The organism is Citrobacter sp. wls710 (assembly GCF_005281115.1).
GTDB lineage: Bacteria > Pseudomonadota > Gammaproteobacteria > Enterobacterales > Enterobacteriaceae > Citrobacter > Citrobacter werkmanii.
Genome location: NZ_SZXD01000033.1, coordinates 54,357 through 112,027, shown reverse-complemented (window position 1 = coordinate 112,027; position 57,671 = coordinate 54,357). Strand labels below are relative to the sequence as shown.

At 52.4% G+C, this 57,671-nt stretch carries 57 protein-coding genes and 1 riboswitch (2 of these 58 cut by a window edge); of the genes, 22 read left to right on the top strand and 35 right to left on the bottom strand.

The features are described from left to right. Positions 1-1,952, bottom strand: the 5' portion of a protein-coding gene (locus FDX14_RS15180) for an FdhF/YdeP family oxidoreductase (protein ID WP_137349767.1). Its footprint begins 337 nt before the window's first position; only the first 1,952 of its 2,289 coding nucleotides appear in the window; the start codon lies at positions 1,950-1,952; its stop codon lies beyond the left edge, outside the window. Between the two features lie 218 nt (positions 1,953-2,170). Here FDX14_RS15180 and yghU point away from each other — a divergent pair, with 218 nt between their 5' ends. Next, positions 2,171-3,037, top strand: a complete 867-nt coding sequence (gene yghU, locus FDX14_RS15175; RefSeq protein WP_137349766.1) for a glutathione-dependent disulfide-bond oxidoreductase — start codon at positions 2,171-2,173, stop codon at positions 3,035-3,037. Positions 3,038-3,125: 88 nt separating this feature from the next. On the opposite strand, the gene hybG is transcribed toward yghU, so the two are convergent. From hybG to FDX14_RS15125, 10 genes are all read right to left on the bottom strand, one after another. After that, positions 3,126-3,374 (bottom strand): hydrogenase maturation factor HybG, encoded by a 249-nt coding sequence (hybG, locus tag FDX14_RS15170; protein WP_042310968.1) that lies wholly within the window; start codon positions 3,372-3,374, stop codon positions 3,126-3,128. A 30-nt stretch (positions 3,375-3,404) separates the two neighbouring features. Next, entirely contained in the window at positions 3,405-3,746 is a 342-nt protein-coding gene (hypA, locus tag FDX14_RS15165; RefSeq protein WP_003828349.1) for a hydrogenase maturation nickel metallochaperone HypA, read from the bottom strand. Further along, positions 3,739-4,227: a hydrogenase-2 assembly chaperone gene (hybE, locus tag FDX14_RS15160; protein WP_042310970.1), complete on the bottom strand. Its 489-nt coding sequence runs from the start codon at positions 4,225-4,227 to the stop codon at positions 3,739-3,741. The genes hypA and hybE overlap by 8 nt, the downstream gene beginning before the upstream one ends. Further along, positions 4,220-4,714, bottom strand: a complete 495-nt coding sequence (locus tag FDX14_RS15155; RefSeq protein ID WP_003024473.1) for a HyaD/HybD family hydrogenase maturation endopeptidase — start codon at positions 4,712-4,714, stop codon at positions 4,220-4,222. Before FDX14_RS15155 ends, hybE begins: the two co-directional genes overlap by 8 nt. After that, positions 4,714-6,417, bottom strand: a complete 1,704-nt coding sequence (gene hybC, locus FDX14_RS15150; RefSeq protein ID WP_038633838.1) for a hydrogenase 2 large subunit — start codon at positions 6,415-6,417, stop codon at positions 4,714-4,716. Before hybC ends, FDX14_RS15155 begins: the two co-directional genes overlap by 1 nt. After that, on the bottom strand, positions 6,414-7,592 hold the full coding sequence (gene hybB / locus FDX14_RS15145; protein WP_042310972.1) for a Ni/Fe-hydrogenase cytochrome b subunit: 1,179 nt from the start codon (positions 7,590-7,592) through the stop codon (positions 6,414-6,416). Before hybB ends, hybC begins: the two co-directional genes overlap by 4 nt. Continuing rightward, positions 7,582-8,568: a hydrogenase 2 operon protein HybA gene (gene hybA, locus FDX14_RS15140; RefSeq protein ID WP_137349765.1), complete on the bottom strand. Its 987-nt coding sequence runs from the start codon at positions 8,566-8,568 to the stop codon at positions 7,582-7,584. Before hybA ends, hybB begins: the two co-directional genes overlap by 11 nt. 2 nt (positions 8,569-8,570) lie before the next feature. Next, the gene (gene hybO, locus FDX14_RS15135) at positions 8,571-9,689 is read right to left on the bottom strand and encodes a hydrogenase 2 small subunit (protein ID WP_003024486.1); all 1,119 of its coding nucleotides are present in this window, start codon (positions 9,687-9,689) and stop codon (positions 8,571-8,573) included. Between the two features lie 190 nt (positions 9,690-9,879). Then, positions 9,880-10,167: a DUF2623 family protein gene (locus FDX14_RS15130; protein WP_038633845.1), complete on the bottom strand. Its 288-nt coding sequence runs from the start codon at positions 10,165-10,167 to the stop codon at positions 9,880-9,882. 85 nt (positions 10,168-10,252) lie between these two features. Further along, entirely contained in the window at positions 10,253-11,893 is a 1,641-nt protein-coding gene (locus FDX14_RS15125) for a methyl-accepting chemotaxis protein (protein ID WP_042310974.1), read from the bottom strand. Between the two features lie 481 nt (positions 11,894-12,374). Between FDX14_RS15125 and FDX14_RS15115 the strand changes: the two genes are divergently transcribed. Continuing rightward, complete coding sequence (locus tag FDX14_RS15115; protein ID WP_042310975.1) at positions 12,375-13,415, top strand: aldo/keto reductase; 1,041 nt, start codon at positions 12,375-12,377, stop codon at positions 13,413-13,415. 64 nt (positions 13,416-13,479) lie between these two features. Here the strand turns inward: FDX14_RS15115 and FDX14_RS15110 are convergent, their stop codons facing one another. Beyond that, on the bottom strand, positions 13,480-13,983 hold the full coding sequence (locus tag FDX14_RS15110) for an ESA_00282 family adhesion-associated protein (RefSeq protein WP_042310977.1): 504 nt from the start codon (positions 13,981-13,983) through the stop codon (positions 13,480-13,482). A 104-nt stretch (positions 13,984-14,087) separates the two neighbouring features. Here FDX14_RS15110 and FDX14_RS15105 point away from each other — a divergent pair, with 104 nt between their 5' ends. Beyond that, on the top strand, positions 14,088-14,492 hold the full coding sequence (locus tag FDX14_RS15105) for a hypothetical protein (RefSeq protein WP_042310979.1): 405 nt from the start codon (positions 14,088-14,090) through the stop codon (positions 14,490-14,492). A 1-nt stretch (position 14,493) separates the two neighbouring features. Next, the gene (locus tag FDX14_RS15100; RefSeq protein WP_079225992.1) at positions 14,494-14,901 is read left to right on the top strand and encodes a cytoplasmic protein; all 408 of its coding nucleotides are present in this window, start codon (positions 14,494-14,496) and stop codon (positions 14,899-14,901) included. Between the two features lie 71 nt (positions 14,902-14,972). Here FDX14_RS15100 and exbD read toward each other — a convergent pair whose 3' ends face one another. Further along, on the bottom strand, positions 14,973-15,398 hold the full coding sequence (gene exbD / locus FDX14_RS15095; RefSeq protein ID WP_042310983.1) for a TonB system transport protein ExbD: 426 nt from the start codon (positions 15,396-15,398) through the stop codon (positions 14,973-14,975). Positions 15,399-15,404: 6 nt separating this feature from the next. Continuing rightward, positions 15,405-16,139 (bottom strand): tol-pal system-associated acyl-CoA thioesterase, encoded by a 735-nt coding sequence (gene exbB / locus FDX14_RS15090; protein ID WP_061382446.1) that lies wholly within the window; start codon positions 16,137-16,139, stop codon positions 15,405-15,407. A 250-nt stretch (positions 16,140-16,389) separates the two neighbouring features. Here exbB and metC point away from each other — a divergent pair, with 250 nt between their 5' ends. Continuing rightward, a complete protein-coding gene (gene metC, locus FDX14_RS15085; RefSeq protein ID WP_061382447.1) occupies positions 16,390-17,577 on the top strand; it encodes a cystathionine beta-lyase in 1,188 nt (395 codons plus the stop codon). A gap of 131 nt (positions 17,578-17,708) precedes the next feature. Then, positions 17,709-18,368, top strand: a complete 660-nt coding sequence (yghB, locus tag FDX14_RS15080; protein WP_003024510.1) for a DedA family general envelope maintenance protein YghB — start codon at positions 17,709-17,711, stop codon at positions 18,366-18,368. 90 nt (positions 18,369-18,458) lie between these two features. On the opposite strand, the gene FDX14_RS15075 is transcribed toward yghB, so the two are convergent. Next, complete coding sequence (locus FDX14_RS15075; protein WP_137349779.1) at positions 18,459-19,358, bottom strand: AraC family transcriptional regulator; 900 nt, start codon at positions 19,356-19,358, stop codon at positions 18,459-18,461. A 195-nt stretch (positions 19,359-19,553) separates the two neighbouring features. Here FDX14_RS15075 and yqhD point away from each other — a divergent pair, with 195 nt between their 5' ends. The 4 genes from yqhD (at position 19,554) to FDX14_RS15055 (ending at position 23,915) form a co-directional block, all read left to right on the top strand. Then, entirely contained in the window at positions 19,554-20,717 is a 1,164-nt protein-coding gene (yqhD, locus tag FDX14_RS15070; protein WP_137349764.1) for an alcohol dehydrogenase, read from the top strand. A 228-nt stretch (positions 20,718-20,945) separates the two neighbouring features. Then, positions 20,946-21,773: a 2,5-didehydrogluconate reductase DkgA gene (gene dkgA / locus FDX14_RS15065; RefSeq protein ID WP_038633879.1), complete on the top strand. Its 828-nt coding sequence runs from the start codon at positions 20,946-20,948 to the stop codon at positions 21,771-21,773. A 188-nt stretch (positions 21,774-21,961) separates the two neighbouring features. Then, on the top strand, positions 21,962-23,416 hold the full coding sequence (locus FDX14_RS15060) for a DASS family sodium-coupled anion symporter (protein WP_038633882.1): 1,455 nt from the start codon (positions 21,962-21,964) through the stop codon (positions 23,414-23,416). Between the two features lie 43 nt (positions 23,417-23,459). Next, entirely contained in the window at positions 23,460-23,915 is a 456-nt protein-coding gene (locus tag FDX14_RS15055) for an HIT family protein (RefSeq protein WP_042310999.1), read from the top strand. Positions 23,916-23,970: 55 nt separating this feature from the next. Here FDX14_RS15055 and FDX14_RS15050 read toward each other — a convergent pair whose 3' ends face one another. Further along, on the bottom strand, positions 23,971-26,142 hold the full coding sequence (locus FDX14_RS15050; RefSeq protein ID WP_003024532.1) for a YgiQ family radical SAM protein: 2,172 nt from the start codon (positions 26,140-26,142) through the stop codon (positions 23,971-23,973). A gap of 198 nt (positions 26,143-26,340) precedes the next feature. Between FDX14_RS15050 and FDX14_RS15045 the strand changes: the two genes are divergently transcribed. After that, entirely contained in the window at positions 26,341-27,816 is a 1,476-nt protein-coding gene (locus FDX14_RS15045) for a TrkH family potassium uptake protein (RefSeq protein WP_137349763.1), read from the top strand. A gap of 16 nt (positions 27,817-27,832) precedes the next feature. On the opposite strand, the gene ftsP is transcribed toward FDX14_RS15045, so the two are convergent. From ftsP to FDX14_RS15025, 4 genes are all read right to left on the bottom strand, one after another. Continuing rightward, on the bottom strand, positions 27,833-29,245 hold the full coding sequence (ftsP, locus tag FDX14_RS15040) for a cell division protein FtsP (protein ID WP_038633892.1): 1,413 nt from the start codon (positions 29,243-29,245) through the stop codon (positions 27,833-27,835). Between the two features lie 71 nt (positions 29,246-29,316). Further along, positions 29,317-30,054: a 1-acylglycerol-3-phosphate O-acyltransferase gene (gene plsC, locus FDX14_RS15035; RefSeq protein ID WP_032940773.1), complete on the bottom strand. Its 738-nt coding sequence runs from the start codon at positions 30,052-30,054 to the stop codon at positions 29,317-29,319. A gap of 194 nt (positions 30,055-30,248) precedes the next feature. Further along, positions 30,249-32,507, bottom strand: a complete 2,259-nt coding sequence (gene parC, locus FDX14_RS15030) for a DNA topoisomerase IV subunit A (RefSeq protein ID WP_061382452.1) — start codon at positions 32,505-32,507, stop codon at positions 30,249-30,251. An 89-nt stretch (positions 32,508-32,596) separates the two neighbouring features. Further along, positions 32,597-32,992: a YgiW/YdeI family stress tolerance OB fold protein gene (locus FDX14_RS15025; protein ID WP_038633899.1), complete on the bottom strand. Its 396-nt coding sequence runs from the start codon at positions 32,990-32,992 to the stop codon at positions 32,597-32,599. Between the two features lie 151 nt (positions 32,993-33,143). Between FDX14_RS15025 and qseB the strand changes: the two genes are divergently transcribed. Further along, positions 33,144-33,803 carry a quorum sensing response regulator transcription factor QseB gene (qseB, locus tag FDX14_RS15020; protein WP_032940770.1) on the top strand — a complete coding sequence of 220 codons (660 nt, stop codon included), beginning with the start codon at positions 33,144-33,146 and terminating at the stop codon, positions 33,801-33,803. Continuing rightward, positions 33,800-35,149 carry a quorum sensing histidine kinase QseC gene (gene qseC, locus FDX14_RS15015; RefSeq protein ID WP_137349762.1) on the top strand — a complete coding sequence of 450 codons (1,350 nt, stop codon included), beginning with the start codon at positions 33,800-33,802 and terminating at the stop codon, positions 35,147-35,149. Before qseB ends, qseC begins: the two co-directional genes overlap by 4 nt. Positions 35,150-35,156: 7 nt before the next feature. On the opposite strand, the gene FDX14_RS15010 is transcribed toward qseC, so the two are convergent. From FDX14_RS15010 to FDX14_RS25450, 3 genes are read right to left on the bottom strand one after another with little or no spacing between them, the layout of a single operon-like run. Further along, the gene (locus FDX14_RS15010) at positions 35,157-35,489 is read right to left on the bottom strand and encodes a DUF2645 family protein (protein WP_137349761.1); all 333 of its coding nucleotides are present in this window, start codon (positions 35,487-35,489) and stop codon (positions 35,157-35,159) included. Positions 35,490-35,495: 6 nt separating this feature from the next. Beyond that, a complete protein-coding gene (locus FDX14_RS25455; protein WP_137349760.1) occupies positions 35,496-36,206 on the bottom strand; it encodes a hypothetical protein in 711 nt (236 codons plus the stop codon). Between the two features lie 2 nt (positions 36,207-36,208). Then, positions 36,209-36,688, bottom strand: coding sequence for an Hcp family type VI secretion system effector (locus FDX14_RS25450; RefSeq protein ID WP_042311010.1), 480 nt, complete (start codon positions 36,686-36,688; stop codon positions 36,209-36,211). Positions 36,689-36,934: 246 nt separating this feature from the next. On the opposite strand from FDX14_RS25450, the gene FDX14_RS14995 reads away from it, so the two are divergent. Together FDX14_RS14995 and FDX14_RS14990 are read left to right on the top strand one after the other, a co-directional pair. Then, the gene (locus FDX14_RS14995) at positions 36,935-37,516 is read left to right on the top strand and encodes an NAD(P)H-dependent oxidoreductase (protein WP_042311012.1); all 582 of its coding nucleotides are present in this window, start codon (positions 36,935-36,937) and stop codon (positions 37,514-37,516) included. 30 nt (positions 37,517-37,546) lie between these two features. Continuing rightward, on the top strand, positions 37,547-37,861 hold the full coding sequence (locus FDX14_RS14990) for a putative quinol monooxygenase (protein ID WP_137349759.1): 315 nt from the start codon (positions 37,547-37,549) through the stop codon (positions 37,859-37,861). 57 nt (positions 37,862-37,918) lie between these two features. Here the strand turns inward: FDX14_RS14990 and parE are convergent, their stop codons facing one another. The 5 genes from parE to nudF are packed head-to-tail and all read right to left on the bottom strand — an operon-like array spanning position 37,919 to position 42,324. Further along, positions 37,919-39,811, bottom strand: a complete 1,893-nt coding sequence (parE, locus tag FDX14_RS14985) for a DNA topoisomerase IV subunit B (protein WP_005123094.1) — start codon at positions 39,809-39,811, stop codon at positions 37,919-37,921. 28 nt (positions 39,812-39,839) lie between these two features. Further along, positions 39,840-40,421: an esterase YqiA gene (yqiA, locus tag FDX14_RS14980; protein ID WP_038633915.1), complete on the bottom strand. Its 582-nt coding sequence runs from the start codon at positions 40,419-40,421 to the stop codon at positions 39,840-39,842. Continuing rightward, on the bottom strand, positions 40,421-41,248 hold the full coding sequence (cpdA, locus tag FDX14_RS14975; RefSeq protein ID WP_042311024.1) for a 3',5'-cyclic-AMP phosphodiesterase: 828 nt from the start codon (positions 41,246-41,248) through the stop codon (positions 40,421-40,423). Before cpdA ends, yqiA begins: the two co-directional genes overlap by 1 nt. A gap of 24 nt (positions 41,249-41,272) precedes the next feature. Continuing rightward, entirely contained in the window at positions 41,273-41,695 is a 423-nt protein-coding gene (locus tag FDX14_RS14970; RefSeq protein WP_003024582.1) for a DUF1249 family protein, read from the bottom strand. Continuing rightward, positions 41,692-42,324, bottom strand: coding sequence for an ADP-ribose diphosphatase (nudF, locus tag FDX14_RS14965; protein ID WP_042311025.1), 633 nt, complete (start codon positions 42,322-42,324; stop codon positions 41,692-41,694). Before nudF ends, FDX14_RS14970 begins: the two co-directional genes overlap by 4 nt. Positions 42,325-42,529: 205 nt before the next feature. On the opposite strand from nudF, the gene tolC reads away from it, so the two are divergent. The 3 genes from tolC (at position 42,530) to FDX14_RS14950 (ending at position 45,997) form a co-directional block, all read left to right on the top strand. Further along, positions 42,530-44,005 (top strand): outer membrane channel protein TolC, encoded by a 1,476-nt coding sequence (gene tolC / locus FDX14_RS14960; protein ID WP_042311027.1) that lies wholly within the window; start codon positions 42,530-42,532, stop codon positions 44,003-44,005. A gap of 148 nt (positions 44,006-44,153) precedes the next feature. Further along, on the top strand, positions 44,154-44,831 hold the full coding sequence (locus tag FDX14_RS14955) for a DUF1190 family protein (RefSeq protein ID WP_137349758.1): 678 nt from the start codon (positions 44,154-44,156) through the stop codon (positions 44,829-44,831). Between the two features lie 5 nt (positions 44,832-44,836). Beyond that, entirely contained in the window at positions 44,837-45,997 is a 1,161-nt protein-coding gene (locus FDX14_RS14950) for a glutathionylspermidine synthase family protein (RefSeq protein WP_042311167.1), read from the top strand. Between the two features lie 40 nt (positions 45,998-46,037). On the opposite strand, the gene ygiD is transcribed toward FDX14_RS14950, so the two are convergent. Beyond that, positions 46,038-46,826, bottom strand: a complete 789-nt coding sequence (gene ygiD, locus FDX14_RS14945; protein WP_137349757.1) for a 4,5-DOPA-extradiol-dioxygenase — start codon at positions 46,824-46,826, stop codon at positions 46,038-46,040. Positions 46,827-46,973: 147 nt separating this feature from the next. Here ygiD and zupT point away from each other — a divergent pair, with 147 nt between their 5' ends. Further along, positions 46,974-47,747 carry a zinc transporter ZupT gene (gene zupT, locus FDX14_RS14940; RefSeq protein WP_038633928.1) on the top strand — a complete coding sequence of 258 codons (774 nt, stop codon included), beginning with the start codon at positions 46,974-46,976 and terminating at the stop codon, positions 47,745-47,747. Between the two features lie 66 nt (positions 47,748-47,813). Here the strand turns inward: zupT and FDX14_RS25205 are convergent, their stop codons facing one another. Beyond that, positions 47,814-47,990, bottom strand: a complete 177-nt coding sequence (locus FDX14_RS25205; protein ID WP_064507033.1) for a hypothetical protein — start codon at positions 47,988-47,990, stop codon at positions 47,814-47,816. A 430-nt stretch (positions 47,991-48,420) separates the two neighbouring features. Further along, positions 48,421-49,074, bottom strand: a complete 654-nt coding sequence (gene ribB / locus FDX14_RS14935; RefSeq protein WP_038633931.1) for a 3,4-dihydroxy-2-butanone-4-phosphate synthase — start codon at positions 49,072-49,074, stop codon at positions 48,421-48,423. A gap of 106 nt (positions 49,075-49,180) precedes the next feature. After that, a riboswitch (FMN riboswitch) is annotated at positions 49,181-49,331 on the bottom strand. Between the two features lie 132 nt (positions 49,332-49,463). Here ribB and ubiK point away from each other — a divergent pair. Further along, the gene (gene ubiK / locus FDX14_RS14930; RefSeq protein ID WP_038633935.1) at positions 49,464-49,760 is read left to right on the top strand and encodes a ubiquinone biosynthesis accessory factor UbiK; all 297 of its coding nucleotides are present in this window, start codon (positions 49,464-49,466) and stop codon (positions 49,758-49,760) included. Positions 49,761-49,792: 32 nt separating this feature from the next. Here ubiK and glgS read toward each other — a convergent pair whose 3' ends face one another. Further along, complete coding sequence (glgS, locus tag FDX14_RS14925) at positions 49,793-49,999, bottom strand: cell surface composition regulator GlgS (RefSeq protein WP_087856824.1); 207 nt, start codon at positions 49,997-49,999, stop codon at positions 49,793-49,795. 261 nt (positions 50,000-50,260) lie between these two features. On the opposite strand from glgS, the gene FDX14_RS14920 reads away from it, so the two are divergent. Then, positions 50,261-50,890: an OB-fold-containig protein gene (locus FDX14_RS14920; protein WP_137349756.1), complete on the top strand. Its 630-nt coding sequence runs from the start codon at positions 50,261-50,263 to the stop codon at positions 50,888-50,890. A gap of 23 nt (positions 50,891-50,913) precedes the next feature. After that, complete coding sequence (locus tag FDX14_RS14915) at positions 50,914-52,581, top strand: flotillin family protein (protein WP_042311035.1); 1,668 nt, start codon at positions 50,914-50,916, stop codon at positions 52,579-52,581. 65 nt (positions 52,582-52,646) lie between these two features. On the opposite strand, the gene hldE is transcribed toward FDX14_RS14915, so the two are convergent. The 3 genes in view from hldE to FDX14_RS14900 are tightly spaced (at most 59 nt apart) and all read right to left on the bottom strand, a layout consistent with a single transcriptional unit that may run on beyond the window. Next, a complete protein-coding gene (gene hldE / locus FDX14_RS14910) occupies positions 52,647-54,080 on the bottom strand; it encodes a bifunctional D-glycero-beta-D-manno-heptose-7-phosphate kinase/D-glycero-beta-D-manno-heptose 1-phosphate adenylyltransferase HldE (protein ID WP_042311038.1) in 1,434 nt (477 codons plus the stop codon). A gap of 59 nt (positions 54,081-54,139) precedes the next feature. Continuing rightward, on the bottom strand, positions 54,140-56,980 hold the full coding sequence (glnE, locus tag FDX14_RS14905) for a bifunctional [glutamate--ammonia ligase]-adenylyl-L-tyrosine phosphorylase/[glutamate--ammonia-ligase] adenylyltransferase (protein WP_137349755.1): 2,841 nt from the start codon (positions 56,978-56,980) through the stop codon (positions 54,140-54,142). A gap of 47 nt (positions 56,981-57,027) precedes the next feature. Further along, on the bottom strand, positions 57,028-57,671 hold the 3' end of the coding sequence (locus tag FDX14_RS14900) for a CYTH domain-containing protein (RefSeq protein ID WP_061382459.1). The gene runs 658 nt beyond the window's last position; only the last 644 of its 1,302 coding nucleotides appear in the window; the start codon falls outside the window, past its right edge; its stop codon occupies positions 57,028-57,030.

The following is a 57,671-nucleotide window of genomic DNA, read 5'->3' as shown; positions in this document are numbered from 1 at the left end:
CGCAGCGTCGCCAAAACTAACGCATCCGCAGGTTGGTTTTCCCGCTCCACCGCTTGCTGATGACTGACGATAAAGTTGGCTTTACCATTCGGCGTTCGCCATTCACGGCGCGAAGCAGGCGTATCCATGCGAAATCCGCCCGGCTCGGCAATACGTGCGTTGTAATCGTGGAATGCCGGGATCACGGCTTCAATGGCGTCACGAATCAACGCGTAGTCTCCGGTTAACGCTTCCCAGTTGATCGGCGAAAGCGGTAGCGTGGCACGAGCCATGCCCGCCACAATCGCGGGTTCCGATTTTAGCCAGCGGGAAGCCGGTTTCAGCGCGCCGCAGGAGGCGTGAACCATCGACATCGAGTCTTCGACGGTCACCGACTGGATCCCCGTCGCCTGCATGTCGCGCTCCGTTCGGCCTAATGCAGGTAGCAGGTAGTTATGCTTTGCCAGCAGCAGATGCGATCTGTTCAGTTTGGTCGCCACATGGACCTGCAGATCCAGACTTTTCATCGCCGCAAAAGTACGCTGCGGCTGCGGCATCGCCACCGCCAGATTACCGCCCATGCAAATGAGCGCTTTTGCCTCTCCCCGTTCGATGGCACGAATGCTCTCCACGCTGGAGCGGCCATGCTTACGCGTCACGCTGATAGCGAAATGCGACTCAAGGCGTTGCAGGAACTCTTCGGGCGCCGCTTCGTTGATCCCCACAGAACGATCGCCCTGCACGTTAGAATGACCGCGCAACGGGCAGATCCCCGCGCCGGGCTTACCCATATTGCCTTTCAGCAACAGCAGGTTTACCAGTTGCTGAACGTTCTCAGTGCCGTTTTTATGCTGGGTGATCCCCAACCCGTAACAAATAATGGTGGCGCGGGATTTGTTGTAGCTGTGTGCGAGGTCCTCCATCTGACTGCGCGTCAGTCCGGAATCCTGTTCCAGTTTTGCCCAGCTACACTGGCGTAAATCGTCATACAGCGTCGAATAGCCCTCGGTATGCTCATGAATAAAAGCATGATCGAGGCAGGGCTGTTGATCCAGTAAGATCCGCGCTTCGTCCATTTCGATCAGCGCTTTCATTATGCCTTTGAGCAGCGAAGCGTCACCGCCTATTTTAACCTGATAGTAATCGCTGCTTAGCTCCGTGGCCTGGCCGCCGAACATCTCTTTTGGGCTTTGCGGGAAGCTAAAGCGCTCAAGCCCCCTTTCGTTCAGCGGGTTGATGGAGATAATTTTGGCCCCACGTTTGGCAACGTCGCGTAAGGTGGTCAGCATGCGTGGATGGTTAGTGCCCGGGTTATGCCCGATACAAATCACCAGATCGCAGTGGTCAAAGTCGTCCAGTTCAACGGTCCCTTTCCCAAGGCCAATGGCTGGTGTTAACCCTGCGCTGGTCGGCCCGTGGCACATGTTAGAGCAATCAGGGAAGTTACTGCTGCCGTATTCGCGGGCAAACAGTTGATACAGAAATGCCGCCTCATTTGAGGTTCTGCCGGAAGTGTAAAACTCAACTTGTTCCGCAGAATCATAGCTGCGCAAGCGCTCACCGATCTCGTGGAAGGCGATATCCCAATCCACTGCCTGCCAGGTGTCTGACGCTGCATCGTATTTCATTGGATGCGTCAAACGACCAATGTTTTCCAGTTCATAATCGCTATAGTGCCAGAGCGTAGAAACCGGATGACGGCTGAAAAATTCCGGTGACGCTTTCTTGCTGGTTGTCTCCCAGGAGACCGCCTTCACGCCATTCTCGCACAACTCCATTGGCGCACGATGCCCTGGGTCCGGCCACGCACAGCCCGGACAATCGAACCCTTTCACCTGGTTCATTTTGAACATCGCGATAATGTCGCGTGCGACAGCCTTTTGCGAAAATACCGAAGCAGTGACGGCTTTTACCGCGCCCCACCCACCCGCCGGGCCCTGATAATCGCTTACTCCTGGAACACCATTTTTCATTATTACTGCTTATTCACCGCCAATTTTTGATGGTGAATACGGTAGCAATTTCCGTCCAACATTGATTTCCTCTTCATGGAGTACGGCCCGGCTACAATGAACGGGTTAGATTTATCTTCCCCTTTCAGCACAAAGCGACATAAAGTCCCAATCTGTTAAATTGAGTTCTACCTAACTGCTACACTGCATCAACACAACCACTCAGAAGGCAGGTCAACATGTCAGACAATACCTATCAGCCCGCGAAAGTCTGGACGTGGGAAAAATCGAACGGCGGCGCATTCGCCAATATCAACCGCCCAATATCCGGTGCCACCCATGAGAAAACGCTGCCAGTCGGCAAACATCCGCTGCAGCTCTATTCGCTGGGTACGCCAAACGGGCAGAAAGTAACGATTATGCTGGAGGAGCTGCTGGCGCAGGGCGTCAAGGGCGCGGAATACGATGCCTGGATTATCCGTATTGGCGATGGCGATCAGTTTTCCAGCGGCTTTGTTGAGGTGAATCCGAACTCGAAGATCCCTGCACTGCGCGATCATTCGCAAAACCCGCCGGTTCGCGTTTTCGAATCTGGCGCAATCCTGCTCTATCTGGCGGAAAAATATGGTTACTTCCTGCCGCAGGATTTGGCGAAGCGCACTGAAACGCTGAACTGGTTGTTCTGGCTACAGGGCGCAGCCCCCTTCCTCGGCGGTGGTTTTGGTCACTTCTATAACTATGCGCCGGTAAAAATTGAGTACGCTATCAATCGCTTCACAATGGAAGCCAAGCGCCTACTCGACGTGCTGGATAAGCAATTAGCGCAGCATCAGTTTGTGGCCGGAGATGAATACACCATTGCCGATATGGCGGTCTGGCCGTGGTTTGGCAATGTGGTTCTGGGCAACGTGTACGACGCGGCAGAGTTCCTTGATGCAGGAAGCTATAAGCACGTGCAACGCTGGGCAAAAGAGATTGCAGCGCGTCCGGCGGTTAAGCGTGGCCGTATTGTAAACCGTACCAACGGGCCGCTGAACGAGCAGCTTCATGAACGCCATGACGCCAGCGACTTCGATACCAATACCGAAGATAAGCGCCAGGGTTAACGTAAGATGCCGGATGGCGGCGCTAACGCCTTATCCGGCCTACATATAAGGCGCGGGCCTGATAAGCGCTGCGCCATCCGGCATAAAATCACGCGCTGGTGACGTCGTACTCCATGCGGCGAAGTGCGTCTAACGTGGCTTTAGCTTCATCTTCATCAATGATGCTCATGGCGAACCCTACGTGCACCAGCACCCATTGCCCGACCAGCTCAGCCGTATTACCTTCACAAATCAGGGCAATATTGACATCACGTTTGATGCCGCACACTTCAACCTGCGCAAGCTGGTGAATATCTTCACCAACGGCCAGAACCTGACCAGGGACTCCAATACACATATCTGACTCCGCCCCATAGCAACCTATGGGTTATTCGACTTCAATACTTTTCACTTTCAGTGAATCGCCAGCATCAACCCGCAGACGATCGCCCTGACATAGTGGACACTGCGCATCATGCTGGGTGATTTCCACAACCTGACTGCAATCCCAACACCACGCCTGGGCTGGTTTGTAATCAATATGCAGCTCACAACCCTGCGCCAGCGTACCCTGACAGACGATGTCGAAACTGAAACGGACGGCACTCTCCTCAACGCAGGAGAGTGCGCCAATTTCCAACCAAACGCCGGTTACGCGTTTGACACCGTGCTGCTCTGCCTGCTGTTGAACAATCTCAACCGCGCTCTGACAAAGGGACAGCTCATGCATTTTCGCAGTTCCGACGACCCAGCAGCAGCGCGCGGCGATTTAGCTGCGGCGCATTCGGATCGCTCACCGGCAGCGATAACAGCATGCGCGCACAATCATCAGCCAGACGGACACCTTCTTGTGCCGACATGCTGTGCGAAAGCGGCGACATCAGCGAACAAGAGAGATATTGCGATACGCCCTCCAGTTCACCCACGGTAAAGGTCATTTCGCCATACGGCAGACGCAACCCGATTTTTTCGCTGACTTTACGCACCGGCCAGATCTGATCCGGTCCGGGGAAAATCAGTGCGCTGAGCATCCAGGGTGTGATAACACACCCCGTCCACTGACCTTCAAACAGCGTAAAATCAGAGACATACACCGGCATATTCGGATGCAGGAAGGAAAGATCGTGCATCGAACTCCGGGCAATCTCTTCAAACGCCGCCTGAATTTGCGTCTTCGGGGCCGTCTGAAAACCGACAAACTCCTCAGACATGAGCCGCCTCCCGAGGGATCGCTTCAACGCCTGATTCGCGAAGCGCGGCAAGAACCTGCTCAAGCGCAGGTTCAATCATGGCTTCAACCGTTGGCGTTAGCCCAATATGCGGTTCCAGCGATTCCGGAATAATACCGACTAACGTCAGCTTTTTCGGAAACTCGCCGGTGAAACGCAGGGCCGACAATACGTCGGCCAGGCCAAGCTGGTGCGGTGAGATTTTGTTCGTAAACAGCGCCGGGATCTCTTCATCCCGCAGGACCATCATCGTTCCCGGCGTGTTTTTCTTCGACACGATGGCGTCAGCAATGATCAGATGATCCCTATTCGCCATATCGCCGAGAAGCTCCATCCCAGCCGTACCACCGTCCAGAACATCAACAAAGTCTGGCAGGATGTAACGTTGCTCTAACGCCTCAACGATACGCACCCCGATAGCTTCGTCGGTCAGCAAAATATTGCCGACCCCTAAGACTAATATCCGCATTACAGAACCTTAACTGAGACCACTTCGTTCCCGTCAACGTCCACCACATGCACCGCACATGACATACAAGGGTCGAAGGAGTGAATGGTACGAACCACTTCCAGCGGTTTGTTTGGATCGGCGATTGGCGTGCCTACCAACGAGCGCTCGTATGGTCCGACTTCATCGTTGAAGTTACGTGGGCCTGAGTTCCAGGTTGACGGAACAACCGCCTGGTAGTTGCTGATAATACCGTCTTTAATCACCATCCAGTGAGACAGCATACCGCGCGGCGCTTCGAGGAAACCAACGCCTTTAAATTCGCCCGTTGCCGGAATATCCGGTTTCACGAAGGTGGTGTGGTCGCCTTTGCCGATGTTCACAATCAGCGCGTTGTACTGATCCTGCAGAACGTTCTGCAGTTCACAGCAGTGAACGGTACGGCCAATGATACGGCCCAGCGTTGAGTGCAGTTGCGACACTTCGATGGTTTTACCGGTCAGCTTGGTGTAAATCGCGATGATTTCATTCAGCTTGGCATGAGTAGACTCGCGTTTAGCCGCCAGTTTACACAGCATGTTGGCCAGCGGACCCACTTCAACCGTTTTACCGTAGAAGGTCGGCGCTTTAACCCAGGAGTATTTGCCGTCATCAGACCAGCCGGTGTAATCCGGAACCGTTGTGCCTTCCCACGGAGCCTGCGGCGCTTCGTCTTTGTACCACGCGTGTTTCGCACTCTCCTGAATCCCTTTGATCAGGTACTCATCGGAGTGAGAGGTGATCGGACGATAGGTCGACAGATCTTCATTGGTGATGTAACCACCCGGGAACAGGAAGCTGCCGTTTTTACCGTCAGTCGGGAATTCCGGCGCGCTCAGATAGTTAACCGCACCCTGACCACGTTCCAGCCACTCAGGGTAGAACGCAGCAATAACCGCGGTATCAACTTTGTAAACCTGCTCAACAAAGTCGCTCAGCTTGTCGATGAAGGACTTGATGTACATCAGACGCTCAAGGTTCAGCACGCCGAGGCCGTCGAGGTTAATTGGGTTAGCAACTCCACCTACCGCCAGATTCTGGATGTGCGGCGTTTTACCGCCCAACAGCGCTACAACGCGGTTGGCATCACGCTGGCATTCCAGCGCCTGCAGATAGTGAGCAACAGCAATCAGGTTCACTTCCGGCGGCAGCTGCATTGCCGGGTGACCCCAGCAACCGTTGGCAAAAATACCTAACTGACCGCTGGCGACAAGATCTTTGATCTTATTCTGAACCTTGGTGAACTCTTCCGTGCTGTTCAGGTGCCAGGAGGACACACCATTCAGCATCGCGGACGCTTTCGCTGGATCGGCTTTCAACGCGGAGGTGATGTCCACCCAGTCCAGCGCCGAGAGCTGATAGAAGTGAACAATGTGGTCATGCGTGGTGTGCGCGGCCAGAATGATGTTACGGATGTACTGTGCGTTCACCGGAACATCAATATTCAGCGCGCTTTCTGCTGCACGAACGGAAGAGATAGCGTGAGTGGTAGTACAAACGCCACAGATACGCTGAACAATCATCCAGGCATCGCGCGGATCGCGGTTTTTCACGATCTCTTCCATGCCGCGCCACATGGTACCGGAAGCCCATGCTTTAGATACCACGCCATTTTCGATTTCGCAGTCGATGCGTAAATGACCTTCAATACGGGTTACCGGATCAATAGTAATTCTCTGGCTCATGCTTTGCTCGCCTCATGACGATTTTGATCGTTTTGTTTTAAAGGAGGAAGTATCGGCAGTAGACGAATGAGTACGATGTATGCACAAATCTCAATAGCCACAAAACCAATAGAAATCAACAGTTCTTCCCAGGTTGGGAAGTAGTGGTAGCCACCACCAGGATTGAACGCCACCAGCGAATAGGACAGACGCCATGTTGCACAACCCAGCAATGCGCTCAACGCGGACAGATACAGCATGCGTGAGTCATTACGCAGCTTAGTGACGCGCAGCACCACCAGCGGGAAGACCATCAGTACGACTTCAATCCAGAACATTACGGAGTAAAGATCGCCTGCAAACGCATAGGACAGTTTGTCGCGATAGATTAACTCGCCAAAGCGAAGAACCACGAAAATCGCCAGCAATATGCTGATGGTATTCGTCAGCTTGATGAACAAGCTTTTCTCGTCCGGACCGTTACCTTTCAGACCGGCTTGTACCAGTGAGCCTTCAAAGATGACGATCGAGAAACCCATAATAAAAGCGGTTAATACGGAGAAAAGCGGCAACATTTCATACGCTTGCCATAGCGGATGCACCTTATAACCCGCAGAAATCATCAATGAACCCATTGAAGACTGGTGCATGGTTGGCAGCAGCGCGCCGAGAGCGATAATAAAGAACATCACTTTATTCAAACGCTTGAGGGAGACTTTCCAACCCAGACGTTCAAACAGAGCCGGAGCAAATTCCAGCGCCATGATGCCGATATAGATGGTCATACAGACCGCCGTTTCGAACAATACCGAGTTCACGTTGAAGTGACCTGGAATGTAGAAATACGGCAGGTTCCAGTAACGACCGACGTCAATGGTGATCGACAGGCCACCCAGCGAGTAACCAAACAGGCTTGCCAGCAGCGCCGGACGCACCAACGGATGGTATTGCCCTCTGTTGAAAACATACACCGCCCACGCCAGCGCCCACCCGCCGCACGCGAAGCCAGTACCAATCAACAGGTCAAACGCGATCCAAACACCCCATGGGAAACCGCCGTTCAGATCGGAGACTGAACCCAATCCGAAGACCAGACGTTTCACGATCAGGAGCATACACAGGACGATTAACGGCCCAAAAATAATGACCGGTTTGCTGATTATTTTTCCGCCCAGCGGTTTAGGATCATGACTCATGATCGTCTCCTCCGTCGTGATGGTCGTTTTTCGTGTTACGACGAACCAACACGGTTAAGCCCGCCAGCGCAGCCAGGGGTAATATCATGCCCTTATACAGGGAATGTTGAACATGTTCAGAACGCGCACCGGTTGAAAGATCATCCAGTTTCGGCAGATCCAAATCTTCGTAAGGAACCCCCGTCAGCACCATAACCTGCGTACCACCACCTTCCTTCTCACCGTACAGGTGTGGGTAGTACTTCGGTACCGTATGCAGATAGGTATCGCCCGCTTTCACCGTCTGACGCGGATAGCGGTATTCGCTGCCAGGCTTCAGCGCGAGACGTTTTTTCGCCTCAGCCATCAGCTCTTCACGCGTACCAAAAATCACCGCCCCGGCAGGACACACTTCAACACAACCCGGTAAACCGCCTTTATCCAGACGCTCAACACCTTTCTGGTTACACAGTTCACATTTGTGAAGCGCACCAAACGGGTTGTTATAGTCGTACTTAGGCACGTTGTACGGACAGGCGACCATGCAATAGCGGCAACCTGTGCAAACATCTTTGTCATAGTGAACGATGCCGGTTTTCGGATCTTTCTTCAGTGCAGAGACCGGGCAAACGGAGACGCAGTTCGGATCGACACAGTGCATGCACTGTTTCTTAATGTATGCGTAGCCATTTTCTTCCTGGTCTTTGTTAACACCTGTTCCACTACGCCACACCTGGATGATGTTATTGGTATAAGGCGACAGCTTGTCGTTGTTTGACCAGGTCTGCTCGCCTTCCGGGTTACGCGCCGGAAAGTTGATGTCCTGACACTTGGTGACACAGGCCTGGCAGCCCACGCATAGCGTCGAGTCATAGAGCATCCCAAGAGACCCAGGGATTGGCGGACGGTTTTCTGCAGCCGCATGGCTGATGGACGGCGCAGCGCCCAACAGCAATGCCCCGCTGGAGGCTGCTTTAATAAAGTTACGTCTGTTCACGGTTATTCTCCCCGTGAGTCAGCGTTATCTTTCTTCTGCTGACGACCCAGTTCACGAACCGCCATCACGCTGACGCCGGCGACCAGCCCTACCACGCCACCAAGCAGCCCAATCGCGCCGGCAGAGACATTGCCACCTTCTTTCATGTTGACATCAGGTTTCTCGGAGCGCGGGGTTTGGTTTTCCACATGAGCAAGCTGGTGAATACCTTTATGGAAACCGACGCCTTCTTCGTTACAGCCGTAGCAAGGGTGACCGATAGCCACCGGCCACACGCCGCCAACATCGCAGAATTGCAGCGTTGAGCAGTTGCCGTAGGTTTCTGGTCCTTTACAGCCCAGATGGTAGAGACACCAGCCTTCACGGTGGCCTTCATCGCCAAACTCTTTCGCAAAGCGGCCAGCATCGAAGTGCGGGCGACGCTCGCAATGTTCGTGAATCAAACGGCCATAGGCGAATGTTGGACGGTTTTTGGTATCCAGCTTCGGCGGCTTACCGTAAGTGATGATATGCGCGACCGTTGCCAGGAAGTTATGCGGGTTCGGCGGACAGCCGGGAATGTTGATGATGGTTTTGCCTGGCAGAACTTCCTGCAAGCCGACTGCACCCGTTGGGTTAACGCCAGCGGCAGCAACACCACCCCACGCGGCGCAAGAGCCAATGGCAATGATAGCGGCTGCGCCTTCAGCGGCCCGGCGGATATGATCCACGATCGGCTCACCGGCAACCATGCAGTAAATACCATTATCTTTCAGTGGGATAGAACCATCTACAACCAGAACATATTGCCCTTTGTACTTCTCCAGAGCGTTATGTTTATTCTCTTCAACCTGATGGCCGAAGGCGGCAGAGAGTACCTCATGGTATTCCAGAGAGATTGTCTCCAGGACGAGGTTTTCCACTGTAGGGTGTGTCGCGCGAAGCAGCGATTCAGTACAACCCGTACACTCCTGAGCACCAATCCAGATAACCGGTGGGCGCTGAGGGCGGGAAACTGATTCGGCCATTTCTGCGGCGGCTTTGCTACTGAGCCCCATGGTGGCGGCCAGTGCTGCACAAAGCTTCATGAAATCGCGGCGATTGATGCCGCTCGAATTGATGAGAGAGTTATCTCCAGTCATTTTATAGTTATTCCGTTGCGAAGACCTGGCTTTTTATTTTGCACCATTCGCATGTTGCATATTGCGATCGGCGCGCCATTTACCACACTTTTTATATGGTTATGTGCGATATAATACTTCGACGGAGCAACAAAACGAAGGCGTAGGTCAATAGTGTAATTAATTAAAGCAAGATAATACCCCTTTCGGATCAAGCTTCGAGCCGATAGCCGGCCATGAAAAAGCGAATTGTTGTACTGGACTGGTTCTCTTTAAAGAAATCCATCACCATCTCCTTATCCAGTCCATAGCGACGCGTCAGGATGCCCGCTTCCCACGCGCTGAGCTGTCGATCGCCAGTTTTTTCAAACATTCGATGTGAAAACCCCAGTACAAAACCGCGTTTATAATCCGCGCAAAAATGCGCCACCGAGCGTGCGCTATCCGCATTTTCCGCGTTTAATCCGGCCATCAGGCCTTTACCAAAATGGTTGTCCATGCATAACCCTCAATCGCTATATAATAAATTATATAGCGATTTTTTAAGCAAAGACCAGAGGTATCAGGGACTTTTTTGTGCCAGCTTAAAACGACACCCAGTCATCCGTTTTAGTTGTTGCAGAGGTTTTGCGTTCTGCTGAAGGGGAAGCGGTCGCAGTGGCAGTGTATTGCACGTCGTTAGCTGATAGACGGAACTGTTGCACCGAACGTTGCAGATCTTCCGTTTGCCGTTCCAGCGCGACTGCCGCGGCGGAAACCTGTTCGACAAGCGCGGCATTCTGTTGCGTAACGCTGTCCATCTGCGTGATCGCTACGCTTACCTGTGAGATGCCTTTGTTCTGTTCTTCCGAAGCAGAGGCGATTTGTTTCATGATGGTGGTGACTTCTGTCGCGCCGCGCAGAATCGCCTCCATCGTTAATCCGGTCTCTTTAACCAGACGAGCACCCTGATCGACACGACGCGACGATTCGCCGATCAGCGTCTCAATCTCTTTTGCCGCTCCGGCGCTACGGCTGGCAAGATTACGCACCTCACCGGCAACCACGGCAAAACCGCGCCCCTGCTCGCCCGCTCTGGCCGCTTCAACCGCCGCGTTAAGCGCCAGGATATTGGTCTGGAAAGCAATGCTGTTAATCACAGAGGTAATTTCCGCGATCTGTTTAGAACTGGCGGCAATGCCGTCCATGGTCTCAACCACTTCTGAAACCAGCGAGCTGCCTTTACCTGCCGTTTCTGTCGCCGTATCGGCCAGTTGGCTGGCCTCACGCGCATTTTCGGCGTTCAGTTTTACCGTTGCGGTCAGCTGCTCCATGCTGGCGGCGGTCTCTTCCAGCGCTGCAGCCTGCTCTTCTGTACGTGAGGAGAGATCGTTATTACCGGTGGAAATTTCCGTCGCCCCTCGCCAGATGTTGTCACTACCAGAGCGAATGGTACTCACGGCTTCGCGCAAGCTGTCCTGCATCGCGCACAGTAACGGCACCAGTTGGCCCACGCAGTTACGACCAAAATCTTCAATAGAATGGCTGAGATCGCCCTGCGCAATTTGTTGAAATTGTTGGCGAATACGTCCCAGAGGTTTCACCATCATGGCGACGAGGTAGCGGTCGGTAAAGAACAGGAGAGCAATACCGAGGATTACGGCGGTGATAATCAGGGTCCGGATGATAGACGTTTTGCCATCGACCATAACGCGGGTGGTATCGAGCCTTTCACCCGCAGTGGTGTTAAAACGCTCAGCGCTGGCGCCAAATTCACGGCTCAGGGCTGGCGTAACGGTGCTGGCATGCTCCGCAAAGGCCGTGAGCGTGCCCTGCTGCGCCAGTTGCATTTGTGGGATCACGCCGTTATCCAGCAGCGCCTGCCACTTGGTCAGCACCGCCGCGGCGACTTCCGGATCCATGGGGCCAGGAGACAATGTTTTCATCTCCTGGAGTTTTTTACTCATATTGTCCAGGGACTGTTGCGCTGGCGCAAAATCCGGCGTTCCGCCGCTAATTTTGACATCCATTGCGCGACTTAACCGCGTCACAAAACGAAAATACTGATCGTTACCCTGGCTGAGAACAGTCATCTGATGGACGAGATGACGGTCAATATCATTCCCTTCTGATATTTTTGATAAAGAATGAAGACTGAATAAACCCACGCCCGACCACAGCAGGCAAAAAAGTCCCAGTATTGCCAACATGACAATACGAATAGTGAAGTTTTTCAGCAAACCCATAATAATTTCCTTGCCGTTGATGAGGAATTCGCCACCAGGCGATACTTATCCTTGTTATCGGCAGCCGATAGAGAAGATATAATGCGTTCTTTATTTTTTTACTTTCTTAAGTCCAACCCATATCTCTCCAGGCGATATCAACATGAATGCTAATGAAATTAGCTAGCATTATTATTCAGATAACTCACCTAAATCATTTAATAATGCTTTGTTTTCTATCACAAAGATTTATAAAACCCAGCAAGAGTGTGCTCCCAGGCTAAATCAGCGGCAGCTTTCTCATAACGACAGGTCGGGGCATTATGAAAGCCGTGATTAACGCAAGGAGATATATAGCCTTCCCAGGCCAGCTCCTTCAATAATTGGCGGTTCGAATGCCGCTCAGTTTTTTATCCCAGTGTGACCTGTGAACGGAATATTCACCTAGAACCCGCTAGAATAGAAACGCTGTTTTGAAATTCACCTGCACTAAGGAGATCTCATGGCCTGGTTTGCCAATCCTGAACGTTACGAGCAAATGCTCTATCGCTACTGTGGACGCAGCGGTTTACGCTTACCCGCACTGTCGCTGGGTTTGTGGCACAGTTTTGGGCACGTTCAGGCGCTGGAGTCACAGCGCGCCCTACTGCGTAAAGCCTTTGATTTAGGCATCACCCATTTTGATTTGGCCAATAACTATGGGCCGCCTCCAGGCAGCGCAGAAGAGAATTTTGGCCGTTTACTGCGCGAGGATTTTGCACAATACCGAGATGAGCTGATCATCTCCACCAAGGCGGGCTACGACATGTGGCCAGGGCCATACGGTTCTGGTGGTTCGCGTAAATACCTGCTTGCCAGCCTCGACCAGAGCCTGCAACGCATGGGGCTCGACTATGTCGATATCTTCTACTCACACCGCGTTGACGAAAATACGCCAATGGAAGAGACCGCCTCAGCGCTGGCCCATGCGGTGCAAAGCGGTAAAGCGCTGTATGTCGGCATCTCGTCCTATTCTCCGGAACGAACGCAAAAGATGGCCGAGCTGCTACGGGAATGGAAAATTCCGCTTCTTATCCACCAACCCTCTTACAACCTGCTTAATCGCTGGGTAGACAGCAGTGGCTTGCTGGATACGCTGGAAGCTAACGGCATGGGCTGCATTGCCTTTACGCCGCTGGCCCAGGGGCTGCTGACGGGGAAATACCTCAACGGCATCCCGGAAGGTTCACGTATGCAGCGTGAAGGGAAAAAAGTCCGTGGGCTGACAGAAAATATGCTGACGGAAGAAAACCTTAGTAGCCTGCGTTTGCTCAATGAGATGGCGCAACAGCGCGGACAGTCGATGGCGCAAATGGCCTTAAGCTGGTTGCTGAAAGACAACCGGGTCACTTCGGTATTAATTGGCGCCAGCCGACCGGAGCAGCTGGAAGAAAACGTTCAGGCATTGGCTAATCTGACGTTCAGCGCCGAAGAACTGGCGCAAATCGATAAACACGTCGCTGACGGTGAGCTGAACCTGTGGCAAGCCTCATCTGACAAATAGCCGTTTGTCACTCCGTGCCGGGTCGCAATAAAGCGCTACCCGGCCATGGTAATGCGCCATGACCTCATACTTCTTCTGCTTTGAGCTGTGGACGCTGGTATTCCGGCCACACCAGCGCGACGAGCGCAGGGTAAGCCTCCAGGCTGAACTCTCTGAAGCACTGACGTAAGTTGAGCACGTCCAGATCGGCATGCGGGACCTTCTCCCCACTGAGACAGCGTTTTTTTATATTGTCGTAATATTTGTACACCGCAGAGTTAAGGTCGCTACAACGCCGCTGCGCATCAAATAGGCCAGGCGTCTCATTCAGCTCCACCATCGTCATCCGTTTGATCGTCGAGTGGATAAAATCGATATATTCGTGATTAACGCGCCAATACCATACCGGGGTAATCGAATTCATCAATACAGAAAAATGATCTTCACCCTCTTCTTTACTCAAGATTTCTGGCTGGTGTCCAGCGTTACCATTTTCTGCATAGCGGTTTTTATTTGCGCTGCGCATCAACAAAAGCACCCCGCAGGTAAGCAATAGCAGGGTAATAACAGAATAAAATATACTGTTCATATACTGGCTCCATTTTTTTTGATTTTAAAATTACACCATGCTATTGTCAACGCAGCCTGACATATTAAAAACAATACAGTATTGGCATCAAAGGATATTTCAACATGCTTCCCGAGCATCTTGTTCCCGCGCATTATCATTTATCTCAAACATCGACTAATACCTTCCCCACAGAAAACAGTGAAAATTTGACTCAGGGAAAGAAAACATTAAGTGATTATGAAGCTGATATTTTGATCAGCGCTACAGCGACCGGCCAGGCGCGCAATATGTTGTTTGAAGAGTGCGACCGTCATTTAAAAGAACGTTTGTTTTGCGCGGCAAAGATTGAGTCATTCACGCGCTTGCTCAATTCATTGCAAGCGGAGGGCGACATTAACGCACAAGAATTAAGTAAAATCTTGACCGAAAAAACAGCCACCATCAATGAGCAAGGTAATAAAATTTGGCTTAATTTAATTACCCGCGAAACCAGCGACCCTATTTTTTATTCTCTGGAAGAGAAATAAAATGAAAGATGTTGAGGATAATAATGTTTATTTGGCTTTAGATGACCATAAAAGTGATGAGTTTGTCTTAAAGCAGAATTTAGCTATCCTGATTGCCAATAAAAACGCGACGCTGGAAAGCGTTGCCCAGGAAATGGTTTCTATACCCGCCGCACTGGTGCGGATGAAATGGCAAAATCGTCGCGAAATTTATGCGCTACAGGCGAAAGAAGAGATCTATGGCGCCGCGATTGAGGCCATCATAGCCCAACACCCCGAACTGCGGGATAAAATCATGGCCCGGCTGGAGAGCACCTACCAGCATATACTCGCGCGAGAAACGGCCACCTTACGCCTGACGCGCAAGCTGTCCGAAGGCAGCTACGAACCGACCAGGATAACCACGGTCGCGTTGGATGAAAACAGATAAGAACAGGTTTGTAAGGCGTGGAATCAGGATAAGCAGGCCGGGTAGGTGAAAACCACTACCCGGCGAGAAAGTTACTTCGCTTTCACGGTCTCTTCACCGACCAGACCAATCTTCAGGAAACCGGCCTGATGCAGCGTGTCCATTACCTTCATCATGGTTTCATAATCGACGGTCTTATCTGCACGGAAGAAAATCGTGGTGTCTTTCTTCCCTTCTGTCAGCGTAGTTAGCTCGCTAATCATGGTTTCATCCGTCACCTGATTATTGCCAATAAACATACTCTTATCGGCTTTGACTGACAGATAAACCGGTTTTTCCGGACGCGGCTGCGGCGTGCTGGTGGAGGCAGGGAGATTCACCTTCACATCCACTGTTGCCAACGGCGCGGCTACCATAAAGATGATCAATAAAACCAACATAACGTCGATAAACGGCGTCACGTTGATTTCATGCATTTCACCGTTATCGTCCAGGTTCTCATTAAAGCTCATTGCCATGGAACATTACCCTACACGTAATTTCTGCGCGGCACGTACCGGATGCGCGGAGGCGCTGGCGTTCAGGTCCAGATCGCGACTTTGCAGCAACAGCACCTGCGCCGCGACATCGCCCAGCATCGCTTTATAGCTGCCAATCTGACGTGCGAAAATATTGTAGATGACGACCGCAGGAATCGCCGCAACCAGACCAATCGCGGTCGCTAACAGCGCTTCTGCAATGCCCGGCGCAACAACGGCCAGGTTGGTGGTTTGGGTTTGTGCAATCCCGATGAAGCTGTTCATGATGCCCCATACCGTACCGAACAGACCCACAAAAGGCGAGATAGCCCCGATGGTGGCCAGGTATCCGTTACCGCGTCCCATATGACGTCCAACTGCCGCCACACGACGCTCCAGACGAAAACCGGTGCGCTCTTTAATACCTTCGTTGTCGTCACTGCCTTCAGACAGTTCCAGCTCGTTCTGCGCTTCGTAAATCAACTGTGCGCCAAGGCTTTTAGCATCGAATCCTGCGGCAATCTCGTTTGCCTGGTCTAAAGAGCGGGCATCCGCCAGCAGTTGCTGTTCACGCTTAAGACGGCGTTTCTGAGTAAAGAACTCAAGGCTCTTACTAAAGAAGATAGCCCAGGTGACCACTGACGCTAAAATCAGCCCAATCATCACGCACTTAACCACGATATCGGCGTGCTGATACATACCCCAGACGGAAAGGTCCGTCTGCATCAAATTATTACCCACTCTGTATCTCCAGGACGCAAATCACAAAATCTAAGCGTAATCATATCAAAACAACGTCGAATTGATAGTCGTTCTCATTACTATTTACATATTGCCGCACCTTTGGTTTCTTTTCTTTGCGCTTACGCAGTAAAAAAGTCACCAGAGGCATTTTGAGATTATTTTCTACTGTATGACCGTTCTGCAGGATGCGTCATCTTTGATTCATGGTAGTTTAGACATCCAGACGTATAAAAACAGGTAATACACCATGGCAGATAAGCAACTTGAAACCAAACTCGTTCACGCAGGACGCAGTAAAAAGTACACGCAGGGCTCGGTAAATAGCGTGATCCAGCGCGCTTCTTCGCTGGTGTTTGACAGCGTTGAGGCCAAAAAACAGGCCACGCGCAACCGCGCTAACGGTGCGCTTTTCTACGGACGTCGCGGAACCCTGACGCATTTTTCGCTGCAGGAAGCCATGTGCGAACTGGAAGGCGGCGCGGGTTGCGCGTTGTTCCCTTGCGGCGCAGCAGCTGTTGCCAACACCATCCTTGCTTTTGTTGAACAAGGCGATCATGTGTTGATGACCAATACCGCCTATGAGCCCAGCCAGGACTTCTGCACCAAAATTCTCGGTAAACTTGGCGTCTCAACGGGCTGGTTTGATCCGTTGATTGGCGCCGATATAGTGAAGCATATTCAGCCGAACACCAAAGTTGTCTTTCTGGAATCACCCGGCTCCGTCACCATGGAGGTACATGATGTACCAGCAATTGTTGCCGCCGTCAGAAGTGTTGCGCCTGAGGCTGTCATCATGATTGATAACACCTGGGCTGCCGGCGTGCTGTTCAACGCGCTGGATTTCGGTATTGATATCTCGATTCAGGCGGGTACGAAATACCTGATTGGTCATTCCGACGGCATGGTCGGCACAGCGGTATCCAATGCCCGCTGCTGGGACCAACTGCGCGAAAATGCCTATCTGATGGGACAAATGCTGGACGCCGACACCGCCTATATGACCAGCCGTGGATTACGCACACTGAGCGTACGCTTACGTCAGCATCATGAAAGCAGCTTAAAGGTCGCCGAGTGGCTGGCCAACCACCCACAGGTCGCTCGTGTTAATCACCCGGCGCTACCCGGCAGTAAAGGCCATGAATTCTGGAAACGTGATTTTACCGGCAGCAGCGGGCTATTCTCCTTTGTATTGAATAAGAAGCTTAATAATGAAGAGCTGGCCGCGTATCTGGATCACTTCAGCCTGTTCAGCATGGCCTACTCCTGGGGCGGTTTTGAGTCGCTAATTCTCGCCAACCAGCCGGAACACATTGCGGCAATCCGTCCGCAAGGTGAAGTGGACTTCAGCGGAACGCTTATCCGTTTGCATATCGGTTTAGAGAATGTTGACGATCTGATTGCCGATTTAGCCGCAGGATTTGCCCGAATCGAGTAACATTGCCATAGATGGACATATATGCAGACACTTCTGGTGGAAAAGTCTGCAATTGTTGCGTCCGGGATCAAGGCATCCCGGACAATTCAGGAGTACAATCCACACATAAACGCTGTTCCACAGGAAAGTCCATGGTAGTTATTCAAGATATTGTCTCCGCGCTCTGGCAACACGACTTTGCCGCGCTGGCGGATCCACACGTTGTGAGCGTGGTTTACTTCGTCATGTTCGCCACACTGTTTTTAGAAAATGGCCTGCTGCCCGCCTCCTTTTTACCCGGAGACAGCCTGTTATTGCTGGCTGGGGCGCTGATCGCTCAGGACGTGATGAGTTTTTTACCTACCATAGCTATTCTGACCGCCGCCGCCAGCCTGGGCTGCTGGCTGAGTTACATTCAGGGACGCTGGCTGGGCAACACGAGAACGGTAAAAGGCTGGCTGGCGCAATTACCTGAAAAATATCATCAGCGCGCCACCTGCATGTTTGACCAACACGGCCTGATGGCGCTGCTGGCCGGGCGCTTCCTGGCGTTCGTACGCACCTTGCTGCCGACCATGGCAGGAATTTCAGGGCTGCCTAACCGTCGATTCCAGTTTTTTAACTGGCTGAGCGGCCTGCTGTGGGTCACCGTTGTCACCAGCTTTGGCTACGCGCTGAGCATGATCCCGTTCGTTAAACGCCATGAAGATCAGGTGATGACCTTTTTAATGATCCTACCGATTGCCCTGTTAACCGCAGGTCTGTTGGGAACCCTGTTCGTGGTGATTAAAAAAAAATACTGTAGCGCCTGAGTCGCATCCGTAGGCCGGATAATCTCCGGCATTTTGCCTTATGGCGCGTAGCTTTAAGGCCTACGGTGTACCGTTCAGACGGACAAGCAATCAACTCCCCTGCATCATCCGAATTCTGGCCGCATCTTCCCCCGGCGTCACGCCAAAGAAACGTTTGAATTCCCGACTGAACTGCGATGCACTCTCATAGCCGACACGCATGGCTGCCGCACTGGCCTTCATCCCGTCATGAATCATCATCATCCGCGCTTTATGCAGACGATAGCTTTTAAGATATTGCAGCGGCGACGTGCTGGTCACCGCTTTAAAGTTATGATGAAACGCCGACACGCTCATGTTCGCCTCTGCCGCCAGCTGTTCTACATTGAGGTTCTCGGTGTATTTGGTTTCAATCCGCTTCAGCACCCGGCTTATCAAGCTGAAATGCGTCTGACGACTGACCAGCGCAAGTAACGCGCCGCCGCGCGGCCCGGTCAGCACATGGTAGAGGATCTCGCGAATGATCTGTTTGCCGAGAATACGCGCATCCAGCGGGCGTTCCATCACATCCAACAGGCGCTCAGCGGCGCAGAGAATTTCGTCTGAAAGCGTCGCGGAGTTAATCCCACTGGCCGCCATAGCAGGCTGAAACAGCTCGTCTTCCCCAATGTCCATCAACAGCTCCTGCAATTGCAGGATATCGACATTCAGGTAGATTCCGGCCAACGGAACCTCCGGTGTCGCATACGTTTCACATTCAAAGGGTAAAGGTACGGTTAGCAGCAGGTATTCATTGGCGTCATAACGAAATACGCGTTCATTGATATAACCAATTTTATGGCCCGAAAAGAGAAATATGATACCTGGCTGATACATGACTGGTGTCCGTGCAACTGGCACCGTACCGTGCATCAGGCGGACATCTGGCAGCAATGCACTGAGGTTATTTTCATTATTTTTCAGCTGCTTAATTTTATCTGTCAGCAGAAGGCAGATCTCTTCACGGTTCATAAAGCACCATTTCATCATCGGTTTTCGACCCTGACATCATGCGCAGATTTATCCGTTTTCTCCAGTAGTCTGTAGAAATGGGCAAGACATCGGCAGAAATGTGCATTGAGAGCAGCGCAGCTGGCGACCACAATGTTCATCATCCGGCAGACACTCTCCTGCCCTCTTTTTATTACCCACACAAGGGAACGAGCAATGAACAATTTTAATCTCCATACCCCAACCCGTATTCTGTTCGGTAAAGGCGCTATTGCCGAATTGCGCGATCAAATCCCTCAGGATGCTCGCGTATTGATTACCTACGGCGGCGGCAGTGTGAAAAAAACCGGCGTTCTGGCACAGGTTCAGGATGCACTGAAAGGCCTGGACGTGCTGGAGTTTGGCGGTATTGAGCCGAACCCATCTTATGAAACGCTGATGAATGCGGTAAAGATCGTGCGTGATGAGAAAGTAACGTTCCTGCTGGCTGTGGGCGGCGGTTCGGTACTGGATGGCACCAAATTCATCGCAGCTGCGGCACAGTACGCTGACGGCATCGACCCATGGCGTATTCTGGAAACTCACGGCAACGACGTAAAAAGCGCCATCCCGATGGGCTCCGTATTAACCCTGCCCGCTACCGGTTCTGAATCTAACTCCGGCGCGGTCATCTCGCGGAAAACCACCGGCGACAAACTGGCCTTTATGACCCCGTTTGTGCAACCGGTATTTGCCGTACTGGATCCGGTTTACACCTATACCCTGCCGCCACGTCAGGTTGCAAACGGCGTCGTGGATGCCTTCGTGCATACCGTTGAGCAGTATGTAACTTATCCGGTCGACGGGAAAATTCAGGATCGCTTTGCCGAAGGCATTCTGCTTACGCTGATAGAAGAAGGTCCGAAAGCCTTGCAGGAGCCGGAAAACTACAACGTGCGTGCGAACGTCATGTGGGCGGCAACCCAGGCGCTGAACGGCCTGATTGGCGCAGGCGTACCGCAGGACTGGGCAACCCATATGCTGGGCCACGAACTGACCGCGATGCATGGTCTGGATCATGCGCAAACGCTGGCCATCGTTCTGCCTGCGCTATGGAATGAAAAACGCGATACCAAGCGTGCCAAACTACTGCAATACGCAGAACGTATCTGGAATATCACCGAGGGTTCCGAAGACCAGCGTATCGACGCCGCCATTGCCGCCACCCGTCAGTTCTTCGAGCAAATGGGTGTCCCGACTCGCCTGTCTGACTACGGCCTGGACGGTAGCACTATCCCGGCGCTGCTGGAAAAACTGCAAGCGCACGGCGGTACGAAACTGGGTGAACATCAGGACATTACGCTCGACGTCAGCCGTCGGATTTACGAAGCTGCCCGCTAAGGTTTTTTAACCTCCGCCTTTCGTTTTTGGCTATTTATACTCTAAATAATTCGAGTTGCATAAAGACGGCAAAGGAGAGAATCCCCAGGAGCTTACATAAGTAAGTGACTGGGGTGAACGAGTGCAGCCAACGCATATGCAGCTTGAAGTATGACGAGTATAGGCCAGACTTAAGTCACACCTAACTCACCGGAGCTTGCTCCGGTGACTGTAATCCAGGGGGGAATTATGACCGGTCCAACCATTATCAAACTACAGGATGGTAACGTCATGCCGCAGCTGGGCCTGGGGGTCTGGAAGGCAAGCAACGAAGAAGTCATTACCGCTATCCATAAAGCACTGGAAGTGGGTTATCGTTCGATTGATACCGCCGCCGCGTACAAAAACGAAGAAGGTGTCGGCAAAGCGATACGTAATGCGGGCGTGCCGCGGGAAGAATTATTCATCACCACCAAGCTGTGGAATGATGATCAGAAACGCGCCCGGGAAGCCTTACTCGAAAGCATGGAGAAACTCCAGCTCGATTACCTCGATCTTTACCTGATGCACTGGCCTGTTCCGGCGATCGATCACTACGTTGAAGCGTGGGAAAACATGATCGATCTGCAAAAAGAAGGGCTGATTAAGAGCATCGGCGTGTGCAACTTTCAGATCAATCATCTCCAGCGCCTGATAGACGAAACTGGCGTTCATCCCGTGATCAACCAGATAGAACTGCACCCACTTATGCAGCAGCGCCAGCTTCATGCCTGGAACGCCACGCATAAGATCCAGACCGAATCCTGGAGTCCATTGGCGCAGGGCGGGAAAGACGTCTTCGACCAAAAGATCATCCGTGACCTCGCAGAGAAATATGGTAAATCACCGGCGCAGATTGTCATCCGCTGGCATCTGGATAACGGTCTGGTGGTTATTCCGAAATCGGTGACGCCTGCCCGTATCGCAGAAAACTTTAACGTCTGGGACTTCCGCCTGGATAAAGAAGAATTAGGCGAAATTGCGAAACTCGATCAAGGCAGACGGCTGGGACCAGACCCGGACCAGTTCGGCGGTTAATCTCTTCTCTCCGGCCCGACACTCCCGTCGGGCCTTTCTGGTAATGAAATATCAGGAAACAATTAACATACATATATTGATGTATTTCTTGCAGTCGCTGGAGCAGCATTACGCAACATAACCTGTTAATTATTCAATAAATATATTCATTTCGTGAATGTATTTACCACACCTATAGGTGCGTAACCGTGGCTGATAAAAAAAGTAATGGCGTCAAATGGCTCCCATTAATTCTTATAGTACTCATTTCTGCCGGACTCTGGCAGCTTACGCCCCCCACCGGGTTAAGTGCGCCAGCCTGGCATTCGGCAATTATCTTCGTCGCCACCATCGCTTCTATTGTGGCTAAAGTATTACCCATCGGCGCGGTCGGCATTATTGGTATTACGGTATTCGCGCTCGCCTATGCTGCCGGGGATAAAACCGCCAGCGGCGCCATCACCACGGCATTGAGTGAACTGAACAGTTCGCTTATCTGGCTTATCGTCGTGGCTTTTATGATTGCCCGTGGGTTTATCAAAACCGGTCTCGGGCGACGTATTGCGTTGCAGATGATCCGCCTGCTCGGCAAGCGAACGTTGGGACTCGCCTACGGTCTGGCTTTTGCCGATCTAATCCTCTCTCCCGCTATGCCGAGTAATACAGCTCGCTGCGGCGGCGTCATCTATCCGATTGCCGACTCTCTGGCGCGTAGTTTCCATTCGAACCCGGAAGATGAGTCCCGCAGTAAAATCGGCACCTTTCTTATCACCTGTATTGGCAACGTCAACGACGTGACGGCAGCACTGTTTATGACCGGCTATACCGGCAACCTGCTGGCAGTAAAACTGGCGGCCAACGCCGGGGTTACGCTGACCTGGGGCGGCTGGTTTATGGCGGCGCTGCTACCTTGTCTGGTCTCTTTGCTGCTCGTTCCGCTACTGGTCTACTGGCTGGTGCGTCCGGAAATCAAACACACGCCGGATGCCCCGAACCTCGCCCGCAAAGAGCTGGCGGAAATGGGCCGCATGTCACGCGGGGAATGGCTGATGTTGGCAACTGTCGGCGTACTGCTGGTGCTGTGGATTTTTGGCGATACACTGGGCGTTGACGCCACTACCGCTTCGTTTGTAGGGCTGTCGATTTTATTGCTGAGCGGCGTGCTGAGTTGGGAAGACGTCAAAAGTGAGAAAGGGGCATGGGATACGCTGATTTGGTTCGCCGCGCTACTGATGATGGCGAATCAGTTGAAAAAACTGGGCTTCACCACCTGGTTCGGCAATCTGATTGGCGACAGCCTGAGCAGTACTATGCACGGGACCAGTTGGGTGATCGTCCTGCTGCTGCTGAACGCCGCCTATTTCTATACCCACTACTTTTTTGCCAGCGGCAATGCACAGATTGCCGCGCTGTATGCTGTTTTCCTCGGCGTCGGGCTGCATCTGAATATTCCCGCTGCTCCCACGGCGTTAATGCTGGCCTTCACCAGCAGTTTGTACTGCTCGCTCACCCAGTACACACATGCTCGCGGCCCTATTCTGTTTGGCGCCGGGTATGTTCCAACAGGCGTCTGGTGGCGCACAGGATTTATCATCAGCCTGTTTAACCAGGCGGTCTTTATTACCGTGGGTCTGATGTGGTGGAAGGTGTTGGGTCTGTACTAAACTGACTGCGTCCTGACGAAGACCTTACCTGCGGAGAAAAGGAATGACCTGTATTTTCTGTCAAATTGTTGAAGGCAAAGCGCCCTGCCATAAGGTATGGGAAGACGAACACCACCTGGCTTTTCTGTCGATTTTCCCGAACACCGACGGTTTTACCGTGGTGATCCCGAAAAAGCATTACCCCAGCTATGCCTTCGACATGCCGCCGCAGGCGTTAGCGGACCTGATGCTGGCGACCCAAAAAGTGGCTAAGAAACTGGATAAGGCTTTCCCGGATGTTAGTCGTACGGGAATGTTCTTCGAAGGTTTCGGCGTAGACCATGTGCACAGTAAATTAAGTCCCATGCACGGTACTGGCGATTTAACCCACTGGAAACCGATTGAATCGCGGCAGAACAAATTTTTCGAGCAGTATGAAGGATATCTGTCGTCACACGATCATGAACGGGCTGATGACGAAAAACTGGCCGCATTAGCGGCCAGAATTCGTGAGGCATAAATACTGATCTCTTCTGCCCGATAGCGGTGCAAGCACCTTATCCGGGCAAGACAGATTAACGTCCCGCCACTTTCCCGCGTTTTTTGTTTGCGGCAGGCGTCTGACGCTGGTGCGCCACTGGCGTGTGTTTGGTCAGCGCCGGACGAGTATGACGGTTCTGGCGACGCGCTTCGCGCATCTCTTCCAGCGTAGGCGCCGGAACCAGACATTCGCGACGCCCGCCGATCAGATGCTTTTTACCCATATCTTCCAGCGCCTGGCGGATTAACGGCCAGTTGGCTGGATCGTGGTAGCGCAACAGGGCTTTATGCAGACGACGCTGCTTATCACCTTTCGGCACCACCACGTCTTCACTCTTATAACCAATTTTACCCAACGGGTTTTTCCCGGTGTAATACATGGTTGTGGAGTTCGCCAACGGCGATGGATAGAAGTTCTGCACCTGATCCAGACGGAAACGACGTTGCTTCAGCCACAGCGCCAGATTCACCATATCTTCGTCACGCGTACCCGGGTGTGCGGAGATAAAATACGGGATCAGGTACTGCTCTTTACCAGCCTGTTTAGAGTAGGTATCGAACAATTCCTTGAAGCGATCGTAGCTGCCCATCCCCGGCTTCATCATCTTCGACAGCGGGCCTTCTTCAGTATGCTCTGGCGCAATCTTCAGATAGCCGCCAACGTGATGGGTCGCCAGCTCTTTGATATAGCGTGGGTCTTCCACCGCGATGTCATAGCGCACACCGGATGCGATAAGGATCTTTTTAATACCTTTGAGATCACGCGCACGGCGATAAAGGTTAATCGTCGGTTCGTGGTTGGTATCCATATGCGGACAAATATCCGGATAGACGCACGACAGACGACGGCAGGTCTGCTCCGCACGCGGTGACTTACAGCGCAGCATATACATGTTCGCCGTTGGGCCACCGAGATCGGAGATCACGCCGGTAAAGCCCGGAACGGTGTCGCGAATGGCTTCGATTTCATTGATGATCGAGTCTTCAGAGCGGCTCTGGATGATGCGGCCTTCGTGCTCGGTGATCGAACAGAACGAACAGCCGCCAAAGCAGCCACGCATAATGTTGATCGAGAAACGGATCATCTCATAGGCCGGAATACGGCTGTCGCCATACGCCGGATGCGGCACGCGCTTGTAAGGCAGCGCAAAGACGCTGTCCATCTCTTCGGTAGAGAGCGGAATGGCTGGCGGGTTGATCCAGATGTAGCGATCGCCATGCTTTTGCATCAGCGCGCGCGCGCAGCCTGGGTTGGTTTCGTGGTGCAGGATACGCGACGCATGCGCATACAGCACTTTGTCGCCCTTCACTTTTTCGAAGGACGGCAGCAGCACGTAGGTTTTTTCCCACGGTTTCGGACGTGGCGGCTGTACGGTTACCGCTTTCGCTTCCTGTTTTTTCGGTGCGACAGGTTTGTTGTCAGCACACGGCAGATCTTCACCGTAAGGATGCGGGATCGGGTCAATTTTTCCCGGCGTGTCGAGACGCGTGGAATCTACTCCACTCCAGCCCGGCAACGCTTCTTTAACCATAATCGCGGTGTTACGCACATCGCGGATCTGATCGATAGTCTCCCCCATCGCCAGACGATGCGCCACTTCCACCAGCGGACGTTCGCCGTTGCCGAACATCAGCATATCGGCTTTAGAATCCACCAAAACGGAGCGGCGAACGGTATCAGACCAGTAGTCGTAATGCGCGGTGCGGCGCAGGCTGGCCTCAATACCGCCAAGAATAACCGGCACATCTTTCCATGCTTCTTTACAACGCTGGGTATAGACCAGCGTGGCGCGGTCCGGACGTTTACCCGCCACGTTGTCCGGCGTGTAGGCATCATCATGGCGCAGTCGGCGATCGGCGGTATAACGGTTGATCATCGAGTCCATGTTGCCAGCGGTCACACCAAAGAACAGGTTCGGTTTACCCAAACGCATAAAATCGTCTTTGTTGTTCCACTCCGGCTGGGCGATAATTCCGACGCGAAAGCCCTGAGCTTCCAGCATACGGCCACAAATCGCCATACCAAAGCTTGGGTGGTCGACGTAGGCATCGCCGGTCACCAGAATGATGTCGCAGCTATCCCAGCCAAGTTGGTCCATTTCGTCACGAGACATCGGCAAAAACGGTGCCGGGCCAAAACAGGCAGCCCAGTACTGCGGCCAGGAGAAAAGGTCTCTGTCCGGTTGGATCAGGGATATTGCGCTCATAATGCTTCCAAAAATGGTAAAAAAATAATCAAAGGCCGGGGATTATACGCTGTATGTCGGCAAGAAATGAAGTGGAGTCTGAACCAGACCAGTAGAAAGTTGTATAAATTGTTAAATTTTACGACAGCCATTTTTATCAATCATAATTAACACCATGCCGGCCAGCTGAGATCACTCTTTTCGGCGGGGGATTTTTCATTGCGACTCAACGATTCACTGCATATTTCCCAGTTACGGGTTGTTGTTCACCTGTGCGGATTTCTGGTTCTTCTCTACAGCTTCTCCATGCTGCCGCCGATGACCATCGCTCTGTTAAATAAAGAGCGGAGCTTTTTCGCATTTTTCAGCACATTTATGACTTTCTTTACCCTTGGCGGCGGGGCGTGGCTGGCAACCAAACATGCGGGAATTCAACTGAGAACCCGGGATGGATTCGTCATTATCGTTTTGTTCTGGCTACTGTTTTCGTTTATTAGCGCAATGCCGATGTGGATGGACGATGGCTTAAATCTCTCCTTTGCCGATGCCCTGTTCGAAGGGGTTTCCGGGATTACCACCACTGGCGCAACGGTGATTGACGACGTCAGCGCCTTGCCGAAATCGTATCTTTACTATCGTGCTCAGCTCAATTTTATTGGCGGCCTGGGCGTTATTGTCCTCGCCGTGGCGGTATTACCGCTGCTGGGTATTGGCGGCATGAAACTGTATCAGTCTGAAATGCCTGGCCCCTTCAAAGAAGAACGCCTCACGCCAAGGCTTGCCGATACCGCACGTACGCTGTGGTTGACCTACGTCATTCTGGGTCTTATTTGTACTCTGGCCTACTGGGCTGCCGGGATGTCGTTTTTCGACGCCTTATGCCACGGGCTGTCGACGGTCTCTCTTGGCGGATTTTCCACTCGCAGCGAGAGCATCGGCTTTTATAACAGCCACACTATAGAACTCGTCGCCGGGCTGTTCTCACTGTTATCCGCGTTTAACTTCACCCTCTGGTACGTTGCTATTGTAAAACGTACCTTCAAGCCCTTTCGTCGTAATGCCGAGCTGCGTTTCTTTCTGCTAATTGCGCTGGTGGTCACGCTGATCGCCACCTGGCAGGTCTGGCGGGCAGGTATGTACGGGCTAACGGACAGCCTGGTGCATGCCTTTTTTCTGGCCAGCTCCATGCTGACGGATAATGGCCTGTCAACGGCGGATTACGCGCAGTGGCCCTCGCACACGATCTTCATGCTGCTTAGCGCCAGCTTCTTCGGCGGTTGTGTGGGATCGACGTGCGGGGGAATTAAAGTGCTGCGCTTTTTGATTATGTTCAAGCAGTGCCGCCAGGAATTACACCAGCTCGCGCATCCTCGCGCCCTGCTGAACATCAAAGTGGGTAACAGCGTGGTAAGCGACAGGGTGGTGCGTTCGGTATGGAGCTTTTTCTTTCTCTACGTTTTGTTCACCAGCTTTTTTATCTGGGCGCTCAATCTGATGGGCTACGATCTCTTCTCATCTTTCGCCACCGTCGCCGCCTGCATCAACAATATGGGGCTGGGATTTGGCGTTACCGCCACGACGTTTGGCACGTTAAATGAGGAGGCAAAGCTGCTGATGTGCGCAGCCATGATCATGGGGCGTCTGGAGATTTACCCCATACTGATCCTGTTTTCGCGCATGTTCTGGCGGGCGTAACGCAAACCCCGGCGCGTTACGGCGCCGGGTTCACCAGGATCTGACCGATCGAGCCACGATCCGCCATTTCCAGCGTCTGGCTGTTAAAGTAGAACGGGAAATGCGCCCAGGAAGGCTGACCGTAATAAACCAGTAACTCGACCTGACCATCTACCCAGACGGTATCTTTCCAACCTCTGTCTTCCGGGAACGGCATTGCGCCGTTCACATTACGGATCAGGAACGAGACGCCCTCAATATGGAAAGACTGCGGCATATCCGCCCGCACCGTCCAGCGCTCCCAGGTACCCTGCTGCGCGGTAATATCCATGCGGTTGACGTCCCACAGCTGACCGTTGATCCCCGGATCGTCATCCAGGCTGATATCACGGCTGCGAATCGGCGAACCGCTGAGGATCTCCGTAGGCAGCAGGCGCATTGGCAGGCTGTCAGTCACCAGCGGCAGAAGGCCAGTTGGTCGCAGAGTCAGCACCAGCGTGGAGATAAGAATACTCGATGGTTCAAAGAATCCGCGGATCCTGTCGACAATGCTGGCCGCCTCGCCACAGGTAATAGAGACCTCATTACCGTTAGTCATATCCACCAGGATCTCACGACGTTCGCCTGGCGCCAGCGAGAGCTGTTTCAATGAAACAGGCGCAGGTAAAAAGCCCTGATCGCTGGAAATCACATGCAGTGCACGGCCATCACTCATTTGCAGTTGGTAACGACGCGAGTTTGACGCGTTCAGCAAACGCAAGCGTACCCAGCCGCGGGAGACTTCGACATACGGGCTTTGCGCCCCGTTGACCAGCAGCGTATCCCCAACAAAACCGCCGCTGCCAGGTTCGCTGTATTCCGGCGTACCAAAGTTGTCCAGACGCTTGTCCTGGATAATGATCGGAAAATCATCTACGCCGTAATGGTTGGGAATAGACAGGGATTTACTGACCTCATCTTCAACCAGCCACATCCCGGCAAGACCATTATAGACCTGCTGGGCAGTACGATTTGGCGTATTGGCGTGATACCACAGCGTGGCGGCATTCTGGCGGATCGGCAGCACTGGCGCCCAATCCGCATTAGGTGACATCATGCGCGCCGGGCCCCCCATCAGCGGACCAGGTACCTGTAATCCGGCGACGGTCATCGAGACATTTTCTGTCAGACGGTTGCTGTAGATAAGCTTGACGTCATCCCCTTTCCAGACACGAATTGTCGGTCCCAGGTAGCGCCCGTTAATTCCCCAAACAGGCGCGCGCGTGCCTTGTGTAAAAGACCAATGCGCGCGTTGCAGCGTCATAAATAACGGCTGCCCCCGACGAGACTCCAGCAGTGGAGGCACAGGTAACGGTTGTTGCTGACCGGCAGCATTAGCCTTCAGCGGAACAGCACCTGCACACAGTGCGATCCCCGATGCCTGAATGAACTGACGCCGACTGAATGACATATAAACTCCATGAAAAACTGGCGATTAACACGCAGGAAATCTTTTCCTGTAAAAAAACCGAATTGCGCGGATTAAACCTTACCGGCGGCTTCCCGCTCTGCAACTTCTTTATCGAGCTCTGCGATTTTTTGTTCCATCAGCGTGCGGCAATGCGCTGCCAGTTCACGAACCTGATCTTTACCAAAATGGCTAATATCCACCGGCGGCAACATCTCTACAATCGCCAAACCGTTATTGAGCCGGTTGAGTTTTATTTTGTTTGAAGTTGTTGAAACGCACACCGGAATAACCGGGACGCCCGCCGCAATCGCCGCATGAAACGCGCCGGTTTTAAACGGCAGCAGACCGCGACCACGGCTGCGCGTCCCTTCCGGGAACATCCAGATAGAAATACGACGTTTTTTGAAATGGTTCACCACGGCTGCGATGGTGCTGTGCGCTTTAGCACGGTTGTTTCTGTCGATCAACAGGTTACCGGTTAACCAGTACAGCTGCCCGAAGAACGGGATCCACAGCAGGCTTTTTTTACCCACCGTTACCGTCGGCGGCTGAACGATATTCGAAGCAGTAACCATGTCATAGTTGTTCTGGTGGTTACAAATATAGATAGCATTACCATAATTCTGCGCGTCTGCCGGCATGCGGCACTCGACCTTCAGGCCATACAGGGGAGCCAGGCGGCCAAACATATGACCGAACGTTGCGACGTGTTTTGGATTCCGTGGGCTGAACAGACAGTATATACAACCGAAAATACAGACCAGAATGCAGTAAATAACAGTAATGATTAAACGAAAAATATATAACATAACAACCTCTAAGGCCTAAGAGCCTGGCATTTTACGTCACCGGATACATAACTCTGCATCAGGTTAGGGCTTTGTTAAGGCGGCTCTCTGGAAAAGCGTATTGTTAATCGCAACGCACGAATAAACAACGGTTTTACGGGAAATTTTAACGTTGGCTCTCCCTGAGCGAAAGCAGGGAGAGCCGGGCAGTCACGTTATTCTTCGCTGTCGCCCTGACTGGCGCGTCGAGGCGAGTCAATTTCAATGCGATCGATACGCTGTAGACCACGCATCAGCGTGCCGCGACGACCACGTTCGCCGGTCACTTTCTGCAACTCTTCAGGACGCAGTTTAATTTTGCGCTTACCGACGTGGATAGTCAGCGTGCTCTGTGGCGGCAGCACATAGAGCAGCGCCAGGCCATCTTCGCCTTTCGCCGCTTCTGCTGAAGGGATATTGATAATCTTGTTCCCTTTGCCTTTCGACAGTTGCGGCAAATCGCTCACCGGGAACATCAACATGCGACCTGCCTGGGTAATGGCCAGCAGCATATCAGTTTCATCTTCAATCACCACAGGAGGCATGACATGCGCATTTTCTGGCAGTGTAATCAATGCTTTACCAGCACGGTTACGCGCCACCAGGTCATTGAAGGTACAGACAAAACCGTAGCCCGCATCGGATGCCATCAGCAGTTTCTGATCGTCACCTTCCATCAGCATATGCTCAACCGTCGCGCCCGGCGGCAGCGTGAGCTTACCGGTTAATGGTTCGCCCTGGCCACGTGCCGACGGCAGCGTAATCGGGTCGATGGCGTAGCTGCGTCCGGTCGAGTCAACGAACACCACCGGCTGGTTGCTCTTACCCTTCACTGCCGACTTAAAGCTGTCGCCCGCTTTATAGCTTAATCCTGGCGCATCAATGTCGTGGCCTTTGGCGCTACGCACCCAACCACTCTGGGACAATACAATAGTCACCGGCTCAGACGGCAGCATGTCGTGCTCGCTCATCGCCTTCGCTTCTTCGCGTTCCTGCAGCGGGGAGCGGCGATCGTCGCCATAAGCATCGGCATCGGCCTGCAGCTCTTTCTTCAGCAGGTTACTCATTTTACGCTCGGAAGCGAGAATGGCCTGCAGTTGATCGCGCTCTTTCGCCAGCTCATCCTGCTCACCGCGGATTTTCATCTCTTCGAGTTTGGCAAGGTGGCGCAATTTCAGCTCAAGGATAGCTTCAGCCTGCGTTTCGGAAATGCCAAACCGCGACATCAGCTCAGGCTTAGGTTCATCTTCATGACGAATAATCTCGATCACTTCGTCAATGTTGAGGAACGCCACCAGCAAACCTTCAAGGATATGCAGGCGCTTAAGCACTTTTTCCAGACGATAGTTCAGGCGACGACGCACGGTATCACGGCGGAACGCCAGCCATTCGGTGAGGATCTCCAGCAGGTTTTTCACCGCCGGGCGACCGTCGAGGCCGATCATGTTCAGGTTGATACGGTAGCTTTTTTCCAGATCTGTGGTGGCAAACAGGTGGTTCATTACCTGTTCCATATCCACGCGATTGGAGCGCGGGACAATCACCAGACGGGTCGGGTTTTCGTGATCCGATTCGTCACGCAGGTCGTCAACCATCGGCAGCTTTTTATTGCGCATTTGAGCAGCGATCTGCTCCAGCACTTTTGCCCCGGAAACCTGATGCGGCAACGCGGAAATCACTACCGCACCGTCTTCTTTGGTCCATACCGCGCGCATACGCACGGAGCCGCGTCCGTTTTCGTAAATCTTACGAATTTCCGCACGCGAAGTAATAATCTCGGCTTCGGTCGGATAATCCGGCCCTTGCACAATATCCAGCAGTTGATCGAGCGTTGTTTTCGGCTGCTCAATCAGCGTAATCGCCGCTTTGGCGACCTCTCGCAGGTTATGCGGTGGAATATCCGTCGCCATACCAACGGCAATACCGGTCGTACCATTCAGCAGAATATTTGGCAGACGCGCAGGCAGCATCTTTGGCTCCTGCATGGTGCCGTCGAAGTTTGGCACCCAGTCCGACGTTCCCTGACCTAGCTCACCCAGCAGGACTTCCGCATATTTAGACAGACGGGATTCGGTATAACGCATCGCCGCGAAGGATTTGGGATCGTCCGGCGCCCCCCAGTTCCCCTGCCCGTCAACCAGCGGATAACGGTAAGAGAACGGCTGCGCCATCAGTACCATCGCTTCATAACAAGCGCTGTCGCCATGTGGGTGGTATTTACCCAGCACGTCACCGACGGTACGGGCGGATTTTTTAAATTTGGCGCTGGCATTCAGCCCCAGTTCGGACATCGCATACACAATGCGACGCTGAACGGGTTTCAAACCATCGCCAATAAATGGCAACGCCCTGTCCATGATGACGTACATGGAGTAGTTCAGATAGGCGTTTTCCGTGAATTCATGCAGCGCCAGGCGCTCTGCCATATCGCTCATTAATCGTGGTTCCTCAACTTTGTACCCCTCTATTGAAGGGCAATATTGCCGCAGATACTACCCTATCGCGAATGCGGCCCTGATGGGGATTATTTAGCAACTTTGCTAATCTGTTTCACGTCGATTTCAACGGAGTTCCAGTCTTTATCCACTTCGCCCTGGATCTCAACCACATCCTGCGGCGTTACGGTTACGCCGTTCCAGCGCTTATGGTCAATATCCACATTCACCGTGCCGGTCGCATCTTTAAACACATACAGATCGTCGGAAATACGCTCAACGATGTTCCCACGCAGGGTAACCCACGCGTCATCACGCAGCGATTTAGCACTTGCTACCGTCGTGATGCTGCCGTTCGGGCCGACAAACCCACCGCTTTGGCTTTGTGTGGTCGTCGTTGGCCCAGAGAATCCGCCCTGCTGCGCTGCCAGAACAGGTGCGGAACACAGTGCCATTACGGCAACCATTGCAGCTAATTTTTTCATCGTCATGTCTCCCTTTCATGTTGGTTTACGACTATTAAATAAGGTAATCCTTAACAACTTCTTAAGGAAAAAAAAGATTCTTTTTTGCTGTACAGATGCGGCGGCGACAAGGTTTACTGACGGTAAAGAGAGTTTTCGCAGGGAAGAATATATGCGCATTTTACTGGTTGAAGATGATACGTTGATTGGCGATGGCCTTAAAACCGGTCTGAGTAAAATGGGTTTTAGCATCGACTGGTTTACCGAAGGACGTCAGGGGAAAGAAGCACTCTACAGTGCCCCGTATGATGCGGTAATCCTCGACCTGACGCTGCCAGGCATAGACGGACGAGACATCCTGCGCGAGTGGCGAGCCAACGGGAAGCAGGAACCGGTGCTGATTCTGACCGCCCGCGACGCGCTGGCGGAACGCGTTGAAGGCTTACGTCTGGGTGCGGACGACTATCTGTGTAAGCCCTTCGCGTTGATCGAAGTTGCCGCCAGGCTGGAGGCGCTGGTGCGTCGTGCCAGCGGCCAGGCCAGCAACACATTGCGCCATGGCGAGGTGACGCTCGATCCCGGCGCGCTGGTCGCCACGGCGGCGGGCGAACCTTTGTCTCTTAAGCCCAAAGAGTTCGCGCTGTTGGAGCTGCTTATGCGCAACAAGGGCCGCGTCCTGCCCCGTAAACTGATTGAAGAAAAACTGTATACCTGGGACGAAAACGTCTCCAGCAATGCGGTTGAAGTACACGTCCATCACTTACGGCGTAAGCTCGGCAGCGACTTTATCCGTACCGTGCATGGCATTGGCTACACCTTGGGTGACGCATGAAATTCGCACAACGCCTCAGCCTGCGCGTCAGGCTAACGCTTATCTTCATGATTTTGGTTTTAGTGACCTGGATGATTTCCAGCTTTGTCGCCTGGAAGCAAACCACCGATAACGTGAATGAGATGTTCGACACGCAGCAAATGCTGTTCGCCAAGCGTCTTGTCACGCTGGATCTTGATGAACTCAAAGCCTCTGAACGTATCGCGCATACCCCGAAAAAATTCAAACATGGTCATATTGACGACGATGTACTGACCTTTGCGGCCTACACGCCAGAAGGGAAAATGGTTCTTCACGATGGCGACAATGGCCAGTACATTCCCTATAGCTATCGCCGGGAAGGTTTTGACGATGGCTATCTGAATGGCGACAACGATAAATGGCGTTTTGTCTGGCTGACTTCCGCAGATAAAAAGTATCGAATCGTTGTCGGCCAGGAATGGGAATATCGTGAAGATATGGCTTTAGCGATTGTGACAGCACAATTGGTGCCGTGGTTGGTCGCTCTGCCGCTGATGCTGTTAATCCTGATTGTGTTGTTAAGTCTTGAACTTAAGCCACTGAAAAAACTGGCGCAGGCGCTACGTTTACGCGACCCGGAATCAGAAGAACCGCTCAGTTTGAAAGGCATTCCTGGCGAGGTTCGCCCGCTGGTTGAATCACTCAACCAACTTTTCACTCGTATTCATACCACCATGGTACGTGAACGGCGCTTTACTTCAGATGCCGCTCACGAGCTGCGTAGTCCGTTGACGGCGCTGAAAGTGCAAACCGAAGTGGCGCAACTGTCTGACGATGACCCGCAGGCAAGGCAAAAAGCCTTAATGCAGATGCAGGCCGGGATCGATCGCGCCACGCGTCTGGTTGATCAGTTACTGACGCTTTCGCGCCTTGACTCCCTCGACAATCTTCAGGATGTGGCGGAAATCTCGCTGGAGGAGTTGCTGCAATCTTCGGTGATGGATATCTACCATTCGGCCCAGCAGGCGCATATTGACGTACGTTTGCAGATTAACGCGCATGGCATCACATGTACCGGGCAACCGCTGTTACTCAGCCTGATGGTGCGAAATCTGCTGGATAATGCGATTCGCTATAGTCCCCAGGGAAGCATTGTGGAAGTGACGCTCAACGCCCGCAATTTTAGCGTCAAAGATAATGGTCCAGGTATTGCGCCGGAAGTTCTGATGCACATTGGAGAACGCTTTTATCGCCCACCAGGGCAAAGCGTGACCGGCAGCGGTCTGGGGTTGTCAATTGTCCGTCGCATCGCGTCCTTACACAGAATGTCGGCCTCGTTTGGAAATGCTCCGGAAGGAGGGTTTGAAGCTAAGATCAGTTGGTAGGCCTAAATCACTGGCAATATAAATAACGCCCCCAAAAAAGCCACCAGCCAACGAAAAGGCAGGTGGCTACCGCGAGACAATATAACCAGAACTCAAACATTCTTCGGTCATAGAGTTTTCTGACTAGGATAATAATAAGCGGCGTGAGCAGAAAAAATGCTGCAACGGCAGCCTGCAAACCGCGATTATCGTTTGAGACGACAGGTATACTACAAATTGAGTCATTCGGCTCAAGCATCCAACTATATTTATTGAAGGCAAAAAATGTATCGGTTAACCAATACGCAAGGACTATATATAGAGACACTTCAAGTATAGATACTACTTTTCCTTTTAACATATACAATTACTCTCTAAGTAATGCTCTGATATGTTCTCTTATTTCCAGCAATCTCATACCATAGGATATATAGTTATAGTCTTCCGTACCTCGTTTGGGTACATTACTTATTAATTGGGTGAAATCTTCTAAACATCTTTGAACTCCCCGATTATACCTCACACCCGCCATTATGTATTGCTCATCGGTCATATAAAGTGTTGCTACATCAGGATAATCATAGAGAATGAGATCTCTCAAATAATTTGCTGTTACGCGCAAGTTAAAGTCATCCTCCATGAGACAAGTTGCTAACTCCAACTGATCCCTGGTAGTAAGCTCCGAAGGATCCAGGCCAAGTGTAACAGCCGCAACGCGTATTTGTGCAGCTACAGAACCAAATAATGTTTTATCTGCAGGTTTGCTCCCCCACCCAATCATCCTTTTAACCTCAAACACCTGAAATTTAAAATTTTCAGGCATTCCTCCTGATTCAATCCATGCTACTGCGCCAAGCAGGTCGGAGCGTATCCCCGCAGCGTTAGCATGTTTAATGATTTTATCTCTGTTGTATTGCACATATGCATCTTTATAGGCATTCAAATAAAATGCTCCTGAAAATCCACGGGCATCATTTTTGCCTAACTTCCAAAACAAAACATCAATTTCATCCCATTTCCGGAATTTTGTCTGTGGGATGGTACAGAAACGGTTCCTCAGCATAAAATCGCTTTTCATCGTTAGAAAATCCTTTCTTCCCAGAAGCTATATGACTCAGTGCCGGCTATAAGATGTTTCCACGTTATATTTTTATAGCTCAGCATAATGACTTCCTCTGGCTGATTACCTGCATGTGTTAACACATGAGGATAGCAGGATGAAATGTTAGACAAATAAGCATCCTGTAACTCAATAGAGTAAAACCGTTCAATACCACCACCAGAAATTGTTCTATAAAAGTCAAATAAAACCGATAATTTTTCATTTTCAGAAATCGCGGCATTTAACAAAGGTGATGACTTATCTATTGGCTTATAAAATTTCACAGGATGATGTAAAACATTATGCTCTCGACTCATGGAATGGTCGAATTGCAGGACAAAAATTTCATCAACGTGGTTTAGTTGATATTTATTACCAATAGAAGCAGATGTTCCACAATCAGCAGAAATCATGCCCTGTTTTTCACCGATAACTGTCGCATATATAATATTGGCCATTATAAAACCCTTTATATTGGTGTTTTGAATAACTCAGCTACAGACAGTTTATTCCTTCACTGTGATAAAAAATCACTCCATTTATCTGTTACAGAAAATTCAGAATTCATTTACACACTTTACGTAATTTCTCCACGACACCCAACTATTGCTATAAATGCAAAAGACTTTGCACATTTTGCTAATTTCACCGTACCGCTCATCAGCGTAGAATCGGCCTCAAACGTTATTCTTTGAGGACACAAAATGAGCAACATCCTGATTATCAACGGTGCGAAAAAATTCGGCCATTCTAATGGGCAATTGAATGACACCCTGACCGAGGTCGCGGACGGTATCCTGCGCGACCTCGGGCATGATGTTAGAGTCGTACGCGCTGACAGCGATTATGACGTTCAAACAGAAGTGCAGAACTTCGTCTGGGCCGATGCGGTTATCTGGCAAATGCCTGGCTGGTGGATGGGCGCACCGTGGACCGTGAAAAAATACATCGATGACGTGTTTACCGCAGGTCACGGTACGCTGTATGCCAGCGATGGCCGTACACGTTCAGATGCCTCTAAAAAATACGGTTCCGGCGGGCTGATTCAGGGCAAAAAATACATGTTGTCTCTGACCTGGAACGCGCCGATGGAAGCCTTCACGGAAAAAGATCAGTTCTTCCATGGCGTTGGCGTTGATGGCGTTTATCTCCCGTTCCATAAAGCAAACCAGTTCCTGGGAATGGAAGCGCTGCCGACCTTTATCACCAATGACGTGATTAAAATGCCGGACGTCCCGCGTTATATCGCAGAATATCGCAAGCATCTGAACGAAATTTTTGGTTAACTGGTAACCTGGAATTAGAAGGAGTTAACCATGCTTACCGTTATTGCAGAAATCCGTACACGTCCAGGTCAACATCATCGCCAGGCGGTACTGGATCAGTTCGCTAAAATCGTTCCGATCGTACTGAAAGAAGAAGGCTGCCACGGCTACGCGCCGATGGTCGATCATGCTGCTGGCGTCAGTTTTCAGACGACAGCCCCGGATTCAATCGTCATGATTGAACAGTGGGAAAGCATCGCCCATCTTGAAGCGCATTTGCAGACCCCGCATATGAAAGCCTACAGCGAAGCCGTCAAAGGCGATGTGCTGGAGATGAATATTCGTATTCTGGAGCCGGGCATTTAAGTTTGTCGATTTGCCGGATAAGGCGTTTTACGCCGCCATCCGGCATTTAAGGATCGATTACCCTTCGAGATCCGCCAGGTCGCCTTTCTCCTGCAACCAGTTACGACGATCTTCAGAACGCTTCTTGGCCAGCAGCATATCCATTACCGCGTTGGTGCGCTGATCGTCTTCATCATCAATGATGAGCTGCACCAGGCGGCGCGTGTTCGGATCCAGCGTGGTTTCGCGCAGCTGCATCGGGTTCATTTCGCCCAGACCTTTAAAGCGCTGCACGTTCGGCTTGCCTTTCTTGCGTTTTAGCTGCTCCAGTACGCCCGCTTTTTCTTCTTCCGTCAGTGCGTAATAGACCTCTTTACCGAGGTCGATACGGTATAACGGCGGCAGCGCCACATAGACGTGACCGTGTTTCACCAGCGTGCGGAAGTGTTTTACAAACAATGCGCACAGCAGCGTGGCAATGTGCAAACCATCGGAGTCCGCATCCGCCAGAATACAGATCTTGCCGTATCGCAGCTGGCTCAGATCGTCGCTGTCCGGATCGATACCGATCGCCACCGAAATATCGTGAACTTCCTGCGAGGCCAGCACTTCATCGGAAGAGACTTCCCAGGTATTGAGGATCTTACCTTTGAGCGGCATGATCGCCTGGTACTCACGATCGCGCGCCTGTTTGGCCGATCCGCCCGCAGAGTCACCTTCGACAAGGAACAGTTCGGTGCGATTGAGATCCTGTGCGGTACAGTCCGCCAGCTTCCCTGGCAGCGCCGGACCGCTGGTCAGCTTTTTACGCACCACTTTTTTCGCCGCGCGCAGGCGACGCTGGGCGCTGGAAATCGCCATCTCAGCCAGCAGTTCGGCTGACTGCACGTTTTGGTTCAGCCACAGGCTGAAAGCATCTTTCACCACGCCAGAGACAAAAGCCGCGCACTGACGCGAGGAGAGACGCTCTTTGGTTTGCCCGGCAAACTGCGGATCCTGCATTTTTACCGACAGCACGTAGGCGCAGCGATCCCAGATATCTTCCGCCGACAGCTTCACGCCACGCGGCAGGATATTGCGGTATTCGCAGAACTCGCGCATCGCATCCAGCAGGCCCTGACGCAGACCGTTAACATGCGTACCGCCCTGCATGGTTGGGATCAGGTTTACATAGCTTTCGGTCAACAGCTCGCCGCCTTCCGGCAGCCAGAGCAACGCCCAGTCAACGGTCTCTGTCTCACCGCTAAAATTACCGATAAACGGTTTTTCTGGCAGCGTCGGCAGGCCATTCACCGCTTCGCTCAGATAATCATTCAGACCATCCTGGTAGCACCAGCGCTGTTCGCTATTGTTGACCTCATCTTTAAAAGTGATCTCAACACCCGGACACAATACCGCTTTAGCTTTCAGTACGTGCGTTAAGCGCGAAACGGAAAAACGCGGGCTGTCGAAGAAGGTTTCATCCGGCCAGAAGTGCACGCTGGTTCCGGTATTGCGTTTACCGCAGGTCCCGACAACCTGTAAATCCTGCACCTTATCGCCGTTCTCAAACGCGATGTTGTACACCTGTCCGTCGCGACGCACGTTCACTTCCACACGCTTAGACAGAGCATTGACCACGGAGATACCCACCCCATGCAGACCACCAGAGAACTGATAGTTCTTATTGGAGAACTTACCACCCGCATGTAAACGGCAGAGGATCAACTCAACCGCCGGAACACCTTCTTCAGGGTGAATGTCTACTGGCATGCCGCGGCCATCATCAATAACTTCCAGAGATTGGTCAGCATGTAAGATCACGTCCACACGTTTTGCGTGGCCCGCCAGTGCTTCATCCACACTGTTATCAATCACTTCCTGCCCAAGGTGGTTCGGACGGGTTGTATCGGTGTACATCCCCGGGCGACGGCGTACCGGCTCAAGCCCAGTGAGTACCTCAATGGCATCAGCGTTATAAGTTTGCGTCATGGTTTAAATAAGCAATTCGAATTGATCGTCAGAAACTGTGCAGTCCAAGAAAATCGACAATCTGGTTGAAATAATCTTCGAAGCCCGTGAATGCGTGGTTTCCGCCCTCAGTAACTGTCTGGCGGCAGGAGGCGTAATACGCCACCGCCTGGCGGTAGTCCAACACTTCATCGCCCGTTTGTTGGAGCAGCCAGATTAAATCCGGCGCTTCCAGCGGGTCAATCTGCATGACTTTAAGATCGTAAATATGGCGTGACTCTAGCACATATTGCTGCCCCGTGTAGGGGTTCTCGTTTTGACCGAGATAGTCGACCAGCAGTTCATAAGGCCGGACCGCCGGATTCACCACCACCGCTGGCAGCATAAAACATTGTGACAGCCAGGTGGCGTAATAGCCGCCCAACGAGGAACCGACAATCCCCAGCGACTCGCCGCCATGCTCAAGAACGATCGATTCCAGCATCTCTGCGGCCTGAGCAGGATACGGCGGCAGCTGCGGTACGATCATCTCAACGTGCGGATGGTGCTCCGCCAGCCAGCTTTTCAGCAAACATGCCTTCGCCGAACGAGGAGAACTGTTAAATCCGTGGAGGTAGAGAAGTGTAGACATCAGTAGCCTTCTGAAGCGGTATCAGGGTGGAACCGATTACCCTGCAGACGACACACCTGAGTCTGCAACGTACCGTCAGCAAATAGCTCCAGCGTACGCCAGCCGGGGCTGATGGTATCTAACGTGAAATTAGAACAATGCGGCTTAAACTGCACGCAGGTCGACGGCGTCGCCAACAGGCGGCGACCGTTCCAGTCCAGATCCAGTTCCTGATGAATATGCCCGCAGAGCAGATACTTCGCGCGCGGGTAGTTCACCAGCACGTTGTCCAGCTCGGCGGCATTGCGCAGACTGTGCTGATCGAGCCAGCTGCAGCCCGCAGGCATAGGATGATGATGCAGAAGCAGCAAGGTATTGCGTTCAGGCGCATCGGCAAGTTTACGCTCCAGCCATTCGAGCTGAAATTCGCTTAACTCGCCGTGGGGAACGCCAAATACCTGACTGTCCAGCAACAAGATTTGCCACTGTTCGCCAATGAAGACGCGCTTAGCCGGGGAAATGCCAGCTTCCTGCAGCGAGCTGTACATTGCAGGCTGAAAATCATGATTACCCGGGAGCCAAACGCAGGGCGCACGAAAACTTGCGATGCCCTCAGCAAAATGCTGATAAGCCGCAGCGGATTGATCCTGCGCCAAATCGCCAGTCGCGACGATCAGATCGTACTCTGGCGACTCAGCATGTATTGCATCCAGTACGGATTGATAGCTGTCCCAGGTGTTCACACCCAGCAGCGTTTCATGCTTTTCGGCAAACAGGTGAGTGTCTGTAATTTGTAAGATCCTGACTCTGGCCTCACCAGCCAAAGGAAGGGTTAACAGGCTTTCCAAATGGTGTCCTTAGGTTTCACGACGCTAATAAACCGGAATCGCCATCGCTCCATGTGCTAAACAGTACCGTAACCAGTCGGCCAGAAACTGGTTAATTTGATGCTTTTCGTCGCGTTGATGCAACTTTTTATTTGGATAATCATACCGCGCTTTGAAGCGAAAGATCTGCTGACTTGAACACACTTCAGCGACCCTCGCATCATGATACAGACGCACGGTTAACGACGGCAGGCTCCAGTAAGTCACAGCCGGTGCCGTTTGTTCGATCGCGACAAGCGTAGTGTATCGGGTCGATTCAACGATCGTTAACCGATATTGTGCGTTTGCTACCTGATAGCTCACTGTTTCACCGGCTGCGTCATTACGCGGCAACAGGCGGCGCAATTGCGAATAATTGGTTTCGCACAGGCGCATCATTTCAGGGAAGTCAGGTGTGTAACGCTTCATTTTTTCCACTCAGTTTTTAACTCTTGATGGTGCAGCTGTAACCATTGCAAGGCGATGACAGAAGCCGCGTTGTCGATTATCCCCTCTTCTACCCATTGATAAGCCTGTTCCCGGCTCACCACATGAACACGAATATCTTCGTTTTCATCAGCCAGACCATGAATTCCGCTCGCGGTCGTGGCGTCCACTTCACCCACCATAATCGATGAGCGTTCGCTGGTGCCTCCCGGGCTTGCCAGATAACTTAGCACCGGTTTTACGCGTTTAACGTTAAGCCCAGCTTCTTCCATGGCTTCACGGCGCGCGACATCTTCCACACTCTCGCCTTCTTCGATCATCCCGGCCACCATTTCCAGTAGCCATGGGCTGGCGCTGGTATCAAACGCCGCGATGCGGATCTGCTCGACCAGCACAACTTCGTCCCGCTCAGGGTCAAAGGGTAGCAAGACTGCCGCGTGTCCGCGCTCAAAAATTTCGCGCTTTACCTCACCGCTCATCCCGCCGTTAAACAGGCGATGGCGGAATCGATAAAGATCCAGTGAAAAAAATCCGCGGTATAGCGTTTCTCGTGCAATAATTTCTACATCATTTTTAGTGAAAGTCATTGGCAAGTTGTCTGGTTTACGCATTGTGCTGTCCTGAAACCAATAGTGTTTAAAATGTGAATTTCAAGGTCGTTTGACTGATGTTTCAACGCCCTTGTGTTAAATTGATGCAAATTAACGCCGTATGGCACGTAACGCCAACTTTTTGCAGTGGCGGATTCTGCTAGAATCAGCAAATATTTTTACAATTTGATCAGCGCTAAATACTGCTTCACAACAAGGAATGCAAATGAAGAAATTGCTCCCCATCCTTATCGGCCTGAGCCTGTCGGGGTTCAGTACTCTGAGCCAGGCAGAAAACCTGATGCAGGTTTATCAGCAAGCACGCCTGAGCAACCCGGAATTGCGTAAATCCGCCGCCGATCGCGATGCTGCATTCGAAAAAATTAACGAAGCGCGTAGCCCATTACTGCCGCAACTGGGATTAGGTGCCGATTACACCTACAGCAATGGCTACCGTGATGCAAATGGCGTCAACTCCAACGCCACCAGCGCATCTCTGCAGTTAACTCAGTCCATTTTTGATATGTCAAAATGGCGTGCCCTGACGCTGCAAGAAAAATCAGCGGGCATCCAGGACGTGACCTATCAGACCGATCAGCAAACGCTGATCCTGAATACCGCCACCGCCTATTTTAACGTACTGAACGCGATTGACGTGCTGTCTTACACCCAGGCACAGAAAGATGCGGTTTACCGTCAGTTAGATCAGACCACTCAGCGTTTTAACGTTGGCCTGGTTGCCATCACTGACGTGCAGAACGCCCGTTCACAATACGATACCGTGCTGGCAAACGAAGTTACCGCGCGCAACAATCTGGATAACGCGGTGGAACAGCTGCGCCAGGTGACCGGTAACTACTACCCGGAACTGGCTTCGCTGAACGTTGACGGCTTCAAAACCAACAAACCGCAGGCGGTGAACGCACTGCTAAAAGAAGCAGAAAACCGCAACCTGACCTTATTGCAGGCGCGTTTAAGCCAGGATCTGGCGCGTGAACAGATTCGCCTGGCGCAGGACGGTCATTTACCAACTCTGGACCTGACCGCATCTACTGGCGTATCTGACACCTCTTACAACGGTTCCAAAACTAACAATAACGCCCAGTATGACGACAGCAACATGGGCCAGAACAAAATCGGTCTGACCTTCTCGCTGCCTATCTACCAGGGTGGAATGGTTAACTCGCAGGTGAAACAAGCGCAGTACAACTTTGTTGGCGCGAGTGAGCAACTGGAAAGCGCACACCGCAGCGTAGTGCAGACCGTTCGTTCTTCGTTTAACAACATTAATGCGTCCATCAGTAGCATCAACGCGTACAAACAAGCGGTTGTTTCTGCGCAAAGTTCTTTGGATGCGATGGAAGCCGGTTATTCCGTTGGTACACGTACCATCGTGGATGTATTGGATGCCACTACCACGCTGTATAATGCCAAGCAACAGCTGGCTAATGCGCGTTATACCTATCTTATCAATCAGTTAAACGTCAAATCCGCGCTCGGTACGCTGAACGAGCAGGATCTGGTGGCCCTGAACAATACGCTGGGTAAACCGGTATCCACTACCCCGGATACGATCGCCCCGCAAAACGCGCAGCAAGACGCCGCAGCGGATGGTTATACGTCCAACAGCACGACGCCGGCGGCGCAGCCGACAGCAGCACGCACAACCAGCAGCAACGGCACCAACCCGTTCCGTAATTGATGCTGATGACGGGGCTTCGGCCCCGTCTGAACGTAAGACAACGTAAAGATCCGCCCCTTCCTACGCATTCTCGCCTCTTCCCGCTTCAATTTCGACCAGTCATCCTCTATTCTGAGCAGTATTTACCACTGGGTCCTGGAAGACATAAATGAAACGGACAAAATCGATACATCACGCCTCGTTCCGCAAAAGCTGGAGCGCACGCCACCTGACTCCTGTCGCCCTGGCAGTTACCGCTGTGTTTATGCTCGCGGGCTGTGAAAAGAGCGACGAAACGGTTTCGCTTTATCAAAACGCGGACGACTGCTCGGCAGCGAATCCGGGTAAAAGCGCCGAATGTACTACCGCGTTCAACAATGCGCTGAAAGAAGCGGAACGCACCGCGCCAAAATATGCCACTCGCGAAGACTGTATCGCCGAATTCGGCGAAGGCCAGTGCCAACAGGCACCTGCGCAAGCGGGTATGACGCCGACCGGCGAAGGCCAGGCTCAGGCGCAGAACCAAAGCAGCGGCAGCTTCTGGATGCCGCTGATGGCAGGCTACATGATGGGCCGACTGATGGGCGGCGGTATGGGCGCGCAGCAACCGCTGTTCAGCTCGAAAAATCCGGCCAGCCCTGCCTACGGCAAATACACTGATGCCAGCGGTAAAAACTACGGTGCAGCGACGCCGGGTCGTACCATGACCGTGCCGAAAACCGCCATGGCGCCGAAACCAGCCACCACCACTACCGTCACCCGCGGCGGATTTGGAGAATCTGTGGCTAAACAGAGCACTATGCAGCGTAGCGCCAGCGGCACCACCACACGTTCAATGGGCGGCTGATGGTCATGGAAAGAGTCAGTATTGTTGAGCGCCCGGACTGGCGCGATAAGGCCACCGAATACGGTTTCAACTTTCACACTATGTACGGCGAGCCGTACTGGTGTGAAGACGCGTACTATAAGCTCACGCTTGCTCAGGTTGAAAAGCTGGAAGAGGTCACCGCAGAGCTGCATCAAATGTGCCTCAAAGTGGTGGAAAAGGTCATCGCCAGCGATGAGCTAATGACCAAGTTTCGCATTCCAAAGCATACCTGGGGCTTTGTTCGTCAGTCCTGGCAGACACAGCAGCCGTCACTTTATTCGCGTCTGGATCTGGCGTGGGACGGCACGGGTGAACCCAAACTGCTGGAAAACAACGCCGATACGCCAACGTCACTGTACGAAGCCGCGTTTTTCCAGTGGATCTGGCTGGAAGATCAGCTCAATGCCGGCAACCTGCCGGAAGGCAGCGATCAGTTCAACAGTCTGCAGGAAAAGCTGATCGAGCGCTTCACCGAGCTGCGTGAACAGTATGGTTTTCAGTTGCTGCATCTGACCTGCTGTCGTGATACGGTCGAAGATCGCGGAACGATCCAGTACCTGCAGGATTGCGCTGCCGAGGCTGAGATCGCCACTGAATTCCTTTATATCGAAGATATTGGCCTTGGTGAAAAAGGTCAGTTCACGGATATGCAGGATCAGGTTATTGCTAACCTGTTCAAGCTTTATCCGTGGGAATTCATGCTGCGTGAAATGTTCTCCACTAAGCTTGAAGACGCGGGCGTTCGCTGGCTGGAACCGGCCTGGAAGAGCATTATCTCCAACAAGGCGCTACTCCCGCTGTTGTGGGAAATGTTCCCGAACCATCCGAACCTGTTGCCTGCTTATTTCGCCGAAGACGACTATCCGCAGATGGATAAATTCGTCGTTAAGCCAATCTTCTCGCGTGAAGGCGCTAACGTCTCCATCATTGAGAACGGGAAAACGATCGAAGCCGTTGAAGGGCCGTATGGCGAAGAAGGTATGATCGTACAGCAGTTCCATCAGCTCCCGAAATTTGGCGACAGCTATATGCTGATCGGCAGCTGGCTGATCAACGATCAACCAGCTGGTATAGGCATTCGCGAAGACCGCGCGTTGATCACGCAGGATCTCTCGCGTTTCTATCCGCATATTTTTGTCGAATAATCGTTGTGCCGGGTGAGGCGAAGCTGCCACCCGGCATTTCTCATCCAACCTGTACAGACAACATACTTAAACTTCCCATCTCAATCCCGTCGACAGGAATAGTCACCGGCTCTTTGCCATCCCACGCGCCTAATACATACAGCAGCGGCAGATAGTGATCCGGCGTCGGGTTCGACAACGATCCACCTTCATGATCGAGGTAGTTGACCAGAGGGTGCTGTTCAACCGGTCCCTGCCATGTCAGGTTGGCCTTCACATAATCGTTGAATGAGATCGCCCACGGGTATGGCGAGTTCTCACCGTGCCAACGCGCAGTACGCAGGTTATGCACCACGTTACCGCTGGCTACCAGCATAATGCCCTCATCACGCAGCGCCGCCAGCTTGCGACCCATCTCAAAATGCCAGGCCGCGGGTTTAGTGCTGTCGACGCTTAACTGCACCATAGGAATGTCCGCATTCGGATACATCTTGATCAGCACGCCCCAGGAGCCATGGTCGAATCCCCACGCTTCTCTATCTAACGTGACGGGCACAGGGGAAAGCAAATCCACCAGATGCTGCGCCAGCTCAGGTGAACCGGGGGCCGGGTAATGCGTGTCATACAGCGCCTGCGGAAAACCGCCAAAATCATGGATTGTTTTTGGCGCTTCCATCGCCGTCACGCCTGTTCCACGGGTAAACCAATGCGCCGACACCACCACAATGGCTTTCGGACGCGGCAACGTTTCCCCCAGTTGCTGCCAGGCACGGGTATAAACGTTATCTTCCAGAACATTCATCGGGCTACCGTGGCCCAAAAACAATGCTGGCATACGAGTTGAAGACATGATGATATCCTTACTGAGGGAGTCATTTTGATACCACCACAATACGCTTATTCGGTTGATGAAGAACTCAGATAACCATGATGAAGATCATCAGTTATTTTGACGATCCAATCCGGATAGCAGATTGATAAGGAGTTTTATTTGTCGATGTCAGTACCTTTACTTCTGACTTTACTGGCAGGTGCCGCCACGTTTATCGGCGCATTTCTCGGCGTGCTGGGGCAAAAACCCTCTAATCGCGTTCTTGCCTTTTCTTTAGGTTTCGCCGCCGGGATCATGTTACTGATTTCTCTAATGGAGATGCTACCTGCTGCGCTGGCCGCTGACGGCATGTCGCCGGTGTTGGGTTACGGGATGTTTATTGTGGGCCTGCTGGGCTACTTTGGCCTCGACCGTATACTGCCGCATGCTCACCCTCAGGATCTGGTGCAAAAAACCACGCAGCCTTTACCCGGTTCCATCCGGCGTACCGCGATTTTATTAACGCTCGGCATCAGCCTGCACAACTTCCCGGAAGGAATTGCGACATTTGTTACTGCCAGCAGCAACCTCGAACTGGGCTTTGGTATTGCCCTTGCCGTCGCATTACACAATATTCCTGAAGGATTAGCCGTGGCGGGTCCGGTCTATGCGGCTACGGGATCTAAACGCACCGCGATATTCTGGGCCGGGATTTCGGGCATGGCGGAAATATTGGGTGGCGTACTGGCGTGGTTAATTCTCGGTAGTCTGATTTCGCCGGTAGTAATGGCGGCGATAATGGCGGCCGTTGCAGGTATTATGGTCGCGCTGTCCGTCGATGAATTGATGCCATTGGCAAAAGAGATCGACCCCAATAATAATCCCAGCTATGGGGTATTGTGCGGAATGTCGGTGATGGGGTTAAGTCTCGTCATTCTCCAGTCTATGGGAATCGGCTAATCCAGAGGGCGGATGCCACCCTACAAGTTTAACAGCATCCGCTCATCCATAGCAGAACGCGAAGGACTATTCCTGTCCCTTAACCGCGCCGTTATCTTCGCCAGGTCGACGAAAGAGTTTGTTACGCGCCTCAAGCAGCGCATCTCTGTCCTGGCGGAACGCACGACAATAACGCTTCATATGACAATAATAACCCACCGCAACGAGTGCAATTAATACAATCCAATACCAGGCAATAAACATTCTTTTACCCTTAATATTTAACATCATTAAACATTTAACGTTAAAAATTTACACTAACTTATTCTGACCTACCCCTATAGTGGCATAACACAGAAACAAATATATGATTTCGATCATATAACCCAACTGTGCAGGGAATGACAAACGTGTATTAAAAATAAAACAATGTAGAAACAAGCCTGTTTCTAAATAATATTTATTATTCTGTAAATATCCTCAGCTCACTTAAGACAAAGTGATAAAATCGCTAATCCCTGATAATTCATCTCTTTCCCGGCCAATAAACAGAATTATTTAAACTCTACTTTCGGCAATGCCATTTAATTGCGGAACATTTTAAATATAAGCAGGCCTCGATAACAAAAAACCGAAGCCAGAAAACTGACTTCGGTTTTTTTATCCCTACCACAACAAGCGTGGTTATGAGCAATTAGCTGGCTTTACGCTCATGCGCCTGACGGTAAGCCACCAGGTCTTCGATAGTGACCACAGCCATATTATGCTTGCCGGCAAATTCGATGCACTCCGGCGCGCGCGCCATGGTGCCATCGTCATTGGTCAGTTCGCACAGCACACCGGCTGGTTTAAAGCCTGCCAGCGTCATCAGATCGATGGTGGCTTCAGTATGACCGCCGCGAGTCAACACACCGCCTGCCTGAGCTCGCAGCGGGAAAACGTGTCCCGGGCGGTTCAGATCGGAAGGTTTTGCGCCATCCTTAATTGCCGCACGTACCGTAGTAACACGGTCTGCAGCGGAAACGCCGGTAGTCACGCCTTCTGCGGCCTCAATGGTCACGGTAAAACCGGTACCGTAAGCACTGGTGTTATTTTCCACCATCATTGGCAGATCGAGCTGTTTGCGTCGGTCTTCAGTGATGCACAGGCAAACAATACCGCTGCCGTGACGGATGGTCAGCGCCATCTGTTCAACGGTCATGGTCTCTGCCGGGAAAACCATATCGCCTTCGTTTTCACGATCTTCGTCGTCAAGCACCATCACACCGCGTCCTTCACGCAGCGCAGAAAGCGCATGTTCAACACGTTCGAAAGGCGTACCAAAAGAGGAAAGTAGCGTCTGATTCATGGTAAAAAAACCTCACTAAAATTATGGTTACCAGAATCAGGGCAGTCTTAGGAGTACCGTCTAAGCGGCAAAAAAATAACGTGAGCGGGTCCATGCCCGACTGGATCGTTACTCTCTCCCATCCGGACTCTAACCGTCGGCCCCGGAATTACACCGGATCTGCTGACCTTTGAGTTTGCACCCAAAGCGCTCGCGGGCTTTCAGCATTAAGCTGATTTACCGCCGGTGGGGAATTTCGCCCCGCCCTGAGAATAAGCGGGTTAACTATAACGCTATTGATTACCTTCATCAACGCCTTTACTCGACTTAGCTTCACACAATTCTGGTTTATGCCTGCGCCCATTCGCACTACAATAAGCAGCAACACGTACCAGTTCAGGGAAACCACAATGATTGACCCGAAAAAAATTGAGCAAATTGCTCGTCAGGTTCACGAGTCGATGCCGAAAGGGATCCGGGAGTTTGGGGAAGACGTCGAGAAGAAAATTCGTCAAACGCTGCAGTCACAACTGACCCGTCTGGACCTGGTAAGCCGTGAAGAGTTTGATGTGCAGACTCAGGTTTTGCTGCGTACCCGTGAAAAGTTGGCGCTGCTTGAACAACGCCTGACTGAGCTGGAAGCGCGTGAAAAAACGGCAGAAGTTAAGCCTGCCCCTGCAATCCCCTCAGTCGATCCGCAAGAGTAAAAACGACAACGGGCCGCAAGGCCCGTTTTTTGTTAGTGTTCCAGTTCGAGTTTCTTCGCCTCTGTCGCCTGCTGGCAGTACAGCGCATAACGTTTACAAAACCAGCTACGATGTTCCTCATCCATATTGCCAGTGACGGCCTGGATATCAACAGGGTGTCCCTCAGCCTGCATCCTGGCAAAACTGCGGGCCAGGAAATCGAAATTGTTCATTGAATACATGTTGCTGTGCATGAGCATACCCTCCAGTTATTGAATATCTGCTAAGGCCATATGCTTTTTCTGATTTCAGTATTTCCCTATACGCGAAATGGTTTTGTACATAATGTGCGCAAATTTATAGCCCAGGCTCACACTTTCCTACGAAATATAAGGGGGCAATAAGTCCCCTTTCGGATTTAAGGATAATGGCTCGGCATGCTATTGTAACGTTATGTAAAAGTAACAGGTAAAACCGTTACTTTTGACACTATCAGGGAACGTAGTCGCAGGAGGAAAAAGTTGGTTTTATTTACGGAATATAACGGCCCCTACCTGTTTGCTATTTCATTTGTACTACTGATTGGCCTATTGGAAATCATCTCTCTTATTTTCGGTCATTACCTTTCTGGCACGCTTGATGCACATCTCGAACATTACGATGCCCTGACCTCCGGCAATATAGGACAGGCATTGCACTATCTCAATATCGGACGGATTCCAGCGCTGATCGTGCTGTGCTTACTCGCTGGCTTCTTTGGACTTTTCGGTATCCTCATCCAGCATGGCTGGGTCACGTTGTGGCAAGCACCGCTGAGTAATCTACTACTTGTCCCGGTAAGTTTTATTCTCGCCGTCTTCGCTGTGCATTACAGCGGGAAAATTATTGCTCCCTGGCTGCCACGGGATGAAACCACCGCCCTCGCCGAGGATGAGTTTATCGGCAGCATGGCAATTATTACCGGCCATTCTGCGAGTGCCGGAACCCCATGCGAAGGCAAATTTACCGACAAGTTTGGGCAGACCCACTATGTGCTGCTGGAGCCTGAAGCGGGCAAAGAATTCAAAAAAGGAGACAAGGTGCTGATTATTTGCCGACTCTCTGCAACGCGTTACCTGGCCGAGCTCAACCCCTGGCCGACTATTTTATAATTTTATACAGAGGGATCTCATAGATGGATGATGTTTTTGGCATGTTACCTTCATGGATGTTTACCGCCATTGTTGCGGTGGTCGTCTTAGTAATTATCGGGATTATTTTTGCCCGCCTGTATCGCCGCGCGTCTGCCGAACAGGCGTTTGTGCGTACCGGCCTTGGCGGGCAAAAAGTGGTGATGAGCGGCGGCGCAATTGTCATGCCGATTTTCCACGAAATTATTCCAATCAATATGAACACCCTCAAACTTGAGGTGAGCCGTTCAACTGTCGACAGTCTCATCACCAAAGACCGTATGCGCGTGGATGTGGTAGTCGCCTTTTTCGTGCGTGTAAAACCATCTGTAGAAGGTATTGCGACCGCCGCACAGACGTTGGGTCAGCGTACATTGTCGCCAGAAGATTTACGTGTGTTAATCGAAGATAAGTTTGTCGATGCGCTACGTGCCACAGCATCGCAAATGACCATGCATGAACTTCAGGATACGCGAGAGAACTTCGTTCAGGGTGTACAAAACACCGTGGCGGAAGACCTGTCCAAGAACGGGCTGGAACTGGAAAGCGTTTCGTTAACCAACTTTAACCAGACCGAAAAAATCCATTTCAACCCCAACAACGCCTTTGATGCCGAGGGTCTGACCAAGCTGACCCAGGAAACGGAACGTCGTCGTCGCGAACGTAACGAAGTCGAGCAGGACGTAGAAGTTGCCGTCCGTGAGAAAAACCGCGATGCGCTGTCACGCAAGCTGGAAATCGAGCAGCAGGAAGCGTTCATGACGCTCGAGCAGGAACAGCAGGTGAAAACCCGCACGGCTGAGCAAAATGCAAAAATTGCCGCCTTCGAAGCCGAACGTCATCGTGAAGCTGAACAGACGCGTATTCTTGCCGAACGTCAGATTCAGGAAACGGAAATCGAACGCGAGCAAGCCGTTCGTTCAAGAAAAGTGGAAGCGGAGCGCGAAGTTCGCATTAAAGAGATCGAACAGCAGCAGGCTACTGAAATTGCTAACCAGACCAAGTCCATCGCCATCGCCGCCAAGTCCGAACAGCAGTCCCAGGCAGAAGCGCGTGCTAACGATGCGCTGGCCGAGGCGGTTCGCGCTCAACAGAACGTAGAAACCACTCGCCAGACCGCAGAAGCCGATCGTGCCAAACAGGTGGCGCTGATTGCCGCCGCGCAGGATGCCGAAACACAGGCCGTTGAACTGACCGTACGCGCGAAAGCAGAGAAAGAAGCGGCAGAATTGCAGGCCGCCGCAATTGTTGAACTGGCCGAAGCCACGCGGAAAAAAGGTCTCGCGGAAGCCGAAGCACAACGCGCACTGAACGATGCGATTAACGTGCTTTCTGACGAACAGACCAGCCTGAAATTTAAGCTGGCTCTGCTGCAGTCCCTGCCAGCAGTGATTGAGAAATCCGTTGAGCCAATGAAGTCTATCGATGGAATCAAGATCATTCAGGTTGATGGTCTGAACCGCGGCGGTGCGGGCGGTGAAGTGACCGCAGGTAACGTAAACGGTGGCAATCTGGCGGAGCAGGCATTATCAGCCGCCCTTTCTTATCGCACACAAGCGCCGCTGATTGATTCGCTATTAAATGAGATAGGTTTGTCCGGCGGCTCGCTGTCGGCACTGGCCGATCCGCTTAAAAACAGCCCACAGCCTGTTGAGAAAACGACTGAAGAATAAGAAACAGAAATACCGGATGGCAGCGCTTACGCGTTTTATCCGCCATCCGGCAAACTTTCCAGGTGTTACTTATCGCTGTCTTTCTGGATCTTCTTAATGATATTGGTCGTTGAGCAGCCGTCTTCGAAGTTCAGCACCAGTACTTCACCGCCGTTCGCCCACACCTCTTTGCTGCCCGCAATATCTTCTGGCTTATAATCGCCGCCTTTTACCAGCAGATCCGGCAGGATGCCCGCAATCAGACGTTGCGGTGTATCTTCTTCAAAAGAGACCACCCAGTCGACGGCCTCCAGCGCACCCAGTACGATCATCCGCTGTTCCAGCGGGTTGACCGGACGCGTTTCGCCTTTCAAACGTTTGGTCGAAGCATCGCTGTTTACCGCTACGATCAGGCGATCGCCCAGCTTGCGCGCGTTTGCCAGATAGGAGACGTGACCCGCATGCAGGATGTCGAACACCCCGTTGGTCATCACGACTTTCTCACCGCGTTTGCGGGCGCTGGCTACGGCCTGTTTCAGCTCAGCTTCGCTCATCACACCAAAGCCAGTATCTGCCCGACCGCGCACGGCGTTTTCCAGTTCAATGGGAGAAACGGTGGAAGTCCCCAGTTTACCTACGACAACACCGGCTGCGGCGTTAGCAAAGTAGCACGCTTCTTCCAGAGAGTTACCCGCCGCAAGCGTCGCCGCAAGCACGCCAATAACCGTATCGCCCGCGCCGGTCACGTCATACACTTCCTGCGCCTGGGTCGGCATATGCAGCGGTGCTTTACCCGGTTGCAGCAGCGTCATCCCCTGCTCGGAACGCGTGATCAGCAAAGAGGAAAGGTCAAAATCAGCAATCAATTTCATGCCGCGTTCCACCAGCTCATCTTCGCTTTTGCACTTACCAACAACCGCTTCAAACTCAGACAGATTCGGCGTCAGCAGCGTGGCGCCACGGTAGCGTTCAAAATCGGTTCCTTTCGGATCGATAAGCACCGGAACTCCGGCCTTACGCGCCAGCGCAATCATCTGTTGGACGCTTGCCAGCGCGCCTTTGGCGTAATCAGAGAGCACCAGCGCGCCGATAGAACCCAGCGCCTGATTAATACGCTCGTGCAACGGCTGCGGATCCACACCTTCAAAACCTTCTTCGAAATCCAGACGAATCAGCTGCTGGTTACGGGAAAGCACGCGCAGTTTGGTAATCGTCGGATGGGTCGGTACGGAGACGAAATCACATTTTACGTTCACATCCGCCAGCGTTTTGCTCAGCGCACGCGCCGCGTCATCAATACCAGTCAGGCCCACCAGACGCGAATTCGCTCCCAGGGAGGCAATGTTCATCGCCACGTTTGCTGCGCCACCGGGACGTTCTTCGATGGTATCCACTTTCACCACCGGAACCGGCGCTTCAGGCGAAATACGGCTGGTAGGACCGTACCAGTAGCGATCCAGCATCACATCACCGACAACCATTACTCCTGCACGTTCAAACTCTGGCAGCGTTACTTTCATTCCTGTCTCCTGAGAGATTCTCTGAGGGTCTTAAAATTTGCGCGCGATAATAGCACACTTCACTCGGCAACCAGCCACTTCTGCCAGCTGTCGCGCACCAGCGTGCGTTCAGCCTCAAAGCACCCTGGCGCCACATGGCCCGGAAGCTCCTGCAAGGCAAGATGGTGAAGTTCATCACGCAGCGTCGTATAAGCACGGGTAAGCGCCAGCGCCTCCTGCTCATCCATAATGTCGTTTTGCGCCAGTAATTCCAGAATGCGCACGTTATCCGACCAACGCGTCAGCTTCGGTTTTTCATGGGCATAGCGCAGCACCAGGTATTGCGTAATGAACTCAATATCGGTGATGCCGCCTTCGTCCGCTTTGATATCAAAACGATCGCGATGCTTATTGCCCAAATGGGCACGCATTTTCTCACGCATTTCGCGCACCTCGGTTTGCAAGGTTTTTCCGTCACGGACGAGGGTCATGATATCGCGACGCACCGCGTCAAACTGAGAGGTCAACTGCGGGTCACCGTACACTACGCGCGCGCGCACCAACGCCTGATGTTCCCATGTCCAGGCTTCGTTGCGCTGGTAATCGGCGAAAGCATCCGCTGATGTTACCAGCATCCCCGCCGCACCGGACGGACGCAGTCGCGCATCCACTTCGTACAAAATACCAGAGGAGGTACGGGTGCTGAAAAGGTGCATAATGCGCTGCGCAAGACGCAGATAGAACTGTCGCCCGTCAATCTCACGTTCGCCATCCGTCATTACATCCATCGGACAATCGTGCAGGAAGATCAGATCGAGATCCGAGCTATAACCCAACTCCCAGCCGCCCAGCTTGCCATAGCCGACCACGGCAAAACCGCGTCCCTCGCGATCGCCAAGATGGGTGGGTTGCCCGTAGCGAGCGACCATCTGCGTCCACGCCTGCTGGACTACCGCATCGATAATGGCTTCCGCCAGCCAGGTTAAGTGATCGCTCACCTTCATCACCGGCAACGTACCGGCGATATCAGCCGCGGCAATACGTAACAGCTGGGTTTGCTTAAACTGACGCAGCGCTTCCAACTGTTGCTCTTCGTCATCTTCCGGCACGCGCAGTAAATACTGACGCAGCTCATCACGGTAGGCATCTGTCGCCGTGGGTTGATACAGCGTGTTCGGATCCAACAGCTCGTCGAGCAACAGCGGATACCGCGCCAGTTGGCTGGCGACCATCGGCGAGGCGGCACACAGTGAAATCAGGTGTTTGAGCGCGCCGGGAAATTCGCTCAGCAGCTCCAGATAGGTTGTACGGGTGACAATGCCCACCAGCAGCGGCGTAATGCGCGACAGCGGAACTGAGGCGTCGTCACGCGAACAGACATCGCTCAGCAGATGCGGCATTAGATGATCCAGCACCTGGCGTCCGCGCGGGCCAATGGTGCGTTTATCCAGCTCTTTACGGAAATCCGCGATCAGCGACAGGACGCGTCGCCGATCGTCATCCGCCAGATGCGTCAGCACCGGCGTGCTGTCATCTTCCTGTAAGGCGTCCTGCCACAATTCGCGCCACTGTTCTGACAGTGACTCCTCCTGTGTTTCGGCTTCGTCATCGCCAATCAACTCGTTAAATACCCGACGCACATTGTGCATATGGCCAGCCAGCACATCGGTCAACTGCTGCCAGTCATCAACGTTCATTCCCCACGCCAGCCGCGCACGATTCAGTTCATCACCCGGCAGCGTCTGGGTCTGTTCATCATTGATGCTTTGCAGCAGGTTTTCCAGACGGCGTAAATAGAGATAGGCTGCGCGCAATTGCTCCGCATCAGTATCTGGCAACAGGTTTAACGCATTGATGGCGCTCAGCGTCGGTAACAGCGAGCGGGATTGCAGCGACGGCTCGCGTCCGCCGCGAATAAGCTGGAATACCTGCACGATAAATTCGATTTCACGAATACCGCCCGCCCCCAGCTTAATGTTGTCCTTCAGTCCGCGACGGCGCACTTCACGGGCAATCATCCCTTTCATGTTACGCAGAGACTGGATCACGCTGAAATCGATATAACGACGGAAGACAAACGGTCGCAGCATGGCGCGGAGTTCATTGACGTAAGAGCCATCAGCATCGCCCATAATGCGGGCTTTGACCATTGCATAACGTTCCCAGTCGCGGCCTTGTTCCTGGTAATAATCCTCCAGCGCGGAGAAGCTCAGCACCAGCGGACCACTGTCGCCAAATGGGCGTAGGCGCATGTCCACCCGATAAACAAAGCCATCCATTGTGGGCTGATCCAGGACCTTGATGAGCCGCTGGCCCATACGGGTAAAGAACTGCGCGTTATCCAGCTCGCGTCGCCCGCCCTGCGTACTGCCGTGCTCCGGCCAGGCAAAAATCAGGTCAATATCGGAGGAAAAATTCAGCTCGCCGCCGCCCAGCTTCCCCATGCCTAAAATCAGCAGCGGTTGCGCAACACCTTCTGGATTACAAGGCGTTCCCCATTCGCGACAACAAGCGGCGTATAACCAGTCACGCGCGGCAACGATCAGCGTTTCAGCCAGATGGCTTAGCTGCTGCAAGATACTCTCTTCCGTCACCAGCGACAGCGTCTGCACCCACGCGATACGCACCATAATACGACGGCGAAACAGGCGTAGCTCACGCATCAGCGCGTTTTCGTCGCTGACCTCGGTCAAAGCCTGCTGTAACCAGGCGGCATAATGTTGCCATTCGTCCGCCTGAGGCGCTGCGCTTTCCAGCTCCAGCAGCCATTCAGGATGGGCAATAAGGCTGTCGCGGACAAAATCACTGAATGTAAGCACTGACTTCGCCTGCACGCTAAGCGAGGACTCAGATATTGTTGTTGGCAGCCGCTCAACAACGGTCGGCCAGTACTGCTGTAACGGTGAAGAGAGCTGCTTCATTTATGAGTTATCCTTTGAATAGCGCCAGATGGCGGCCTCAGTCCTGATTATCGTTTTCCGCTGTGCAGCCAGAACGGTTCCAGCGCGATTGCCTCATTGCGGAAGTGTTCAATTTCAATATATTGGTTGGCCGCAATGGCGTGACGCAGGCCCTGCCAGTTGGCGATCCATTCCGAGGCGACATTTTCGTCATAATATCCCGCCAGCATCAGCATGCTATCAATGTTGCGCGTCAGGCGTGGAAGCTGATCGGCATACTGATCGCCCAGCGGCTGAGCAAACGCGGTTTTCAGTTCAGCGGCATGGCGCGAGAGATGAATATCTGAGAAACGCTTAAAGGAGTCGGCAATTTTACCCTGCGCCTTCGCATCAAGGAACGGCTGCCATCCTTTGGTTACCAGCCACTCGGTCAGCGCCAGTTTTGCCATCGCCGTTTGTGTGCTGTAAACCGCCGAAACGGCAGAAACGTCCGACGCCATGATCGCTTCCGACTGGGTCAGTAAATCTCGTAAGTGAGCACTCGCTTTTCGTGGCACAATACCGCCAAACAGCATCAGAATGTGGCGCACCAGGCCCATTGCCGCCAGTACCTCGGCTTTTGCCCCCTTGACGCCACGTACCCACAGCTCTTCATGGTACTGCCACTGTGATAATGCCAGCTCCAGCGCCGCTTCCAGACCTTGCTCGATGC

Bases quoted from the DNA above. Each gene is read 5' to 3' on its own strand.
- FDX14_RS15050 (WP_003024532.1), bottom strand. From the start codon at position 26,142: ATGAGCGCAATATCCCTGATCCAACCGGACAGAGACCTTTTCTCCTGG.
- parC (WP_061382452.1), bottom strand. From the start codon at position 32,507: ATGAGCGATATGGCAGAGCGCCTGGCGCTGCATGAATTCACGGAAAAC.
- FDX14_RS15055 (WP_042310999.1), top strand. From the start codon at position 23,460: ATGACCTGTATTTTCTGTCAAATTGTTGAAGGCAAAGCGCCCTGCCAT.
- dkgA (WP_038633879.1), top strand. From the start codon at position 20,946: ATGACCGGTCCAACCATTATCAAACTACAGGATGGTAACGTCATGCCG.
- ftsP (WP_038633892.1), bottom strand. From the start codon at position 29,245: ATGTCATTCAGTCGGCGTCAGTTCATTCAGGCATCGGGGATCGCACTG.
- qseB (WP_032940770.1), top strand. From the start codon at position 33,144: ATGCGCATTTTACTGGTTGAAGATGATACGTTGATTGGCGATGGCCTT.
- hybC (WP_038633838.1), bottom strand. From the start codon at position 6,417: ATGAGCCAGAGAATTACTATTGATCCGGTAACCCGTATTGAAGGTCAT.
- FDX14_RS15155 (WP_003024473.1), bottom strand. From the start codon at position 4,714: ATGCGGATATTAGTCTTAGGGGTCGGCAATATTTTGCTGACCGACGAA.
- yqiA (WP_038633915.1), bottom strand. From the start codon at position 40,421: ATGTCTACACTTCTCTACCTCCACGGATTTAACAGTTCTCCTCGTTCG.
- FDX14_RS15010 (WP_137349761.1), bottom strand. From the start codon at position 35,489: ATGTTAAAAGGAAAAGTAGTATCTATACTTGAAGTGTCTCTATATATA.
- FDX14_RS14995 (WP_042311012.1), top strand. From the start codon at position 36,935: ATGAGCAACATCCTGATTATCAACGGTGCGAAAAAATTCGGCCATTCT.
- glnE (WP_137349755.1), bottom strand. From the start codon at position 56,980: ATGAAGCAGCTCTCTTCACCGTTACAGCAGTACTGGCCGACCGTTGTT.
- glgS (WP_087856824.1), bottom strand. From the start codon at position 49,999: ATGCTCATGCACAGCAACATGTATTCAATGAACAATTTCGATTTCCTG.
- exbD (WP_042310983.1), bottom strand. From the start codon at position 15,398: ATGGCAATGAGCTTTAATGAGAACCTGGACGATAACGGTGAAATGCAT.
- ribB (WP_038633931.1), bottom strand. From the start codon at position 49,074: ATGAATCAGACGCTACTTTCCTCTTTTGGTACGCCTTTCGAACGTGTT.
- hybO (WP_003024486.1), bottom strand. From the start codon at position 9,689: ATGACTGGAGATAACTCTCTCATCAATTCGAGCGGCATCAATCGCCGC.
- FDX14_RS15025 (WP_038633899.1), bottom strand. From the start codon at position 32,992: ATGAAAAAATTAGCTGCAATGGTTGCCGTAATGGCACTGTGTTCCGCA.
- FDX14_RS25455 (WP_137349760.1), bottom strand. From the start codon at position 36,206: ATGAAAAGCGATTTTATGCTGAGGAACCGTTTCTGTACCATCCCACAG.
- parE (WP_005123094.1), bottom strand. From the start codon at position 39,811: ATGACGCAAACTTATAACGCTGATGCCATTGAGGTACTCACTGGGCTT.
- ygiD (WP_137349757.1), bottom strand. From the start codon at position 46,826: ATGTCTTCAACTCGTATGCCAGCATTGTTTTTGGGCCACGGTAGCCCG.
- FDX14_RS25450 (WP_042311010.1), bottom strand. From the start codon at position 36,688: ATGGCCAATATTATATATGCGACAGTTATCGGTGAAAAACAGGGCATG.
- FDX14_RS15105 (WP_042310979.1), top strand. From the start codon at position 14,088: ATGCTTCCCGAGCATCTTGTTCCCGCGCATTATCATTTATCTCAAACA.
- FDX14_RS15110 (WP_042310977.1), bottom strand. From the start codon at position 13,983: ATGAACAGTATATTTTATTCTGTTATTACCCTGCTATTGCTTACCTGC.
- FDX14_RS14970 (WP_003024582.1), bottom strand. From the start codon at position 41,695: ATGAAGCGTTACACACCTGACTTCCCTGAAATGATGCGCCTGTGCGAA.
- FDX14_RS15100 (WP_079225992.1), top strand. From the start codon at position 14,494: ATGAAAGATGTTGAGGATAATAATGTTTATTTGGCTTTAGATGACCAT.
- qseC (WP_137349762.1), top strand. From the start codon at position 33,800: ATGAAATTCGCACAACGCCTCAGCCTGCGCGTCAGGCTAACGCTTATC.
- FDX14_RS15125 (WP_042310974.1), bottom strand. From the start codon at position 11,893: ATGGGTTTGCTGAAAAACTTCACTATTCGTATTGTCATGTTGGCAATA.
- hldE (WP_042311038.1), bottom strand. From the start codon at position 54,080: ATGAAAGTAACGCTGCCAGAGTTTGAACGTGCAGGAGTAATGGTTGTC.
- tolC (WP_042311027.1), top strand. From the start codon at position 42,530: ATGAAGAAATTGCTCCCCATCCTTATCGGCCTGAGCCTGTCGGGGTTC.
- FDX14_RS14915 (WP_042311035.1), top strand. From the start codon at position 50,914: ATGGATGATGTTTTTGGCATGTTACCTTCATGGATGTTTACCGCCATT.
- FDX14_RS15115 (WP_042310975.1), top strand. From the start codon at position 12,375: ATGGCCTGGTTTGCCAATCCTGAACGTTACGAGCAAATGCTCTATCGC.
- hybB (WP_042310972.1), bottom strand. From the start codon at position 7,592: ATGAGTCATGATCCTAAACCGCTGGGCGGAAAAATAATCAGCAAACCG.
- zupT (WP_038633928.1), top strand. From the start codon at position 46,974: ATGTCAGTACCTTTACTTCTGACTTTACTGGCAGGTGCCGCCACGTTT.
- yqhD (WP_137349764.1), top strand. From the start codon at position 19,554: ATGAACAATTTTAATCTCCATACCCCAACCCGTATTCTGTTCGGTAAA.
- FDX14_RS14990 (WP_137349759.1), top strand. From the start codon at position 37,547: ATGCTTACCGTTATTGCAGAAATCCGTACACGTCCAGGTCAACATCAT.
- yghB (WP_003024510.1), top strand. From the start codon at position 17,709: ATGGTAGTTATTCAAGATATTGTCTCCGCGCTCTGGCAACACGACTTT.
- hybG (WP_042310968.1), bottom strand. From the start codon at position 3,374: ATGTGTATTGGAGTCCCTGGTCAGGTTCTGGCCGTTGGTGAAGATATT.
- FDX14_RS15075 (WP_137349779.1), bottom strand. From the start codon at position 19,358: ATGAACCGTGAAGAGATCTGCCTTCTGCTGACAGATAAAATTAAGCAG.
- FDX14_RS15130 (WP_038633845.1), bottom strand. From the start codon at position 10,167: ATGGACAACCATTTTGGTAAAGGCCTGATGGCCGGATTAAACGCGGAA.
- ubiK (WP_038633935.1), top strand. From the start codon at position 49,464: ATGATTGACCCGAAAAAAATTGAGCAAATTGCTCGTCAGGTTCACGAG.
- nudF (WP_042311025.1), bottom strand. From the start codon at position 42,324: ATGCGTAAACCAGACAACTTGCCAATGACTTTCACTAAAAATGATGTA.
- metC (WP_061382447.1), top strand. From the start codon at position 16,390: ATGGCAGATAAGCAACTTGAAACCAAACTCGTTCACGCAGGACGCAGT.
- FDX14_RS14955 (WP_137349758.1), top strand. From the start codon at position 44,154: ATGAAACGGACAAAATCGATACATCACGCCTCGTTCCGCAAAAGCTGG.
- FDX14_RS14950 (WP_042311167.1), top strand. From the start codon at position 44,837: ATGGAAAGAGTCAGTATTGTTGAGCGCCCGGACTGGCGCGATAAGGCC.
- hybE (WP_042310970.1), bottom strand. From the start codon at position 4,227: ATGTCTGAGGAGTTTGTCGGTTTTCAGACGGCCCCGAAGACGCAAATT.
- yghU (WP_137349766.1), top strand. From the start codon at position 2,171: ATGTCAGACAATACCTATCAGCCCGCGAAAGTCTGGACGTGGGAAAAA.
- hypA (WP_003828349.1), bottom strand. From the start codon at position 3,746: ATGCATGAGCTGTCCCTTTGTCAGAGCGCGGTTGAGATTGTTCAACAG.
- plsC (WP_032940773.1), bottom strand. From the start codon at position 30,054: ATGTTATATATTTTTCGTTTAATCATTACTGTTATTTACTGCATTCTG.
- FDX14_RS25205 (WP_064507033.1), bottom strand. From the start codon at position 47,990: ATGTTTATTGCCTGGTATTGGATTGTATTAATTGCACTCGTTGCGGTG.